The organism is Arcobacter lacus, assembly GCF_003063295.1.
Lineage (GTDB): Bacteria > Campylobacterota > Campylobacteria > Campylobacterales > Arcobacteraceae > Aliarcobacter > Aliarcobacter lacus.
The window spans coordinates 57,672-106,399 of the sequence record NZ_MUXF01000004.1 but is presented as its reverse complement, the minus strand read 5'-3'; the positions used below and the strand labels follow the sequence as shown (position 1 = coordinate 106,399).

The following is a 48,728-nucleotide window of genomic DNA, read 5'->3' as shown; positions in this document are numbered from 1 at the left end:
ATTTAATTTTTTAACCATTATTATTCTATACAAAATTATTTTTAATACATTATTCTAATTTATTATTATTGATTATTTTATTCATATATTCTTCTTACATTAAATCTTTACTATCTCTAATTCTCTAATATAACACTGATTTAAAAGAAAAAATACAATTCTATTATTTTCTTAGGCATAAAAAAAGCCAAGCTAAAAAACTTGGCTTTTTTCTTTTGGAAACAACAAATCTTATAATCTTGACTCGTATCTTCTTAACATATACAGTTTTTTTAACATTTTCTTTCTAGCAGAAATTTTTTGCTTTTTTCTGATTTCAGTCATTGGTTCAAAATATCTTCTAGCTCTAGTTTCAGTAACGATTAGGTTTCTGTCACATTGTTTTTTAAATCTTCTATATGCTTCGTCAAAAGATTCATTATCTTTAACTTTAATGCCTGGCACTAAAATCACCCTCTTTCTTTTAAAATTTAGGGTTTCATTATATTTAAATAATACTTAATTCCTATTTAACTAATATTTTAATAGAATAAAATTTGAATAATAAATAAGTATAATATTTTTAAGAGGTAAAAATGATAGATTTAAATGATAAAAAATTAGAATTAGATTATCCTTGTAGTTGGGAATATAAACTTGTTGTTTTAGAAACTACGAATATAAAACAAACGGTAAAAGAAGTTATATTTGAAAGAGAACATAAAGTAAAAGAATCAAAAGTAAGTAGCAAAGGAAAATTTAAAAGTTATACTTTAGAGATGCTTGTTCATAATGAAGATGATAGAAAAGAGATTTTTAAACTCTTAGGTGAACATGGTGATATAAAAATGATTATCTGATTTATAGCTTTATTCAAAAGATAAAGCTATAAGTTCTCTTTTGAATAATTCTTGATTTAATTTTTTTATTGCAGTTTGATAGTGTTTTTGAATAGTCTCTTCATCATCTCTTACAATACTTTTAATTTCATCTATAGATTTTCCTTCTTCAAAAGCGATAAAAGTTTTGTACTCTTTTCTTGTAAATTTTCTTTTTAGTACTTCTTGTAATTCTTCTTCACTTTTTAGTGTTCCAACAAGTTTTGTAATATGTTTTTGAATTGAATTTGTGAAATTCATAATAAGTATTTTCCTTTTTAGTTATTTAACCAATTTTCTAAGTTTTTTAGATCATCATAAGATGTCATATCCAATTTAATTGGAGATATTGATACATAATTTTCTTTTATTGCTTCAAAATCACAACTTTGATCTTCTGAAGCTTTCCAAATAAGTGGATGAAGACCAATCCAGTAGTATTCCTCACCTCTTGGATTTATATGTCTATCAGAATCTGTTCCATACTCTCTAAACCCTGCTTTAGTAATTTTCATACCTTTGCATTCATTTGGTTTTATTGGGGGAATATTAACATTTAAAAACTTTCTTTCATCTAATGGAAAAGAGTTATTTAAAATTCTAGTTGCAAGTTTTACAATAGTATCTTTTGCTAATTCAAATTCCCATCCATTTTGTATATCTTGACATCTATTTTGACAAACTTGTGAAATTGCAATAGCTGGTATTTTATGAATCACTGCTTCCATTGCTGCACTTGCTGTTCCACTATAAGTTATATCTTCACCCATATTTGCACCAATATTTATTCCACTTATTACTAAATCAGGTTTAAACCCTTCTTTAAATAAATTTCCTAAAGATAAAAAAATACAATCTGTTGGGCTACCATCATCAATTTTATAAAAATCATCTTTTATGCTAATAAGTCTTAATGGTTTATCTAAAGTTAAAGAGTGCCCACATGCTGATTTATTATTAGCAGGGGCAACAACTGTTATTTTAGCAATTGGACTTAAAGCATCTATTAAAGCCTTTAATCCAACGCTATCATATCCATCATCATTTGTCAGTAGTATATGTTTCATCTACTAAATAAACTCCTTCTAATTGTTTTATTAAATTTTCTACATTTGAAGTTACTTTAAAACCTGTTTCAAGTTCTAAATCTGCTAATTTTGATTTAATTATAAGTTTTAGTTCTCTTTTACCTTGATTATTGGCAATAATATCAAATAGTTTATACATAATATTTTCATCTTCACTAAATGCAATAGCAATATTTAAAGGTGGCTCTTGAACTTCTTTTTGTTTTATTTTTAATTTTTCTTTTTGTGCATCAAATATAGTTTCTATTTTTAAAACACTGATTCTTGTAAAACTTTCATTTTTAGAAATTCTTACTTTAAATGCAATTGGTTCTTCATGATTGTATTCATCTTGAAGCTCTTTTAATTTATCTTCAAAAAGCATAAATTCGATTGTTCCATGAAAATCTAAGATTGAAACAATTCCAAATTTATTTCCTTTTTTTGAAGTTTTTTCTGTAATTGATTCAATTTTTCCTACAAAAAGTGCTTGGCTTCCATCTTCAAGTTCATCAATTTGAGAAGATAAAGTAAAGTTTATTTTTTCTAAATCTTTTTTATACTCATCAAGTGGGTGTCCTGAAACATAAAAACCTAAAGTAGCTTTTTCAAATTCTAAAAGTTCTTTAGGATCAAATTCATTTAGATGTTCTAATTCAATATCTATTTTTGTTAGTTCTTCACTATCTCCAAAAAGTGAACCCGTCATCATTTTTTTAGCTGTTGCTGCTTTTCCAACTGTATCAACTATCTTTTCTATTTGGCTTAATAAAGATTTTCTTGTATAACCAAAATTATCAAATGCACCAGCTTTTGTTAAAGATTCTATAACTCTTTTATTTACCTTACTTCCATCAATTCTTGATATAAAATCAGGTAAGTCTTTAAAAGAGGCATTTCCTCTTGCATTCAAAATAGCATTTATTGCAACATCACCAGCGCCTTTAATTGCACCCATTCCAAACATAACAACTTCTTTACCATCTATTTTTTTTGCAGAAAATACTAAATCTGATTTATTTATATCTGGTGGAAAAAGTTCTAATCCTAATCTTTTTGTTTCATCAACATATTTTACAACTTTATCAGTATTATCTTTTTCAAGTGTTAATAGTGCGGCCATAAATTCTGCTGGATAATAGCATTTTAAATAAGAAGTATAAAATGTTACAAGTGCATAAGCAGCAGAGTGAGATTTATTAAATCCATATCCAGCAAATTTTACAATTAAATCAAAAAGTTCTTCTGCATAAGCTCTTGTATAACCTTTATTTTGTGCACCATCTGCAAATTCACCTTTTAATCTATCCATCTCTTCTTTGATTTTTTTACCCATTGCCCGTCTAACAAGATCGGCTCCTCCAAGTGAGAAACCTCCTACGCTTTGAACAATTTGCATAACTTGCTCTTGATAAACGATAACTCCATAAGTATTTTCAAGAATTGGTTTTAATGCAGATTCAAGCTCATCATGGAAATAGTCAATTTTTGCACGACCGTGCTTTCTTTCAATAAAATCATCAAGCATTCCTGATTCCATAGGTCCTGGTCTATAAAGTGCAAGCACGGCGATGATATCCTCAAAATTTGATGGTTTTAATCTTTTACATAAATCTTGCATACCATCAGACTCTATTTGAAATAATCCAATTGTATTTCCTGTTTGAATTAGGTCATAAACACCTTTGTCATTTACGTCTGTTGTAATGAAATTTACTCGTTTTCCATGGCGTTGTTCGATTAGTTTATTTGCTTCTTCAATAACAGTTAAAGTTTTAAGTCCAAGAAAGTCAAATTTGATTAAGTCAACATCTTCAATATATTTTCCATTGTATTGAGTGGCTAAAGTATCAAGACCACTTGGTTTAAAAAGTGGTGTTTTTTTCCATAAAGGTTCATTTGAAATTACAACTCCAGCTGCATGAGTTCCCGCATTTCTATTTAATCCTTCTAATGCTAAAGCATATTCCCAAACTCTTGCAGCTTGTGGATCTACTTCACAAAGTTCTTTTATTTTTGGTTCTTTTTCCCAAGAATTTTTTAAATCTATTCCTAATTCGTCAGGAATTAATTTTGCCATTGCATCTGCTTTTGAATATGGCATATCAAGAACTCTTGCAACGTCTCTAATAACTCCTTTTGCTAAAAGTTTACCAAAAGTGATAATTTGAGCAACGTTAGCACGACCATACTGTTGAACAACATAATCAATAATTTCTCCTCTTCTACTTTGACAAAAGTCCATATCAATATCGGGCATTGAAACCCTTTCTGGATTTAGAAACCTCTCAAAAAGTAAACCATAAGGAATAGGGTCAATATCTGTAATTTTTAAAGAAAATGCAACTAAACTTCCAGCAGCCGAACCCCGTCCTGGACCAACTGGAATTCCCATTCTTTTTGCAACAATTACGAAATCCCAAACGATAAGCATATAGCCAGGAAATTTCATATTATTTATAATTTCAATTTCAACTTCAAGTCTATCTCTATATTCTTGATGATGTTCAGCTGGAACAATTTTTAACCTATCTTCTAATCCTATTCGACATTCATGAATGAATAAAATTTTGTCATTTTCAAGTGAATATTCATTGTCTGGTTCAGGTAAAGTCAAACCAGCTTCTTGTGATTTTTGTCTTGTAAATTTAAAATTTGGAGGAGTTGGATTTCCTAGTTTTATAGTTAGATTACATTTATCAGCTATTTCTTGTGTTGCTTCTATGGCTTCTGGAATATCTGAATATAATTTTGCTATTTGTTCTGGTGATTTCAGATAAAACTCATGCACACTATGTCTTAATCTATTTGGGTCATCATAAAGTTTATTCATGGCAATACACATAAATGCTTCATGAGCATCGGCATCTTTTTGTTCTAAATAGTGAGTATCATTTGTGGCAACTACTTTTATTCCTGTCTCTTTTGAAAGTTTCAAAATTTGATCATCAACAAAAAGTTGGTCAGATATTCCATGACGCATAATTTCTAAGTAAAAATCGTCACCAAAAATCTCTTTATATTCAAGTGCAATTTTTTTTGCCTCTTCATAACCTTTTGCACCAAATTTTACATTTCTTTCACTTTGTGTATTTAGATGCCAATTTATTTCACCTTGTAAACAAGCTGCACTACAAACTAAACCTTCAGAATTTTCTTTTAAAATTTTTTTATTAATTCGAGGATAATAGTAAAAACCATTTATATACGCTTGAGAACTTAGATACATAAGGTTTTTATAGCCAATTTCATTTTTTGCATACAAACATAAGTGATATCTTTGTCTATTTGTTTTATCACTTATATCTTCACTATTATGAATATATGCTTCCATTCCAATGATTGGTTTTATTCCTTCATCTCTCATGGCATTATAAAAAGCAATCGCTCCAAACATATTTCCATGGTCTGTCATAGCTACACTTGTCATTCCAAGTTTTTTTAATTTTTTTGCTAGAGGTTTTATTTTATTTGCACCATCAAGTAATGAGTATTCAGTATGTAAATGTAGATGGGTAAATTGTGGAATTTGTGACATTTTATAATCTTTTTATTTTTAGTATATCCAAAAAATGATTTTGGCTACTTTAACATAAGAAGAGATTAACTTCTTATGCTAATAATCCATTTTTTACATTTTCATAAGTTTCTTTTGATGTGAGAGTTTTTACTATTTCAAGTGCAAATCTCATAGCAGTTGCAGGACCTCTTGAAGTTATTACATTTTCATCTATTACAATATCTTCTTTTGAGTAACCATCAAGTCTAATTTTTTCTTCAAAACTAGGATAACAAGTGAAATTTTTATTTAAAACATCAGCTTTATGTAAAGCATAAGGTGCAGCACATATGGCTGCAATTTTTTTTCTTTTTCCTTTAAACTCTTTTAATAAATTTTGTACATTAATATCTTCAGCTAAAGTAAAAGCATTTGGAAGACCTCCAGGTAAAACAATCATATCAAAATCATCTACTTTTATATTTTCAATTTTACAATCAGCTTCAATTTTTATATTATGAGCACCAATTGTTTTTAAATTTTCTATACCAGCTACTACAACTTCAATATTTGCTCGTCGACAAATATCAATTATTGAAATAGCTTCAATTTCTTCAAAACCATTTGAAATCGGAATAATAATTTTTGGCATTTACACTCCTTTAAAATTTTTCTTAAAATATTATATATAAGTTAGTTTTAACTTCTCTTATATAAAGTAGATATAAGTAATTTTTAAATAAAATCTTAAGAATTATAGAAAGGGGTTTTTATGTTTAAAAATATTTTTTTAGCTGCTGCACTTTTATTTTTTGTGACAGGATGTTCATACAAAGATAAAGATGTTCAAACTGAACATGAAAAAGTAGAAACTATGAAAGATGGAATGTCTGTTGCAAATTACAAACAAGAAAATATTACGGTTCAAAATAGCTTAGAAGCTACAATATCTTCACTTGCAACTCAAATAATGACAAATAAAAAACTTGATACAGCTAAACCTGTGCTTATTACATCTTTTGTTAGATTAGATCAATTTAAAACAACTTCAGAATTTGGAAGAGTTGTAGGAGAAAGTTTAATTGATGAACTTTCAAATAGAGGATTTAATATAATTGAGTTTAGAGGGCAAATGGCAGTTTCTATAAATGATAAAGGAGAATATTTTTTATCAAGAAAACCTCATGAAATTAAAAATGAAGTTCCTAGTACATATATAGTTGTTGGAACTTATTCAAGACAAAATGGAAAAGTTATCTTAAATGCAAGAGTTATTGATAATATTACGGGAAAAGTAATTTCAAGTGCAAGATCAACTTATGTACACAATTTAGCTCATGATTGTGTTTTATTTGGAGATTGTCCTCCAATGAGAACTGTAAAAATAGTAAAAGAGAAATAATTTATGACATTTAAAAAATTAGGAATTTTGAAATTTTTAGTAGTTTCAATTTTCTTAACTACTTTTTTTACTTCTTGCTCATATAAAAATCCAGTCACTAATGTCACAGATTTTCATTCAATGATTTCTGATATGGTTGATAAATCTGCATCAAAAATAAAAGGAAATGTTAGGTTAGGAGAAGTTGTATTAGTATCAGATTTTGTAAATTTGGATAATCTGCAAAATAGATCTCAACTTGGCTTTTTATTATCAAACATCTTAAAAGATAAAATATCATCTTTAAATATTATCATAAGAGAAATAGAACTTGGAAAAGAGTTTGAATTTGGCCCATCAGGTTTTAATCTTCTTACAAGAGAATATGGAAAAATTTTATCAAATCAAGTAAAGTCTAGATATGCTTTAGTTGGAACTTATTCTATTTCAAATAAAAGTTTAAATCTTTTTATAAAATTAATAGATATAAATAGTGGAAATATTTTAACTTCATCTTTCTCTAGAACTGATATTGATGATGAAATTATAAATCTTGAGGGAAATTATTCTATTGATAAAAAAGACAAACCAAAAGATCCACTTATAAGACAACCTTTGGTTTTATAAAATCTCTTGAATTAAGAATTGAGGAGTTATAACTCCTTTAAATTCATTTTTTGCAATAGATACAATTAGGTTAAGGTTATTTGAAATATTTTTATTTGAATCATTAAATTTTATAGCTTCAAAGATTACACCATTACTATTTAAAGTAAGTTTTAAATGATTTTTATCACGACCAATTAAATCATATTTTACTAAATTTACATTTGAGATTTTGAAAATTGGACGATGATTTTCCAATCCATAAGGTTCAAACCCTTCAATAATAGATAAAAATTCTAAATCAACACTAGAAACATCTAATTCTCCAAGTGTATCAATTTCAATATGTAAATCATCTTTAAAATTTTCTAATTCTTCATTTATTATTTTTTCAAATTCCTCTATGTTTTCTAATTTTAGAGATAATCCTGCAGCATTTTTATGCCCACCAAAACCTAAAAGTAAATGAGAAGTTTTTGAGATAAGTTCATATAAATTTATATTTGAATTTGCTCTTACGCTTCCTTTTGCAATATCATTTTCTTGAACTGTAAAAATAAAAGCAGGTTTTTTATATAAATTAGATAATTTTGAAGCAACTATTCCAATAACTCCTTCATGCCAGTTTTCATCCCAAACAATAATGGCATTTTTATTTTTATCGATTTTTAAATTTGCTTTATTTGAAATATCTTCTTGCAAAGTTTTTCTATAATTGTTTAGTTCATCTAATAAACTTAAAGATTCATTTGCACTAAAAGAGTCTTCAGATAATAAAAAATCTAAAGCAATAGTTGCATCATCCATTCTTCCAGCACTATTTAGTTTTGGAGCAATAAAAAAACCAATATCATCACTTATCAAAGATTCTTTTGACAAAATAGTATTTAAAAGTTTAAAAGCTTCTCTTGAAGATGATTTTAATTTTTTTAATCCTTGTTTTGTAATGGTATAGTTTAGTGCAGTCATAGGCATAATATCTGCAATTATCGCAATACATAATAAGTCAAGATAGTCTGACATATTTACATTTAAATTCATCTCTTTTTTTATTGCTGCACATAAATACCAAGCAACTTGAGCTCCACAAATATCTTTAAATGGAAAAGTACAATCTTTTTGTTTTGGGTTTATTATTGCAAGAGCTTCTGGTATTTTTTCACCAACTGTGTGATGATCTGTTATTATTAAATCAATATTTTTTTCTTTTAATTTTAAACTTGCTTCATAAGCTGATATTCCATTATCTACAGTAATTACCAAGCCTTTTTCTATTAAATCAATAATTTTAGTAGATAATCCATAACCATGTTCAAATCTATTTGGGATTATGTGATTTACTTTTATGTTTATTTGTTTAAAAAAATCAAGCATAATAGTTGTAGAAACAATGCCATCTACATCATAGTCACCAACTATAGTGATAGTTTCATTTTCTAAAATTGCTTTTTTAATTCTTTTTGTAGCAATATCTATATCTTTAAATGAAGTTGGAGGAGGAATATCTGCAAGTTTTGAATAAGGATTATTTACATGCCTTGCAGATAATAGTTCAAAAAGTCTATCTTTAGTTATTTTAGACATTATTTAGGTGAATTTGCTTGTCTTACAAATTCTAAAATAATTGGGTTTGGAGTTTCCAAATGAGAAGTAAATTCAGGATGGAATTGAACTCCAACAAACCAAGGATGTTCTTTTAATTCAACAGCTTCAATTAAACCATTTGATTGTCCAGAGATTATCATTCCTGCATTTTCTAAAGCTTCTTTATATTTTGGATTTGCTTCATATCTATGTCTATGTCTTTCATAATATACTTCATCATTTCCATAAGCTTTTTGTAATTTCGTACCTTTTAATGGTTCGAATGGATATTCTCCAAGTCTCATTGTACCACCCATTGGTGATTCATGAGTTCTTAATTGTTTATTTCCACTTTGATCAATAAATTCATCAATTAAATATATTAAAGGATTTTTTGTTTGCGCATCAAATTCAATAGAATTTGCATCTTCAATTCCTAAAACATTTCTTGCAAATTCTATAATAGATAGTTGCATACCAAGACAAATACCAAGATAAGGGATTTTATTTTCTCTTGCATATTTAATTGCTGCAATTTTACCTTCAACACCTCTATGTCCAAATCCACCAGCAACTAAAATTCCATCTGCATTTCCAATAACATCATAAACACCGATATCTTCTATTCTTTCACTATCACACCAGTGAATATTTATTTTTGTATTTAGATGCGCTCCGGCATGAATTAAAGCTTCAATAAGAGATTTATATGATTCTTTTAATCCTAAATATTTACCAACAAAAGCAATTGTAACTTCGTCTTGTGGAACTAAAATATTTTTTACTAAAGTATCCCATTTTTCCATATTTGGTTTAATTTTTATATTAAAGTGTTCAGATAATGGAGTTAAAATACCTTCTTTTATAAATTGAAGAGGCACTTGATATATTGATTGTGCATCACCAGCTTCAATAACAGCATTTCTATCTATGTCGCAAGATAATGCTAATTTATCTTTTAATGCTTTTGGTAACTCTTTTTCAGTTCTACAAACTAGCATATGAGGAGTTATTCCAATTCTTCTTAACTCTTGAACAGAGTGTTGAGTTGGTTTTGTTTTAAGTTCTCCTGCTGCTTTTATAAATGGAACTAAACTTACATGTAAATTCATAGTATTTGATTTTGGAAGTTCATGACGAATAGAACGAATAGCCTCTAAAAATGGAAGACTTTCTATATCTCCAACTGTTCCACCAATTTCAATAATTAAAAATTCATTATCTTCAGCAGCATCAAAAATTCTAGTTTTTATTTCATCAACTACGTGAGGGATTACTTGGATAGTTTTTCCTAAATAACCACCTTCTCTTTCTCTTTTTATAACACTTAAATAAACTTGCCCTGTTGTGAAACTATTTTTTTTAGTTAAAGATTTATCAATAAATCTTTCATAATTTCCTAAATCAAGGTCCGTTTCAGCTCCATCAGCAGTTACAAATACTTCACCATGCTCTAAAGGACTCATTGTTCCTGGGTCTACATTTAAGTATGGGTCAATTTTTAACATGCTTACTTTGAAGCCTGATTGTTTTAGTATTGTTGCAATAGATGCAGAAGTGATACCTTTTCCAAGTGAGCTTAAAACTCCACCCGTTACAAAAATGTATTTTGTCATTTTAAAAATTCTCCAATAAAAATCATTCAAATATAAATTAAAAAGCGATTGTATCTAAGATATGATAATAAGTAAGTTATACAAGATAAGAATTAACTTATCTTATATAAATTTATTGAAGTTTATCCAGTCTTGGATAGATAAATGTTGCTTTTCTATAAACTACAACTTTTTCTGGATTTTCTTTTGCATAAGCTTTTAAAGTGATAGTTATTGGTGTGTCTTTAGTATTATCACTAACTAAAACTTTATTTGTTTCAAGAATAACAACTTTTTTAGCTAATTTTCCAGGACTTAGAGTAAATGGTTCAAATCTAGTGATTTTAATATCAGGATTATCAACTATTTCTAAATCATAAGTCAATGTTTGAGACTCTGTATTTTGGAAAAGTAATAAGAAGTTATTTGTTACAACATTATCCTCTTTAACTTTATATAATTCTGTTGTTTTGTTTACATTTAAAAGCATATGCTCTTTTTCTCCACCCATAACAAATAGTAGAGAAATTACAATTAATAAAGCAACAAAATACATAATAGTAGATTTTCTTACAAATTTTGTCGGAGTATTATATTTTATAGCATTTGTACTTGACCATTGAACTAAAGAAGGTTTTCCTAATTTACCCATAACTTGTGTACAAGCATCAACACATTCTAAACAGTTGATACATTCAAGTTGTAATCCTTTTCTAATATCAATGTGTGTTGGACAAACAGTTACACATGATTCACAAGTTGTACATTCATTTTCACTACTTGCTAAATCTTTTAATTTAAATACAACTTTTTCTTTTTTATCATTGTAGATATCTCCACCTCTGTTTGTAGAATAGATAGCTTGATAAGTATTATTGTCATATAAAACAGATTGAACTCTTGAATATGGACAGATGTAAACACAAAAATCTTCTTTTAACATCACAACATCATATATTAAAAAACCTGCTATTGCTAAAACAAATCCAATTAAAAATAAGTGTTCACTTGGATTTTGTAAATAAGCAAAGAAATCATCAGGGGGAATAAAGTACCACATAAAATTAGAAGCGGCAAGAAGTGCTAAACATGACCAAATAATTATACCTAAAATTTTTTTTACTTTATTTTCAGATTTTGTTAAATCAGGATTTTTTTGTTTATTTTTTATCCTTCTTAAACTTAAAAGTTTTGATTCAATTAAATCTCTGTAAATAACTCTAAATATAGTCTGTGGACATGCCCATCCACACCAAGCTCTACCACCCAAAGATGTAACAGCAAATATTCCTAAAAATAGTAGCATCAATAAAAATGGCATCAAATATAGCTCTTGCATATCAAAAGCAATTCCAAGTAAATGTAATTGTTTTTTGTCAAAAGATAGTAAGAAAATTTGATTTTCATTTATTTTTATAAATGGCAAGCTAAGTGCAACAATAGTAGCTAGAAGATATCCAAGATATCTTCTATATCGATAAGGAGTCTTATCTAAAAATTCATTTTTTTCTTTCATTTTTAAACCTTTACGACGTTTTTTGAAATTTTATATAAAACAACCTTATAATTTGCATAATCAATTATAATTTATACTTATATCTAAATATTTATTGTGGTTATAATTGAGATGCCTTATCAAATATATTTTTTAAAAAATAAAAATATTTTATAAACAAAAATAATTTAAACTAAATTTAAGAAATGTTATGAAATAATTCTCTTATAAATTTTAGGGTTTGATGAAATCCGAAGAGAGCAGAAGAAATTTTGTAGCTCTATGCTTGATAAGACAAGAAATATTTTGGGGTGTGAATAGTATTCACAATGTGTCATAATCTAAATTAAAAAGGATATATTATGAGAATTAATACAAACGTTTCATCTTTAAATGCACAAGAATCAACAAGTCAAACAAATAAGAGTATAACAAGTTCGTTAGAAAAACTTTCTTCAGGTTTAAGAATCAATAAAGCAGCAGATGATGCTTCAGGTCTTGCAATTGCAGATAAATTAAGAACTCAAGCAAGTTCTATAAATCAAGGTATATCAAATGGAAATTCAGCAGTTGCACTTTTACAAATTGCTGATAAATCAATGGCTGAACAATCAAACATTTTAGATACAGTTAAAGCTAAATTAATCCAAGCAAATACAGCAACAACTTCAGCTGATGGTAGAGAGTCAATTAGAAAAGATATTGATAAATTATTAAATCAATTAGATAATATTGCTAAACAAACTAATTATAATGGTACATATTTATTACAATCTGATGCAACTTCTGGTACATCTGCAGCAAGTACAGCACATGTTTTCCAAATTGGTGAGAAAACTTCGGATACAATTACAATGAATACAGTTCGAGCAAATACTACAGGTTTAAGTTTAACTACTTTGGCAGGTTTAGCTGCTTCAGGTTTAACTACTGCGGTTGCTGCTGCACAACAAACAGTGGTTGATACTGCGATTACAACACTTAATGGATATAGAGGAGACATCGGTTCTACACAAAACCAAGTTGAATCAGCTATTAGAAACTTAACAACTCAAGCAACAAATATTAAAAATGCTGAGTCTACAATTAGAGACGTTGATTATGCTGCTGAATCTGCAAATTACAATAAATTAAATATTATTGCACAAGCAGGGTCTTATGCGATTAGCCAAGCTAATTCTACTCAACAAAATGTTTTAAGACTACTTCAATAGTCTTAGCAAAAGGTTAAGTTCTCTTTTATTAAAAAAAGTGAGAATTACTCTCACTTTTTTATTTTATTTATTATTACTTATTTTATCTTACTTTCAGAATTAATATGAAATAATAATCCCAAGAATAAGTAACATATGATTGATTATGTTATAAACTAAGGATTTATTATGAAAATTAATACAAATGTTTCATCGCTTACTGCTCAAGAGTCAGCTTCAAATACAAATAAAGCTATAACTTCTTCGTTAGAAAAACTTTCTTCAGGTTTAAAAGTAAATAAAGCAGCAGATGATGCTTCAGGTCTTGCAATTGCAGATAAATTAAGAACTCAAGCAACTTCTATAAATCAAGGTATATCAAATGGAAATTCAGCAGTTGCACTTTTACAAATTGCTGATAAATCAATGGCTGAACAATCAAACATTTTAGATACAGTTAAAGCTAAATTAATCCAAGCAAATACAGCAACAACTTCAGCTGATGGTAGAGAATCAATTAGAAAAGATATCACAAAATTATTAGAACAGTTGGATAATATTGCACAACAAACAAATTATAATGGAAGCTATTTGTTACAATTAGATGCTACATCTGGTGCTGCTTCTACTGCTTCGTTGTCATTTCAAGTTGGAGAAAAAACTACAGATACGATTACTATGACAGGTGTTAGATCTAATACAGCAGGTTTGGCTTTAACTTCTTTAACAGGTTTAGCGGTTTCAGGTTTAACTACAGCAGTTGCACAATCAGGACAAACTGCAGTTGATAGTGCAATCACAACACTTAATGGATATAGAGGAGACATCGGTTCTACTCAAAATCAGATTGAAAGTGCAGTTAGAAATCTTTCAACTCAAGCAACAAATATTAAAAATGCAGAATCGGTTATTAGAGATGTTGATTATGCACAAGAATCTGCAAATTTTAATAAATTAAATATTATTTCTCAGGCGGGATCTTATGCAATTAGCCAAGCTAATGCAGTTCAGCAAAATGTTCTAAGACTACTTCAATAGAGGTAGTCTTTATCCTTCATTAAATAATTCTTTCCAAACACATTTTGTAATCGTCCACTATTCTTTCTACTTGATTTATAAAAATTTCTTTAATTTTATTTACTTTTTTAGTTTCATCTTTTAGTTTTATATCATTAAAATGATAAAGTAAATAAGGAGTAATTATTTTAAAATAGTTTTCGAAGATTTTATTACTATATGTATATTTACGAGATAATTCATAGATTTGATGAATGTTTTCTAATAGTTCGTTGAATGTTAGAAAATTTACATTCTTTATTTCATTTAGCAAATTAAAAATATCTCTTTCTAAAAATATAATTTCATTTTTTATTGATAATTTAGATTCCACTGATAGCATACTTAAAGAGTTATCTTTTAATAAAAATAAAATATCATTATTTACTGAAAAAGGTATATTCTGAAAATCCTTTAAATTTAAATCGTCTATATTAAGTGGAGTTGCTCCATTAAGAAATGCTCCATTTTTTGAGAGATTAAAAAATTCCATATTATCAATTTTATGTGATAAAAAGATTTCCGCTGATTGTATTGAATTAAAAAATAAAGGTGTTGTAAAAACTTCTTCTAATAAATTACCTTTTACTTTAATTAGACTTTCTCTACTATGAAAGATATCTCTGTTTTGACTAATTATAAGGTCTAATTTTGTAGTACCAGATTCTGAATTTAAAGAATGGCTAGCTCCTGTTTTTTGATTTAATGCAAAATCTAAACCTATCAAATAAACTTTTTTAGCATTTAATTTTATTAAAATATCTAAAGTTAATTCTCCAATACTAAATCCACTAACTGCTAAATTATTTTTATGAAAAGGGTAAAATACCTCATATAGAAATAAGTTTTTTGAAGATAATTTTTTGATAATTTTTTGATTAGATATTGTAGAAGCTAAAATTATAGTATCTTGATCTATTTTCAATACACTTTCATCATCAAATTGTGTTTCATTTAAAAATTCTTGTTCATCAAAAGTTGTAATAATATTTATATGAATATTATTAGCTAATAATTTTTTATAAATAGCTCCTATAGCTATGATAAAAAATTTATTCTGATTTTCTTTAATCCATTCAATATTTTCATCTAAAGATGGTCCTGCGGCTATATACAAAACAGGAATATTATCAAAACTTTTACATTTATCTTTTATTTTATTAAAAAGTAAAACATTATAACCACATTTTATATAATCAGTTGTTCTATTGGTATGTGTATAAAGCAATCTATTGTAGTCATAAAAAGTTGGTTTTCTTGAATTTATTGTAGATAATAAATTATCAATATATTTATCTATGTTTATAGAAGTTGATGAAAATTTAATTAAATAATTATATAAGAAACCAGTATCTAAGAATAATTCTAGTTTAGTTTTTTCTATTTGATATTCATCCATAATAGAAAAAACTACACCTTTTTGTGCAAGAATTGTATAATCAATAGTAAATAAAGATAATCTAAAGATTTCCAAATTTCTTTCTAAAACCAAATATAAATCAGCATTTATTTTCTCTGTAATTTTTGGAATGTGTCTTCCTAGTAAAGTTCCTAAGAAAACAAATTTATTTAGATGTTTTAGTCTTTTTTTCTTATTTTCTAAATTATCTTTTAATAAATTTGAATATTTAGACATATCAGTTAAAGTTAAAGCAGCTAATTCAGTTAAGTGATTAAAATTAAATCTATTTTCTATGTTAATTTGCACATTTTCATTTGAAAAAAAATATTCAGGAATATTTAAAATGGAATTTTTTTCATTAAGTTCCACTTCTCTAATTAAATCATTATTTATTTTTTTTGGATTCTTATTATATAGATACTTATCATTTACAATATCATATATGTCAAATTCTCCATTCTCCATAATAAAATCCAAAGCATATTTTTCTTTATATGTTCCATTTTCTATCATACGAGAAAGTTCATCGACTTTTTGATAAAGGTAATTATCATACTCGCTTAAGAAGGCTAAATTTTTCATAAAAGTTGTTGTCAATGCTGTTTGTAATTGTATTTGGGCTTCAGTCATCTTTTTTAAACCCCTAGTTTATTTAATTTTTTAATTATTATAGTATAATTTACCTATGATAGTAGTACATGCAAAAGGCAATAGTCAGATTGGAATAGGCAATCTTTCTCGATCATTTGAATTGGTAAAGTATTTATCAAAATCAAAAGAAGATGTTATTGGTATTTTTGAGTGTGATAATGAACTTTTTAAGAGATATCAGTATAAAAATATTTTTCATTCTAATAATTTAAATGAATCAATTAATATAATTCGAAAAAATCAATGTAGCATTTATATAAGTGATTTAGTAAATCCTAATAAAGATTGGAGCAATATATTAAAAGACATAGGGATAAAATATATTCTACATTTTAATGGTTTAGAATTTGGTTTTGAACCTGATATTTTGTTTGTAACTGATAATTTTGACTATGAAATCACTAATAATAAATTTAGAATTTATCGAGGATTTCAATATTATATTGTTGGAAGTGATATTCTAAAATATAGAAAAAATATTTTAATTCCGAAGACATCCATAAAAAATGTTTTAATATGTTTTGGTGGGGCTGATCCTGCATTTTTTTCTGAATATTTTGCAAAAAGAATAAATGATTCTAAATATAATTACAATATAGTACTGGGACCAGCTATGGAAAATAGTAGAAAAGAAAATATAAAGAATATAAAAAAGAATAATATAAATTATATAGATAGTCCAATGAATATGATTGAATTATTACTAAAAAGTGATATTCTTGTTACTCTTGGTGGTATGACTACTTATGAAGCTATGTGTTTAGGTATTCCTGCTAGTGCTGTAAGATGGAGTTATTTAGAGTATAATGTAAAAAGTTTTGGAGGAAAAAATATGATTACTGATTTGGGAAGTATTGAAGAAGCCTATGAAAATTTATTAAATTTAAATATGGATAAAGTAAATTTAATTTGTCAAAATGCGTATCAAATAATAAATGGAAACTCTTTAAAAAACATCAAAAATGTAATTGATTCACTTGAGGAATAAATAATATGATAAAAATTGTAAATAAAATAATATCAAATGATAGCCCAACTTTTATAATCGCTGAGGTAGGAGCAAATCATAATGGTGATTTAGAACTTGCTAAAAAAAGCATAGATGCTGCTGTTTTATGTGGAGTTGATGCAGTCAAATTTCAGACTTATACTACCGAAGAGTTATTATCACATAAAGATGTAATTGTGACTGTTGGAAAAACTGGATCTGAAGTAACTCAAACACTAAAAGATTTATTTGATAGTGTTACTCTAAAGAGAGAACTTCATAAAGAGATATTTGATTATGCAAAATCAAAAGGTTTAATTTGTTTTTCTACGCCATTTAGTGTTGAGGTTGTATCTTTTTTAGAAGAACTTGATAATCCAATATATAAAATAGCATCTTCTGATGTAAATTATGTAGATATGCTAGAAGTCATTGGGGCTACAAAAAAACCAGTATTTTTATCTACTGGAAAATGTACACTTTCAGAAATGGATATGGCCATTGATTTATTGTATAAAAGTGGAACTACGGATTTATGTTTGCTTCACTGCATAGCAAACTATCCATCAAAAATGGAAAATATGAATTTAAATGTGATAAAAACATTAAAACAAATGTATCCAGAATCTGTTATTGGGTTTTCTGACCATTCTTTAGGAATTACAGCGTCTTTAGGTGCTGTGTGTTTTGGTGCCAAAATAATAGAAAAACATTTTACGATTGACAAAAATCTTGAGGGTCCTGATCATTGGTTTAGTATGGATCCAACAGATATGAAGAATCTTGTAAATGGAATTAGAGATTTAGAAATAGCATTTGGAACACAAAGAAAGACTTTAAATTTATGTGAAGAATTAGATAAATATTGGGCAACTAGGTCTCTCCATATAAATAGAAATTTAAAAGCTGGAGATATAATAAAAAAAGAATATTTAGATATGTTAAGACCAGGATATGGAATATCTCCTTTTGACAAAGATAAAGTTATAGGAATGAAGCTAGAAAAAGATATACAAGAAGGGACTGTATTAGAATGGACTCATTTCAAATAAAGGGTAAAATTGGAACTTATAGTTTGTAATAATAATGAAATAGGTATAAATAGCTATATTCTTAAAGTTGATAATAGAGTAGTAGTTATTGATCCTAATGACTATGAAGAAATTGTTCATACTATTGGTGAGTGTAGTTTAGATTATATTCTTTTAACTCATGAGCATTTTGATCATATAATGGCAGTTGATAAATTAAGAGATACATATAAGGCTAAAGTGATTGCACAGAAATTTGCGAGTGAACATATACAGTTCGCATCAAAAAATTTATCAAAATTTTCTAATATCATATTGGATTTTATGAATAAGACTATTAGTTCTCCCATCAAAGAATTTGTAGTTAAAGAAGCAGATATTACATATGAAGATTTTTATGAGTTAAGTTGGGAAGGATATGATTTTTTATTTACCCATACACCAGGTCATACAAAAGGAAGTTCTTGTATATTAGTAAATAATTGTTTGTTTAGTGGTGATTCTCTTTTTGAATGTTGCGAGACTGATACAAAAGGAGTTGGAACTAGCAGAAAAGAATATGAACAAATAACTATATCTTTTTTTAAATCACTTGAAAATACTATAACTGTATATGCTGGACACTATCATAGTTTTATTTTGGAAGATAAATTAAAAGCAAGAGAAAAAGCTATTCAAATTTTTAAAAGTAGACCAAAATATACAAATTTATTTTTAAATTATAATGATTTTTTGAACATTCTAGATAATTCTAATTTTTTTGTCAGAAATGATAGTATTTTTATAATGAAGAAGTATTCTGGTTTTTACAAGTTTTATTACTTTGTAAATGATTATAAAAATTTAAATAATTTAAATGATTTTTTTGGTTTATATAAACAACCTGTTATTATTGAAATAATTTCATGTAGAGAAATAGATGAAGGTATTTATACAAAAATTGGATTTAAACCTTATAAAATTTATTCAAGATATAGAACAGACAAGAAAAATAAAAATTTTGATATAGTAAAAATAGCAAATATAGAAGATATGGAAGATATATCAACATTAATTAATGAAACTTTTGATCCTTTAGGTGATTATATTCCAAGTAATGATGAACTTATTGAGTTAATTTTAAAAAAAGAAGTTTTTATTATAAAAGTTGATAATAAGTTAGCAGGAGTATCAATTTATGAAAAAAGACATAAAAATTATTACTTTAGATTATCTTGTGTTCATCCTAATCATAGACCAGGATTAATAGGTTATATGTTGGCTTCAACTTCTCCAAAGGATGGAAATATCTATTCTGCTTGGGTTGATGATAAAAATTTAGAAGCCATAAAGCTAAATACTTTATTAGGTTATAAAATAGATGGAACTAAAAACTATATTTTTATTAAAAATAAGGAAACAATATGAGTTTAGAAAAAATTGAGAATATAATAATAGAATCTTTAAAAGAATATAATCAATCGTTAGGAAGTAGTGAATTAAAGAATTGTACAGCACAAACAAGACTTTATGGTGAAAAAAGTGTTTTAGACAGTATAGGTTTGGTTTATTTAATAACAGATATTGAAGAAAAAATATCAGATAAATTTTCAAAAAATATAGTATTAGCAGATGAGAAAGCGATGAGCCAAAGAACTTCACCTTTTAGAGATGTAGAGACTTTAGCAAAATACATTCAAAATCTTTTAGAAGAATGATATGAATAAAGTTGTAGTTATAACTGGTACAAGTAAAGGTATAGGTAAATTTTTAGTTCAATATTATTTATTAAAAAACTATATTGTAATTGGTTGTAGTAGAACAAAAAGTTCAATTAATGATAAAAACTATAGACATTTTGATTTAGATGTTTGTGATGAAAAAGCTATTGTTGAGATGATTAGAAGCATAAAAAAAGAGTTCGGGAAAATTGATATTCTGTTAAATAATGCTGGAATTGCTTCTATGAATCATTTTATAACAACATCATATCAAAGTGTACAAAATATTTTTGCTACAAATTTTTTTGGTACTTTTCTTTTTACAAGAGAAGTTTCAAAAGTAATGATGAAACAAAAATTTGGAAGAATAGTAAACTATACAACAGTTGCAAAACCTTTGAGACTAGAAGGTGAAGCAATTTATGCTGCAAGTAAAGCTGCTATTGAAAACTTTACTCAAACTATAGCTAAAGAAGTTGCTTCATATGGAATTACTGTAAATGCAATAGGTCCAACACCAATACAAACAGATTTAATAAAGGCTATTCCAAAAGAAAAAATAGCAGAGCTTTTAAATAAACAAGCTATAAAAAGGTTTGGAACTTTTGAAGATATAATAAATGCTATTGAATTTTTTTGTGATGAAAAAAGTGATTTTATAACGGGGCAAATAATATATTTAGGCGGAGTAAATAATTGATAAATTGGATTTTTGATAATTTTAAAAGATTTGGAAATAAAATAGCTATAAACTATAAAAATAGAAGTTATACATATTTGCAACTTTTTTTACAAATTAAAAAAATAGAAAAAGAGATAATCTCAAATGTTGCTAAAAATGAAGTTGTAGCAATAATTGGAGATTATTCTTTTGAATCCATAGCAGTACTTTTTGCTTTATCTAAAAATAGAAATATTATTGTACCAATTACATCTGTAGCAGAAAATGAGATAAAAGATAAAATTGAAGAGTCTTTTTGTGATAAGATAATAAGAATTGTTGATGAAAAATATGTTGTTGAAAATAATATTCCAAAAGAAAAGCATCAGATTATAAAAGATCTTCAAGAAAAAAACAGTTCGGGACTTATATTATTTTCAAGTGGAAGTACAGCTAAGCCAAAAGCTATGATACATGACTTTGATATCTTATTAAACTCTTACAAAAATAAAAAAGAGAAATCTCTTAATATGATTGTATTCCTAATGTTTGATCATATTGGAGGATTAAATACTTTATTAAATATTCTTTCAATTGGTTCTACTATGATAATTCCAGAAAATAGAAATCCTGATGATATTTGTAAATTAATTCAAGATTATAAAATTACAGTTTTACCCTCTAGTCCAACTTTTTTAAATCTTATTTTAATGAATAATTCTTATAAAAAGTATGATTTAAGTAGTTTAAAAATGATTACCTATGGTACCGAGACAATGCCTGATAGTTTACTTAGTAGATTAAAAAATGTTTTTCCAAAAATTAAATTTTTACAAACATTTGGTACAAGTGAAACAGGAATTGCAAATACAAAATCAAAAGCTTCAAACTCAACTTTTATGAAAATAGAAGATTTAGATTTAGAGTATAAAATAGTAGAAAATGAACTTTGGCTAAAAAGTAAAACTCAAATTTTAGGTTATTTAAACTCATCAATGGATAGTTTTACTAAAGATGGTTGGTTTAAGACTGGTGATTTAGTAGAAACTTTAGATGATGGTTACATAAAAATAATTGGAAGAAATAAAGAAGTTATAAATGTAGGTGGACAAAAAGTTTTACCAAGTGAAGTTGAATCTATTATTTTATCTATGAAAGAGATTGAAGATTGTATGGTTTATGGTGAGAAAAATATAATTATAGGAGAAACTGTTGTTTGTGATGTAGTTTGTAAAAATGAAATATCAAATATAAAAATTTTAATTAGGCAATTTTGTAAAGATAAACTTGATAATTACAAAGTACCTACAAAAGTTAATATTGTAGATAAAACAAATTTTACAGATAGATTTAAAAAAATAAGAAGAAAGTAATTTTTTAGTAATATTAATATACTTGTAATCCTAAATCTAAAAAATAAAAATTTTAATAAAGTATAATTTAATTTAAAAAAATGATATAATCTACTCAGAATACACAATATATAGGAGAAAGACTGATGGAATTAGATAGAAAAATGGAACTCTTAGCAGAATTATTTGAATTAGAAATTGGTGAATTTGGTCCAGAAACGGTATTAGAAGATTTAGAAGAATGGGATTCTTTAGCAGCTATTTCTTATGTTGTAATGATGGATGAAGAGTTTAATAAAATTGCTAATCCTTCAGATATTCAAAGATTTAAAACGGTTAATGATATTTTAAATTCAATGGAATAATATGGCTATAGATCATATAAAAAATGTAAAAATATCGGCTGTTGCATGCGCTGTGCCTAGTGATAAGTTAACAGCTGAAGATTTTTATCAATATCTAGAAAAAGATGTTGTAGATAGGTTTGTAAAAGATGTTGGAGTATCACAAAAGTTTTATAGTAAGGATAGAAGAACCATTACTTCTGATTTATGCTATGAGGCTGCCGAAGAAATTTTTAAAAAAAAAGGTATTGATAAAGAAAGTATAGATGGTTTGATTTTTATATCACAAACACCTGATTATCCAGCTCCTGCAACGGCTTGTTTACTACAATATAGGCTTGGACTATCTGAAAATTGTATGGCTTATGATGTTAATCTTGGTTGCTCAGGATATGTTTATGGGTTACATATGGCAGCAAGTAGTCTTCAATCTGGATATATGAAAAAAATATTGTTACTTGTCGGAGATACTTCAGATGGAGTTAGTCCTACTGTGTCATTGAATGATTTGCTTTTTGGGGATTGTGGTAGTGCTACAATAGTTGAATATGATGAAATGGCAGATGGTTTTAAATTTGATTTAAGAACAATAGGAAATGGATTCAAAGCGCTAGGTGCAACTACTGGACTAAGGTATGCTCACATTGGAAATCCTTCTTTCGATCCATCTATTCATATGGATGGTATTTCTATTTTTACTTTTAGTATATCTCAAGTACCAAAATTATTTAAATCATTTTTTCAGTCTTTTGATAGAAAAATTGAAGATTATGACGCCGTTTTATTACATCAAGCTAATAAATCTATGCTGGAAATAATTATAAAGAAAATAAAAGCAGATATATCAAAAGTACCATTTTCATTAAATGAGTATGCAAATACTTCTTCTGCAACAATACCAAATCTTATGTGTCATTATTATGGAGAAAATAATACAGATGATGATATATCTGTAATAATGGCTGGTTTTGGAATAGGTTTATCATTAGGCATTGCTGATGCAAAAATAAATCCAATAAATATTTTACCTATAATATCTACAAATACAACATGGGATGAAGGTAGAACAAAAGTAGAAGAAGCAAATGATAAGTTTAAAGAATAAAAAGATTTTAGTTCTTGGGGCAAGCGGTTCGGTAGGTAGAAGTGTAGCTATTAAACTTAGCCAGTTGGGGGCAAAAGTAGTTATTCAAGGAAGAAATAAAATAAAACTTGAAAATACTTTTTCTCAACTTATAGGAACAGGTCATTATTCCATATCATTTGATCTTTGTAATCTAGATAAAATTGATGAGCTTATGAATTTAGCTGTGAATTTTGATAATGAAAAACTTACAGGTATGGTATATTGTGCTGGTATTATGCCAATTAGACCTATTAAAAGTACAAAAAGTGATTTTCTTCATGAAACTATGCTTATAAACTATTATGCATTTGTAGAAGCAGTTAGGCTTTATGCTGATAAAAGGGTATCTAATGGTGGAAGTATTGTAGTTATGTCTTCATACTCTTCAATAAATGGTGATAAAGGGCAACTTGCTTATTCTGCAAGTAAAAGTGCAATTGATAGTAGTGTTGTAGTTATGAGTAAAGAATTATATTCAAAAAACATAAGAGTTAATGCAATTCGTCCTGCTATTATCCAAGGAGAAGATACAAATATAGAACTTCTTCCTGTTTCAATTAAGAATATTATAGAAAAAATGAAAATAGGATTGATTGATCCAAATATTCTTGCTGAACAAGTTGCTTTTTTAATTAGTGATTATTCAAGCGGTGTTTATGGTAGATGTTTTGACGTAAAAGGATATTTATCATGATTACTTTTCAAGGTAAAAAGATACTAGTTACTGGTGCTAGTTCAGGAATTGGAAGAGAAATATCAATACAGTTGGCAAAGCTTGGTGCAAAAGTTGTTTTATTGGGGAGAAATGAAGAAAAACTAAAAAAATCATTATCTATGTTAGAAGGTATCGGACATAAATATTTTGTTTATGATCTCAAACAAATTGAAGGAATAAAAGATATTGTTGAGTCATTTATTGAATATGATAATATTAAACTTGATGGGTTTATTCATTCTGCAGGAGTACCTTCTGTATATCCACTTAAAATAATAACTCATGATAAGTTTAACGAATCAATGGATATAAATACTTATTCTTATTTAGAAATTATAAAACATTTCTCAAAAAAAAATATTTCTAATGACTATTCTTCTATAGTTTTTATATCTTCAATATTAACAAAATTACCTAAAAAAGCTCAAACACTTTATGTAGCTAGTAAAGCTGCTTCTGATTCAATGTCAAAGGTATTGTCTCAAGAACTCTTTAAAAGAAATATTAGAATAAATAGTGTTTTAGTTGGAGGTGTTTTAACTGAAATGGTAGAGAACACTGAAATATTTAGAATGTTAGGAAATGAAAGTGTAGCTGAAGATTATAATACAGTTTATAAAACACTGAGCACACAAGAAGTTTCGAATATGGTTTTGTTTCTTATGAGTGAAAGTGCAAAATATATAATAGGTGAAAGTTATCATATAGATGGAGGATATTTTTAATGAAAACTCAATTATTTCAAGATACAAAAGGTAAAATTTATACGCTAGAAGATGTCATATCGTCTCTGAAAGAATTGGAAGCCGATAAAGCTGAGATTCTTTATGTGCATACGGATATAGGTTTTGGAAAACCTCTTCTTAAAAGAAAAGATTTTGTTGCTAAATTATATGAAGCAATAAATACATTAGGAGTAAGAACACTTATTTTTCCAACGTATACATTTAGTTTTTGTAATAAAAAAGATTTTGATGTAAAAGAATCAAAAAGTAATATGGGTATGCTCAATGAATATGCAAGAACAAGAGAAAATAGTTATAGAACAGAAGATCCTTTATTGTCTGTATGTGTTATAGGTGAAATACCAGAAGATTTTAACTATTTATCTAAAAATTCTTGTGGAGAAGGAAGTTCATTTGAGATTATGTCTAAAAGTGACAAATATAAGTTTCTTTTTTTTGGAGCAAAGCCTACAGAGTGTTTTACTTTTATGCATTATGTAGAAGATATTTATAAAGTACCATACCGATATAACAAAGAATTTACAGGAAATGTGATTAAAAATGGTATATCTAAAAAAGAAACATATATATTGTGTACTTTATATGATACTGTTATTCCAAGTGTTGATATTAGTTTTCAAGAGAATTTAGAAAATAAAAAAATTCTTAAAAGATTGCCTTTAGGAGAAAAAGAGCTAATGATTATTAATGGAAAGAGTGCATTTGAAGAAATTAAAAAGTGTTTTGATAGAGATATAAATATATTACTTGCTAGACCATATAATGAATATAATTTAGGTAAAAATTATGATTATAATAATGTTAATAGTGTAAAATAAGGTAAGAAATGGAAAATCTGGCTTTAAAATATTTAGAATCTAGTGCTATTGAGTATAAAGATAAAATAGCCTTTATAAGTGGTGATAAAACAATTACTTTTTCTATGACAAGAAATAAATCTTTAGCGGTATCTAATGAGATTATAAATAGAATAGGTTTTACTAAGAATAAACCAATTTTAATTTATTTACCAAAAAGCATTGAAGCGATTGTTTCCATGTTAGGAGCGGTGTATAGTGGAAATTTCTATACACCAACTAGCACAAATTTTCCTGCTAAAAAAATAGAAAGTTTGATAGATATTTTAAATCCAAGTCTTATTATTACAGATAGTTTACACCAAGGTGCTCTTATTGATATAGGAATTAGTAATGATAAAATTATATGTTATGATTTTATTGACTTCAATCAAGATATAGCCTCACTAAAAAATAATGTGCAACAATTAATTGATACAGATTTAATATATACATATTTTACTTCAGGATCAACAGGCGTGCCTAAAGGAGTAACAATTTCACATAGAAATGTAGTGAATTTTATTGAAGCTGCTTGCCGAATAATGCCTATAGATCAGAATACAATCTTTGGTAATCAATCTGCATTACACTTTGATATCACTACTCAAGATTTATATACAACATTAAAGCAAGGTTCTACAATGGTAATTATTCCGGAACAACTATTTGCTTTTCCTAAAAAACTTATTGAATATATTGATAATCAAAAGATTAATTTCATATTTTGGGTTCCTTCAGCATATATAAATGTTTGTTTATTTAAAGCATTAGAAGGTAAAGAACTTAAAGAATTAAAGTCTATTATGTTTGCAGGAGAAGTTATGCCTGTAAAATATTATAACCAATGGAAAAAACATCTTCCAAATTTATCTTTTGTAGCAAATGCATATGGGCCAACAGAGACTACAGTAGATTGTACATATTATATAGTTGATACAGAATTTGACGATAATGAAGAGTTTCCATTGGGATATCCTATAGAAAATACGGGAATTTTACTATTTGATAAAGATAATAAATTGGTAACAAAACCAAATATTCAGGGTGAGTTATGTGTATTAGGAACGAGTTTATCTCCTGGATATTGGAATAATAGATTAAAAACAGATGAGGTTTTTGTTCAAAACCCTTTACATGATAATTACGATGAAAAGATGTATAGAACTGGGGATTTAGCTATGTATAATGATCAGGGATTATTATTATTTTGTGGTAGAAAAGATGATCAAATAAAACACTTAGGATATAGAATTGAATTAGGAGAAATTGAGAATGCAGCTCTATCTTTAGAATATATTGATAATTGTGTTTCTTTTTATAATGATAAAAAAAGAAAAATCACATTAATTTATACATCTAATTTAGATGAAATAGAAAATAAGACCATAAAGTTAGATTTAACAAATATATTACCAAAATATATGGTACCTACTGAATATTATAGACAAGATTCTTTACCAATAAATGTTAATGGTAAAATTGATAGAGTATTGTTAAAATCACAATTTATATAAAAGGAAAAAAATGGAAAGAATAAGAGAAATTTTGGTTGATATAAGACCTGAGTATGATTTTTTTGAAGATGTTAATTTTATTGAAGCTGGAATGCTTGATAGTTTTGATGTAATAAACTTAGTTACTGATATTGAAGAAAAGTTTGGAATTCAAATAGATGGAAGTGATATATTACCTGAAAACTTTTGTAGTATTGATTCTATTAAGAATTTAATAATTTTAAGTGGTGGAAAAATATAAGATTATTTTTAAGGAAAAATCGATGATTAAAACTGATAAAAATTTTGAAGAAATGATTAGTACTTTATTTCTAATACAAAATAAAATTTATGATAATAAATATACTGAAGAGACTATACAAAGGTTTAAAGATTTATGCTCAAAAAAAAAGTTATATTTTTTTGGAGTTGGTTATTATGCAAAAGCATTACCAAAGTATCTGAATAAAAAATATAATGTAAAAGTAGATGGGCAATATGATTGGTTTGAAAAAGAAGATGATGAAGTAAATCAAAGAGCTTTTAAATTAGCAAATATGTATTATAGAATTGATGAAAAAAAAAGAAATAAAATAAATGCCAAAATACCTTTACTTACAAAAGAGGAATTTTATAAAGATCCTGAAAATACAGTGATATTCTTAAATTATGATAATCCAATTGTAGAACCTTATATACTTTTTTCTTTAGGATTCAAAAATTTATATTATTTGCAAACTTTAGCGGGTGAAATTATGCAAAATATAATGCCTCCGAAAAAGTTTGATATTTATGATCGACTTGATACGATGAGAACAGATTTTTGTTTTTCTGATATGGATATAGCAAAAATTAGTACAGTTTATTATTCATTGAGTGATGAAAAATCTAAAAAAGTATTTTTTAATTTGTTAAAAGTAAAAATAACTTCAGATGTTACATATTCTCAAGAAGTATTAGATGCAAGTACAGTACATTACTTTGATAAAGAAGTGATGCCTTTAAGTGATGAAGAAGTTTTAATTGATTGTGGTGCAAATATTGGAGATACTGTTGAATCTTTTTATAAATGTACAAATGGAAAATTCAAACATATTTATGCATTTGAACCAGATGAAATTAATTTTGATAGAATGACAAAATATGTAAATTCTTTAGACTGTAAAGATAAAATTACACCTCTTAAATGTGGAGTTGGACAAAAAGATGAAACAGTTTATATAATAAATCCAGGTTCTACAACTACGGCTATTACAACGACTGAAACAGAATTCAAGATAGAAGTAAAAACAATTCCAACAACAATCAATCATATACCAACTATAATAAAAATGGACATAGAAGGTTATGAAATATGTGCTTTATTAGGAGCAATGGATTTAATAAAAACATATAAACCTAAATTAGCAATATCAATTTATCATAAATTTGATGATCTTTGGAATATTCCAGCATTAATAAAAATGTGGGTACCTGAATATAAAATATCTATAAGACAATATGCATTTGATAGAACAGAAACAGTAATGTATGCTACTATAAACTAAGAAGGTTGATAATGTCAGAGTTTAATATAAATGAAATAAAAGAAATTATTACAAATAGAAAGAAATTAACAAATAGTTTTAATTATTATAATGAGGTATTAAACTGGATAAAAAATGAAGAAGCATATGTTGTAAAAATTAATAATTGTGTATTTTTACTTTTAAAAAAGAATAAATTTTGTAAATTCTATTATTTTATTGATGAATATTCTAATATGATGCTTGCGAATGATTTTTTGATGACATATTCGAAGAATTACCCAATTTCAATGGAAATAACTACAAAAGATACTAAAAATTTAGAAATAATTAATTCTTTTGCAAAAGAGTTGAATTTTGATTATTATAGTGAGTTTGCAAGACTGATATCAGGTCAAAATAATTTAAAAAATAAAGATAAAGATAATTTTTTATTAGCAGAAAAGAAAGATATCAAGAATCTACTTGAAACAATGAATAAAGAATTTGACCCTATTATAGATGATATTCCTTCTGAAGAAGAACTTATATCATTGATAGATAATAAAAGTATTATAATAAAATATATAGAAGAAGAACTTATTTTTATACAAATATTTGAGTATAAATTTGGTTCTTTATATTCTCGTATGACATGGATTATGAAGAATTTTAGAAAACCTAAATATACAATAGATATTTACAATGAGATTGATTCATATTTAGATTATTTGGATATTAATAATAAAAATATTCGAGCATATTATTGGGTTGATGTAACAAATAAGAATTTCTTAATTGGTCAGAAATTAGGTTCAAAGCCTGATGGATTGAGATGTATAACATTTTTATATAATAAGTAGGTGAATAAATGAAAACTATATTTTATGGAAAAAGAATATCAGGGATTTTATCTCTTCTTCCAGAAACTGAATACAATTTTGAAGATGATATGAAATATAACAATTTGTCAGAAAAACAAAACAGAAAACTTCAAAAAACTATGGGATATGATAGACATAGATTTTTTAAATCTGATACATATGTTTCTAAAGTTGCGATATTTGGTTTAAAATATATGTTTGAAAAAAATATTTTAAAAAAAGATGATATTTCGGCCTTAATTGTTACGACGACAACACCTGATTTCTTAATGCCTGCAACTTCAAATTTAATAATGAGTGAGTTAGATTTAGATAATAGTGTTTTTTGTATGGATACAAATCAGCAATGTGCAGGATTCACAAATGGTTTACTGCAAGCATTTATGTTATTAAATAATAATAATATGAAAAAAGTAGTTTTAATAACTGGAGATGTTTTAGCAAAGAACCCAGATAGAAGTAATACAAGTTCATATCCTTTGTCTGGAGATGCAATTTGCATAACTATTATAGAAAATTGTGATAAAAATCTTCCAATATATTTTCATTCTATTATAGATGCAAATAAATATGATGCATTAGTATTTCCCTCAATGGGATTTCGAGTAGTTACTGAAGAAGAAAGAAAAAAATTTGCAAGTGAAAAATATGGTGGATATGATTATTTACCTTGTGTACATATGGATGGACAAGCTGTTTTTCAATATGTGATGCAAGATGTACCAAAGTATGTATATGAAACGCTAGAATTTGCAAAAACAGATAAAGGTAGCTTAAATTATTATTTTTTTCATCAACCAAATAAATTTATGGTAGATAAATTAGCACAAAAAATTGATGTGTCAGCCGAAAAAGTACCAAGTAATGTAGTAACATTTTATGGAAATTCTAATAGTTCAACTATTCCTATTGCTATTTGTCATAATGCAAAAGATGAAATGCTGTCTACTGATAATTATAAGTGCATGTTAGCTGGATTTGGAGCAGGACTTTCTTATTCTGGAATAGTTATGAATTTAGGAGAATTTGATTTTTGTGAGATGTTAATAACAACTTTTTAAAATTTTTATATTTGACATTCTTTTATTTCATAAAGTTTGTCAAATAATTTTCTTGGCTTTGAACTTAATACATTTTTATCTAAAAAATCTAAAACTTCTGAAGTCTCCGAAAAAAAACCATCTTTTTCTTCATATGAGCTTATTTTTGCTATTGAGCCTGTTCTAAATCCTCTTGTATTAAAATATTTTATATCATAAGATAAATATTTTATGTTTAATTTGTTACAAAGATACATCATACAAAATTTATTAACAACCCCACCACCTTCAAACTTAAATTTTTCTTTTACAAGATAATCACCAACCGAATAGCTATTTTCTGTAATTTTTTTTAAACTAATTACACCATAATCTTCTTCATTATTTGTGATTAAAAAAGCAAAATAAATATCTTTCTTTTTTAGTAATTCCAAATAGTTTTTATGTTCTTTCATACTTATTATATCAGGATTCATAGATACTTTTCTAATAAATTCTTGATTTCTATATTCTAAGACTTTGTTATAAATCTCTTCATCTAAATATAAAAAATTGGTTATTTTTAATTCTCTTTTTTTCATAAATTTTATCCTATTAGCGAAATAGCCTTATACATAAATTCAGCTCTTTGCCAATCTTCTAAAGTATCTATATCTTGAACTAAATATCTAGGTAATATTATAGGAATACTATCTTTGCTAAATATAATTTCATCTGATTTTATATTTAAATTTGTCCAGTAAAATTGTCCTGCATCTTGGAAAGCTTCTTCTAAGTCTTGGCTACGTTTCATAAAGTTTTCTGGCCAAAACATCTCACATCTTTCATTTGATGTTATTTTAAAAGTTCTTTGAATTGGAAATGGCATTGAAGTACAAGAAAAAGCATTTTTTGCATTTGAGTCTTTTATCTTTTCATATGCTTTTATTAAATATTTTTCTTGTAAAAGTGGAGCAGTTGCATAAATAGTGCAAACAAAATCTATATTTTCACCTTGTTCTTTTAAAAAATTTATAGCATGATTTATAACTGCACCAGTTCCTGTAAAGTCATCACTTAACTCTTTTGGGCGTAAAAATGGAACTTCTGCTCCAAACTCTTTTGCAATTTTTGCAATTTCTTCATCATCAGTAGACACTATTACTTTATCAAAAAGTTTTGATTTTAATGCAACTTCAATACTATAAGCAATAAGTGGTTTTCCATGAAAGTTTTTTATATTTTTTTTAGGAATTCGTTTACTTCCACCTCGAGCTGGAATTATGGCTACACATTTAGTCATTTAGAATTTCCAATAAATTTTTTATAACATATTTTTGTTCGTCTATTGTTAAACTTGGATACATAGGAAGAGAAAAGCACTCTTCATAATATTTATCCATAATAGGTGTTTTTTCATTTCCAAAACCTAAATTTTTGTAAAAAGGTTGTTTATTTATAGGAATATAATGAAGTTGCAATCCTATACTTTTTTCTTTGATATTATTAAATAACTCTATTTTTGAAATATTTAATTTTGTAAAATCAACTCTTACAACATAAAGGTGATAAGATGAATTTTCATTGTATAAATATAGAGGTTTTACGATGCTATTGATAAAGATTTCATCATATCTTTTTGCTATCTCTTTTCTTTTTTGTATAAAACTATTTAATTTTTTTAATTGACTTATTCCTAATGCACAAGCAATATCTGTAATTCTATAATTAAATCCTAAAGAGTGCATCTCATAATACCAAGGAGCAATATCAGGAAATCTTTGCATACCATGAGATCTAAGTTCTAATAATTTTTCATAAATCTCTTTTGAATTTGTAGTAATTGCACCACCTTCACCAGTTGTTATATGTTTTACTGGATGAAAAGATAAAATACTGCAATCGCTATTTTGGCAACTTCCTGCTTTTGTATTTTCAAAAATTGCACCTAAAGAGTGGGCACAATCTTCTAAAATTTTTATATTATAAGTATTTTTTAAATGGTTTAATTTTTTTTGATTTATGGGATTTCCACTAAAGTGTACAACATAAATGGCTTTTATTGAACTATCTTTTTTTAATTCCTCTTCACATAAATTTAGGTCAATATTTCCATCTTCTTCAATATCAACGAAAATCGGTTTTGCTTCTACATAAAGAATAGCATTTGAAGTTGCTAAAAAAGAGTTTGGAGTAGTTAATACTTTATCATTTTTGTTTAAAAGTGCTAATGAAGCTAGATGCAGTGCAGCTGTTCCATTTGATACAGCAACACAATATTTTGCATTACAGTACTCTGCAATTTTTTTTTCAAATTCTTGAACTTTTGGACCAGTTGTTAAAAAATCTGATTTTAAAGTTTCAACTAAGCTGTTTATATCATCCTCATCAATAGTTTGTTTTCCATAAGGTATAAAATTTATCATATTCTTTTCATCATTTTTAAGAATTCTTCATTAGTTAGCCATTGAGCATTATTGCCAGAATTATATTCAAAGCCTTGTTTTACAGGAATACCTACTTCTCCTAAAAGGTTTTTACTATAATCAACATACCCTGAGAATTTTATTGTAGGCTTAATAAGATAATGATTTTCAAACTCTAATGTTAAATGAGAATCATCAGATGGACACATAATTTCATGAAGTTTTTCACCTGGTCTTATTCCTATAATTTGGTGTGGTAAATTTGGAGCAAGAGCTTTTGCCATATCAACTATTTTCATAGAAGGAATTTTTGGTATGAATATTTCTCCTCCTTGCATTCTTTCAAAGTTTTTTAATACAAAATTAACACCATCTTCTAAAGTTATAAAAAATCTTGTCATTTTTTCATCTGTTATTGGAAGTTCTTTAATTCCATCATTAATAAGTTTTTTGAAAAAAGGTATAACTGAACCACGGCTTCCAACAACATTTCCATATCGAACAACAGAAAATTTAATATTTTGATTTCCAACTAAATTATTTGCAGCAACAAAAAGTTTGTCTGAAGCTAACTTTGTTGCACCATAAAGATTTACAGGATTTGCTGCTTTATCAGTTGAAAGCGCAATTACTTTTGAAACACCATTTTCAATTGCTGCATCAATCACATTTTGAGCACCATTTATATTAGTTTTTATGCATTCCATTGGATTATATTCAGCAATTGGAACATGTTTAAGAGCTGCTGCATGAATTATTAAATCAACATCTTTTGTTGCTTTTTTTAATCTATCGATATCTCTTACATCACCAATAAAATATCTCATGCATTTATCGTTATACTCTTGTGCCATTTCATATTGTTTTAATTCATCTCTACTATAAATAATTATTTTATTTGGTTTATATTTTTCTAGCAAAATTTTCGTGTATTTTTTACCAAAACTCCCAGTTCCACCAGTTATAAGTATATTTTTGCCATCAAACATTTAAAAACCTTATTCGAGTATTTTAATCTTTAGAATATAATATCAAATATTACATTTATTTTATATTTTAATAGTTTATATGCAATAATTGAAAATTACATTTTATATTAAGGTAAATTTTTAGATATGCAAAACATAATCCCAGAAGATATTTTAAAAATACAACAAAAACTTGCAACTTTTGAAAAAGATTCAAGAAATTATAAAAAATATACAAAAATTTTAGCAAAACATATAAAATCGCATAATATGCAAAAAAGAGTTAACTCTCATATAAAAACTATTGAAAGCATAGAAAAAATAGAAAAAGATAATATTTAAAATAAAAATATTACAAAATGTAATGAAATTTCAATGTTTAAAAAAAATCTGCTAAAATCCAAACATAAAATATAAAAAAAAACAATAATAGGAAGTAAATTATGGATGAAAATCAAAAAAAATCGTTAGAGCTAGCTATAAAACAAATAGATAAAGCTTTTGGAAAAGGTACTTTAATTAGACTTGGAGATAAAGAAGTTATTCCTGTTGAAACTATTAGTACAGGATCACTTGGTCTTGATCTAGCTTTAGGTGTTGGAGGACTTCCAAGAGGAAGAGTAATTGAAATCTATGGACCAGAAAGCTCTGGAAAAACTACACTAACACTTCATGCAATTGCAGAAGCTCAAAAAGCTGGTGGCGTTTGTGCATTTATTGATGCAGAACATGCACTTGATGTAAAATATGCAAAAGATATTGGTGTTGATACAGATAATCTTCTTGTTTCTCAACCAGATTTTGGTGAGCAAGCTTTAGAAATACTTGAAACTGTTATTAGAAGTGGAGCAGTAGATTTAGTAGTTGTAGATTCAGTTGCTGCATTAACTCCAAAAGTAGAAATTGATGGTGATATGGATGACCAACAAGTTGGAGTTCAAGCAAGACTTATGAGTAAAGCTTTAAGAAAAGTAACAGGACTTTTAAGCAAAATGAATTGTACAGTTATATTTATTAACCAAATAAGAATGAAAATTGGTATGACAGGATATGGAAGTCCAGAAACAACAACAGGTGGAAATGCACTTAAATTTTACTCTTCAGTTAGACTTGATATTAGAAGAATAGCAACACTTAAACAAGGTGAAAACTCAATTGGAAATAGAGTAAAAGTAAAAGTTGTAAAAAATAAAGTTGCAGCACCATTTAAGCAAGCAGAGTTTGATATTATGTTTGGTGAAGGTATTTCAAAAACTGGTGAGCTTGTTGATTATGGTGTAAAACTTGATATTGTTGATAAAGCTGGTGCTTGGTTTAGCTATGGAGATTCAAAAATTGGACAAGGAAGAGAAAACTCTAAAGTATTCTTAAAAGATAATCCAGAAGTTGCACGTGAGATTGAAAATAAAATTCTTGAATCTATGGGTGTAAATGATGAGCTTATAACAAGTGGAACTGATGATAGCGATGATATATCTGGTTTAGACGACTAAATAATCAAAGGATTTTTCCTTTGATTAACTTCTTAAAAATTTCTACATTAAAACCTTACAAAAGCAAATAACAAATCTTTTTTAGCTATAATCTTACAAATTATGAAAATAGGAGATCTAGTGGTATTTATTGATAATATTTACGCTGATGAAGTATTAGATTCAAGAGGAAATCCAACTGTAAGAGCTACAGTAATTTTAAATGATGGAACAAAAGGAAGTGCTATTGTTCCAAGTGGTGCTAGTACAGGAAAAAGAGAAGCCTTAGAACTAAGAGATGGTGATAATAGATTTTTAGGTAAAGGTGTTTTAAAAGCTGTTGAAAATGTGAATACAAAAATAGCTGATGAATTAATTGGATTAAGTCCATTTAACCAAGCAGAAGTTGATGCAACTATGAAAGATATTGATGGAACGCATAACTATTCAAATCTTGGGGCAAATGCTGTTTTAGGTGTATCTATGGCAGTTGCAAGAGCAGCAGCTAATTCATTACAAATTCCATTATATAGATATTTAGGTGGAGCAAATGCTATGACTATGCCTGTTCCTATGTTTAATATTATTAATGGTGGAGAACATGCAAATAATTCTGTTGATTTTCAAGAATATATGATTATGCCAACAGGTTTTGAAAACTTCAATGATGGGTTAAGAGCTGTTGCTGAAATTTATCAGCACTTAAAAAAAGTTATTGATTCTATGGGAGAAAGTACAGCAGTTGGTGATGAGGGTGGATTTGCTCCAAACTTAAAATCAAATGAAGAACCGATTTCTGTTATTATGACTGCTATTGAAAAAGCTGGATATAAAGCTGGTGAACAAATTTCTATTGCACTTGATGTTGCAGCTTCAGAATTAATCGATGAAAAAACAAAAAAATATGTTTTAAAAGGTGAAAATAGAGAATTAACTTCTGCTGAACTTGTTGATTATTATGCTGATTTATGTTCGAAATATCCTATTGTTTCAATTGAAGATGGATTAAGTGAAGATGATTGGGATGGATGGAAAATTTTAACTGATAAATTGGGTTCAAAAGTTCAATTAGTGGGAGATGATTTGTTTGTTACAAATGCTTCAATTGTTGCTGAAGGTATCAAAAAAGGTATCGCAAATGCTGTATTAATTAAACCAAATCAAATTGGTTCAGTAAGTGAAACTATGCAAACTATTAGACTTGCACAAAGAAATAACTACAATTGCATTATGTCACATAGAAGTGGAGAAAGTGAAGATGCATTTATTGCAGATTTTGCTGTTGCTTTAAATTGTGGACAAATTAAAACTGGTTCAACTGCAAGAAGTGATAGAATTGCAAAATATAACAGACTTCTTGAAATTGGTGCAGAAATAGGGTATGCAGAATATTTAGGAAAACAACCTTTTTCAAAAAAATAGTATATGAAACAAAAAAAAACTAAAGGATACGGAGGATTTATCTTAGTAGTAAGTATATCACTGCTGGCTACGATATATCTTTCATATCACACAGTTAATGTTCTCTTTGGAGATAACTCTTTACAAGTTTATAGTGATTTAAAACACAAAAAAGAGTGGTTAGAAAGTGAAATATTAAGATTACAAAGGGAAAATGCTTATTTACAAAAAGAGTATTTTGAACTAAAAAATTTGGAGCCAGAAGAATGAAAACTTTATTTTTATTTACATTAAGTACTTTGTTAGCAGTGAGTTTAAGTGCAAGAGAAAATCCATTTGCTTTGTATGAAGAAGAAACAGGGAAAATGTACGAGTTTAATGAAAATTTAACTACACCTGAAGCAATTCAAGAAGCAGAATATATAAAAAAAGTACAACAACAAATGCAAAATGCAAATAAAAATGAAGCTGTAAAAAAAACAACTACTACTGTACCTCCTGCCGTAGTTGCACCAAAAACATATACTAAACAAGAAGTTGATTCTTTAATTCAAAAAACAAAACAACAAGCTGAACAAAAAACAAAAGAAATCGTAAAAAAAGAAGTTGCTAAAAAGGAACCAGAGCAAGTTGTATATGTAAAACCAAGAGCTGATATTACGGATGATAATGAAGCTTTAACAGCAAAAAATATTTTACCATTTGTAAAATTGGAATTTAATGATAATAAAATATTAATACATACTACGTATGAAATGTTTAAAAAATTTTCTGTTGAAAAAGAGAAGAAATTAGCTTTTGATTTTAAAGGTAAAGTTTCATTCAATTCAAAAAAAGATAATTTGAGTTCAAAGAATTTTAAGTCAATTGCTGTTGGAAATCATGAAAAAGCAGGTTATTTTAGAGTTGCTGTTGAATTAGCAAATAAAACTTCAAAATATAGTGTAGATTATAAAGATAACATTGTAACTATTACTTCTAAATAAAAGTAAGAATTTTCTTACTTTTATTATTGATGACAAGCGAAAGCTATTTCATATCCTAAAGCTGTAACAGCATCTATATCATCTTGTGCATCTCTTCCTCCAGTTGTTAAATAATCTCCAACAACTAAAGCATTTGCTCCATGTTTAAATACATCATATTGTTCTTCACCAAACATTAATTCTCTACCTCCAGCAATCATTAACATTTGATTTGGAAGATAACTTCTTGCAAGTTTTACTAAATCAAAAGCTTCTTGTTTTGATAGAGGATTTTTTACTAATGGTAGTGCATCATTTGGATGAAAAAAGTTGATTGGAACTGACATAGGTTCTAAACTTGCAATAGATTCAAGCATTGAGATTCTATTTTCTTGAGTTTCACCTAAACCAAAAATTCCACCAGTACATAAATGTAAACCAGCTTTTTTTGCATTTAAGCAAGTTTCGTATCTAGCATCCCAAGAATGCGTTGTACAAATTTCATTGTAAAACTCTCTAGCTGTTTCTAAATTATGATTATAGTTTTCTATTCCATGTTTTTTTAACTCTTTTAATTGCTCATAAGTTGCAATTCCATTACAGGCAATAAGTGAAATATCTGGAACGGCTTTATGAACAGCATCAGCTGCACGACATACATAATCTAGTCTTTTATCATCAAGACCAGTTCCTGCTGTAACTAAACAAAATCCAACAGCTTGGTTTGCTCTTGCTTTTTTTGCTTCATTTACAATATCTTCAATCTCTTTTCTTCTATATCTTTCTATATTTGCTTTGTACTTTACACTTTGAGTACAGAACTTACAGTCTTCATTGCAAGTACCACTTTCTATATTTGATATTGCACATAAATAAATTTTATTATCGCTCATATTTAAACTCTTCTTTCATAAAATTGTTTTCATTTATATTTCTAAAATAGCGAGTGATTATATACTCATTTTCATTAATTTCAAGTTTCATACATGAAATTACTGGTTCTTCTCTTGCACAAACTTCTCCTGGATTTAAAAACAGAGTTTTATTATTATATTCACAATGAAACTTATGTGTATGCCCAAAAATAACTATATTACTGTCTGGAGTTAAGTGATATGGCAAATGCATAAGTTTAAATTTTAAATCTTCTATTTTGAAATAGTATGGTTCAGTTTTTATATTGTATTTAGAAGCTAAATCGAATGAATTTCTATCATTGTTTCCAAAAACTACAATATATTTTAGATTTGATTCTTTTAATAGTTGAAGATTTTTTTCACAACAAAAGTCTCCAGCATGAATCAGATATTCACAATCTTTTTCTTTTAATAAATCAATTACCTCTTTTGCATAGTCACTTTTTAGGTGACTATCAGATAAAATGCCAATTTTCATTATTTCTTGTCAGTGCTTTTTTTTGTAGTTTTTTTTGCCGTAGTTTTCTTTTCTGTAGCAGATTTTTTTGTCGTTGTTCTTTTTGTTGAACCTTTAGAATCTTTTTCTATAATTTCTAAGCACTCTTCTACAGTTAACTCTTCAGCATTTTTACCTTTTGGAATTTTGAAATTTTTTCTTCCTTGTTTAATGTATGGACCATATTGACCAACAAGAATTTGAATTTTTTCTTTATCAAAAGTTTTTATAGTTGATTTTTCTTTTGCTTCATCTATATCTTTTATTATTTCTAATGCTCTATTTAAATCAATAGTATAAGGATCATCAGTTTTAAGTGAGTAAAATTTAGTTTTTACTTGTAAATATGGACCAAATCTTCCAATATTTGCTTTTATTTCATCACCATTTTGTGTATTTCCAACAACTCTTGGAAGATTAAATAAAAATAAAGCTTCTTCAAGTGTAATTGTATCCATATTCAAATTATCAGGAATTGCTACAAATTTTGGTTTTTCTTCATCATCTTTTGTTCCAATTTGTACAAATGGACCAAATCTTCCAACTCTTGCACTTATTGGTTTTCCAGATTTTGGATCAATTCCAAGTTCTCTTACTTGTAAATAATCACTTTTACTAACACTCTCTTCTTTTTCATCAATAGTTTTTTTGAAACTACCATAGAAGTTTTTCATTACTTTTTCCCAAGCAATTTTTCCTTCTGCAATTTCATCAAACTCTTCTTCAATTTTTGCTGTAAAACCTAAATCCACAATATTTGAGAAATGGTCAACTAAAAAACTATTTACAATTTCGCCTGTTTGTGTTGGAACCAATTTGTTATCTTCTGTTTTACTTACATATTCTCTTGCTTGAATAGTTGAAATAGTTGGAGCATAAGTTGATGGACGACCAATTCCTTCACTTTCTAATTTTTTAACTAAAGAGGCTTCTGTATAACGAGCAGGTGGTTTTGTAAAATTTTGCTCACTTTCTAGTTTTTCTAATTCTAAAATAGTACCTTCTTTTATATTTGGTAAAATTTTCTCACTACTATCAAGTGCAGCCTCTGGATTATCACTACCTTCTGTATAAGCTTTCATAAATCCAGCAAAAATAATTCTTTGACCTTTTACTTGGAATTCAAACTCTTTATTTTTCCCAGCTTCAATTTTATAAGTTGTATTTGCTATTTTTGCTTGAGCCATTTGAGTAGCAAGTGTTCTTTTCCAAATAAGGCTATAAAGTCTATATTGAGCAGGTTCAACAAACTCTTTTATTTGACTTGGTCTTAAAGCAAGATTTACAGGACGAATTGCTTCGTGAGCCTCTTGTGCACCTTTTGATTTTGTTGTATAAACTCGAGGTTTATTTAAAGCATACTCTTTTCCATACTCTTCTTCAATTACAGCTTTTGCTGCAGTTGTAGCAACTGTTGAAAGATTTAAAGAGTCTGTTCTCATATAAGTTATAAGTCCACCTGTATGATTTGGAATATTTCCTACATTTCCTTCATAAAGTTGTTGAGCTATAATCATTGTTTGTTTAACTGAAAACCCAAGTTTTCTACTTGCTTCTTGTTGTAAAGTTGAAGTTGTAAAAGGAGCAGCAGGATTTCTAGTACTCTCTTTTTCTTCAATATCTACTAATTTATAACTTCCTTGTTTTAATGAAGCCTCAATTTCTAAAGCTTGTTTTTCATTTGAAATTTTTAGAGTTTTTCCATTTTCTTTTGCAAGTTCAGCTTTTAACTCAGGATTTATGAAATCAGCTTTTATTTTCCAATACTCTTCTGGAACAAAAGCTCTTATTTCATTTTCTCTATCTACGATTATTCTAACTGCAACACTTTGAACTCTTCCTGCACTTAAACCATATCTTACTTTTTTCCATAAAAGTGGTGAAAGTTCATAACCAACAGCTCTATCTAAAATACGTCTTGCTTGTTGAGCATCAACTAAATTTTGATCAACATCTCTTGGATTTTCTAAAGCCTTTAAAATGGCATCTTTTGTAATTTCGTGAAAAACTATTCTTTTTATTGGATTTTTTTCGATTTTAAGGGCAGGAATTAAGTGCCAAGCAATAGCTTCTCCCTCTCTATCTTCATCGGCTGCTAGGTAAATTGTGGTGTCTTTTGAAATTTGTTTTTTTAAATCTGCAATTACTTTTTTCTTATCTGTACTAATTTGATATTTTGGTTTAAAATTATCATCAGGGTCAAACCCTAAACTTGATTTTGGTAAATCTCTTACATGCCCCATAGAAGCCATAACAATAAAATCATTACCTAAGAATTTTGAGATTGTTTTTGCTTTTGCTGGAGACTCCACTATTACTAAATTTTTCACTTAAACTGCCTTCGTATTTTCTAAAAGGTTGAATTCTAACATAAAAAGTGTAATATTATAATAATGTATAGGTAATTTTTGTAAATATTAAAGCTTTAATTAGTCAAAAAGTAAAATCAACTATAAATAATAATCTCTTCTTCTATATTTATATCGAACTCTTTTTTGATTTTTTCTTTTGCTAAATTTATTAGATAAATTGCATCTTCAAATGAACCATCGCCATAATTTACTAAAAAATTTGCATGTTGTTCAGAAAATCCCATATCACCAACTTTATGACCTTTTAGCCCAACTGCTTCTATAAGTCGTCCTGCAAAATCACCTTTTGGATTTTTAAAACAGCTTCCTGCACTTGCCATATTTGGTTGGTTGTCTCGCATTTTTGTAAACTCTTTTAACCTATCTTGTGAAAAGCCATACTCTTTACGAAAAACTACTTCATAAACTATAGTATTTATTTTTGTTTCTCTATATGAAAAATCAATATTTTCTTTATTGATATATCCATCTTTTGTTTTTATTTTTTCAATATAGTTAAAAACTTCCCAAGATTTAAGTCCAGCATTCATTTTTACTAAACCGCCTAAATTTCCAGGTAATTTTGCTAAAAATTCTAAATTTGCTATATCATTTTTTCTTGTATATGTTAGAAGTTTTCCACTTGTTGTTGCGCAACCTACATATAAAAATTTTTCATCTTCTTTTATATAATCAAATTCTTCACCTAAAACGGCAAAATTTTTTTCACAATTTGGAGAAACAAGTAGATTATTTGCTCTTCCAATTATTTGATAATCTTTATAATCACCTATTTCATTTATAACTAAAACTTCTTTTAAAGGTCCTATATGAATAGAAGAGTATCTTTTAAAGTCAACTATTTTTACACTATTCATCTACTTCTTAACTCTTCATATTCGCTTGGAATTAAAAAATCTTCTGCTTTTATCAAATTTTGATAGTGCCCATGTTTATAACCTAAACTAAAAAGTTTATCCAAGGCTTTATATTGGATTTCACTCATTTTTACTGAAGTATCATTTGCATAAAGGTCTAAATATTTATCTAAAGTTGATGCATCAACTCTGATAAGACCTTTTTCAAGTAACATTGGAGCTAAAGTTTTTCTATTTTTATTTGCAACATCAACAGCTTTTATTAAAGCATTTTCATATTTTATAGCATCATGAAGTGGAATAGAACGTCTTAAACACATTCCACCAAGTGGAAGAGGTAAATCTTCTCCTTCACATAATTCAACCCAAATATCCCAAATTTCTCGTTCAACTTCTAACTCTTTATCATAAGTTAAAATAGATTCATGGATTAGAACTCCAGCATCAACAGTTCCATCAAGAACTGCTTTTTCTATATCTAAAAAGTTCATGTAAGTAATTCTTGCATCTGGATAAGCAATTTTAAATAAAAGGGCATTTGTTGTAAATTCGCCACTAAGTGCTACTTTGAAGTTTCTTTTTAAAGTAGTTCCTTTTTTCTTTATAAGTTTTGGTCCATAACCTTGTCCAAATGAAACAGCAGTTTTAAGTAAAGCATAATCATCTTTTACAAATGGATATAAAGCAAATGAAATAGCACAAATATCATAAATGCCTTTTAGTGTTGCTTGATTTAAAGTCTCTATATCTAAAGCAATATTTTCAAATTTTGTGTCATCTAAACTTACCCAGCCAAATTTAATAGCATAATACATAAATATATCATCGGCATCAGGTGAATGACCTACACTAATAATTTTGCTCATATATTACTCCTTTTCAATCTTTACTTGTTTATATTTGTATTCATTTGGACTATTCTTTACATTTAAAATAGCAACTGTTCCTGTTAGTTTTTCATCTATTTTTAGAATTTTGTTTATCTTTTCATTTTTAGAGATAATTTGTATATTTTCACCATCTTTTACTTTTGCTATATTTGCAAATGTTTGACTCGCTTGTAATACAGGTAAATCAACTCCAACTAAAGAATAAACTAAAGTTCCATTAAAAGATTTTAACTCTTCAATCTCTTCTAAATCAAAATTTTTGCAAGAGTTTATTTTATTTTCTAAATCTTCATCTAAAATGAGAAAATCAAAATCTGAATATTTTTTTATAGTTGCTAATAATTTGATGATATTATCAACTCTTTCGTGATTTTTTATATCTTCACCAATAATCAAAATTTTAGAATTTGAATTTTTATAATCTTCAAATGCTTCTTCAAACTCTTCTTCCCCAGCGCTACTTTCTGCTGAAATATATCCTAAATCAAGATTATTTATAAACTTTTTTGTTTTTTCATCATAATTTTTTGCAAAAGTATCAAGAAGTAGGGCACAAATTCCTTCTTCACTTCCAACTTCATACTTTATAAATTGAGTGTAAAAAGGTTTTAAATTTGCATTATCAATAGGAAACATATATACAAATTTTGTTTGATTTTTTTCTATACTTTTTAAAACTTCATCTTTTAATTCAAGATTATTTTCAAAAAATGTTCCAAAAGATATGATAAAATCACTTGTTTTTATATTTTCAAATTTATTCATTTTCATTTCCCTTTATTAAAAAAATCCAACTTTAGTTTCACTATCAAATTGACCTTTTTGTTCTTTAGTTATTTGTTCTTTAAAATCTTCAAGTTTAAAAATAGGATTGTCATTTACTGCTATTTTATATGCTGTATTTTTTATAACAAGTTCTATTTGCCCACCAGTAAGTTCGTATTTTGCTAACTCTTCTATATCAAAACTTTCTTCTAAAGGTAAATTAGAAGGAAGAAGTTTTTTCCAAAGAGCAATTCTTTGATTTTTATTTGGTTTTACAAACTCAATTTTGTAGTTGAATCTTCTTGAAAATGCTTTATCTAAGTTTTCAAGCAAGTTTGTAGTTGCAATTAATATTCCATCAAATCTTTCAATTTGTTCTAAAAAGATATTTTGCATTTGATTATGCATTTTGTCACTGCTACTTGCATTTCCACTACTTCTTGCACTTAAAAATTGATCAGCTTCATTTAAAAGTAAAATTGGCTCACTTTTTGTTTGGCTTCTTAGTTCATAATATTTATCAAAAATACTTCTAACATTTTTTTCACTCTCACCAATATACATTGATAAGATTTTTGAACAGTCAAAGCTTAAAACCTCTTTTTTCAAAGATTTTGCTAAAGCAAGTGCTGTTAAAGTTTTTCCAGTTCCAGCAACTCCATAAAAGATTATTTTTGCTTCAATTCCTCTTTTTTTATCTTTTATTCCCCACTGTTTCAATCTATTTATTACATCTTTATCAACTTGTTTTAAAAGTAAATCTAAAGTCTCTTTTGTTTTTTCATTTAAAATTACATCATCTAAATTTTTTGTTGTAGAAATCAGTTCAAACATATCTTGTTCTTTAATAACAGTATCAAGTTTGATTTTTCCAACAGCTGTACTTTTTTTAGTAGGATGAGAAATTTTGTATAAAACTTCATCTGGAATATAAAAATTTCTATTTATTCCACCAAAAGGAGTTAAAACTTCATCATAATCAATAAGTGATTTTGAAACTAAAGTTGAACTCTCTTCAAGTAAACTTCTATATTTAATTTTTTCATAATCATCACTTGAGATTAATTCAATTAAAGAATTCATATCTCTTAAACTTCCATCTCCTCCAGAATATTCCTCTTTTAAAAGTGCTAAAAATAGAGTTTGTTCTTGTTCATTTAGATTATTTTCTTTAAAAAAATCTTCAAGCATAATTGAGTTAGAAGTAACTTTTATTCTCTCTTTTATTCTATTTTCTAAAAGTAAAAGTTTTGATTTTAGTCTATTTGAACTAGGACTATTTACATCAAAGTTTTTCTTAACTACATTTAGTTGCTGAGCTAAATCTATTCTAAAAAATTGGTCTTGTAAATATTCCAAATGATCTGAATAATTTTTGATTTCTGGTAATACAAAATCACTACTTCCATTTTCTAACATTTTTAAATAAGCACTTGATAAAGATACATTTGAGTTGATTAGCTCAAGTTTTGAAGCTTCACTTAGTTTTACTTGATCAAAAGAAACTTGTATTAACCAACCAAATTCTAAAAGAGATTTTATTAAATCCAATTTTTCTAAATGCTCATAGTTTTTCGTATCATAAAATTCAGTTAATATATCAATTACACAAAGAGTATCTCTTCCATTTACAAACTCTTTTGACATAAATTGTAATATTTTAGCTTCTTCAACTGAACATTTTAATTGGGCAAAAAAAGTTGTTTCTTCTATATTTTTTGCTTTTATAAAATTTATTACCTCTTTCATTTCTCTCCTATAGTTTTATTATCTAATTTTTCTCTAAATTTTTTCAAATCATTTTTTTCTTTAAATTCGATTTTATAGTCTTTGTTTATTGTTGAAATATATAAGTTTTCATTTCTTTCTTCTAATTTTTTGATATCTTTATAAGCTATTTCTAAAATTTGATTGTTTTTTAAATCTATGATAAAACTGTTTTTTATTTCAATAATATTGTTTTCACAAAAAGCTTTATATGAACCTTTTGAATAGATAAAATCTTTACAATTAATAGTTTTTAAATAATCTTCAATTTTGTCTAAATTTATATGGTTATAAACATTTAAAGAGATTACAATTGTAATAATTCCAAAAAATAGCCCAATGAAAATCATCATAAATTCCTTTAAAAATTATTATCATATCTCAATATCTCTTAACTACAAATGAATAAAAAAATGCTAAAATATGAGCATTTTATAAAAAAGGAGTTATATGATTAAAATTGCTACATTTTTTACAAAGTTATTTTTACCTGTTTTACCATTTTTTATTTTAAGTGGATGTTCAAATTATGGTAAAAATGCAGATGTTTTATCAAATGAACTTGCAATTGCAGAACAATGTAGAGATATGAATATAACATTTGAAAGAGATTGTTATGATTTGATTTCATATAAAAACTCTTTTGCCCAACTAAGACTTGGATTAGATGCTCAAAATAGAGGTTTATTTGAAGAATCACTAAAAAGATATACTTTGGCTAAAGAACAAGGTAATTTTTATGCAATATCTTTGATTGCTGATTTATATAGCAATGGTTTGGGTGTTGATATGGACGATAAAAAAGCATTTAATCTTTTAAAAAGTACGAAAGATATCGATCCTATAGCTGCGTATAAAATATCGTATTTTTATTTTTCACAAGGAAATTATGTAGATGGAGTTAAATATTTAACTCTTGCTGGAGAAAATGGCGTAAAAACTGCACAAAATGAATTAAGTATTCTTTATTCAAATGGGCAATATATTGAGCCAGATTTAGAAAAAAGTGAATTTTGGACTCTTCAATATGAAGAGAACAATGATGATTTTATGAAAAAAATTTATGGAAGATAGATGATAAAACAAATTTTACTCTCAATAGTAACTCTATTTTTATTTACGGCTTGTTCATTTAAAATGCCATCATTTTTAAGTTTTGATTTTTTTGGTTCGACTGATTACACAGCACTTTTGGATGAAGCGAATAAATGCCAAGAATTAGAAAATGAAGCTACAAAATTGGATTGCTATAAAAAAATAGAAAATACTAACTCTTTTGCACAAATTAGATTAGGAACTTATTGGGCTGATAAAAAAGATTATAAATCAGCTTTAAAATATCTAAATCAAGCTAAAAACAATGACAATATCTATGCAAATTTACCTTTGTCTTTTTTGTATTATAAAGGTGAAGGGGTAGAAAAAGATTTAAATAAATCTTTTGAATTATTGGAAAAATCTAGTGATGTTGATCCAACATCTGCTTATCAACTTTCAAGATTTTATCTTCAAGGAATAAATACAAAAATTGATAATGAAAAAGGTGTTGAACTACTTGAATTTGCAGCTTCACAAGGTGTTTTAGAAGCACAAAAAATGTTAGTAAATACATATAAAAATGGACTTTTTAAACAACCAAGAGATCAAGTAAAAGTTGATTTCTGGCAAAAGAAAATAAAAGAAAATAAAGAGGATATAAATCGTAAAATTTATATCTTATAAAAAAATTTATACTTATGTTTAGGTCGCAAATTATAATTTTATTCTAAGCGGGTATAAAATGAAAGATAATATTTTATCGGGTTTAACAGTTGGAATAATTGCTCTTCCTTTATCTATGGCTTTAGCAATTGCAACTGGTGTTCCACCTGAACTTGGTCTTTATACAGCAATTATTGCAGGGATATTTGCAGCAGTTTTTGGAAGTAGCAAAATAAATATCTCTGGACCAACTGCTGCATTTATAGTAATCTTAATTCCTATTGTTCAAGAGTTTGGAATTACTGGATTGCTTCTTTGTGGTTTATTATCTGGAATTATTTTAGTTTTAATTGGAGTTTTAAAACTTGGAACTTTAATTGAGTTAATTCCATATCCTGTAACTGTAGGTTTTACTTCTGGAATTGCAGTTGTGATTGCAACTTTTCAAATAAAAGATTTTTTTGGATTAACAATTCCAAATTTTGAGGGAAGTTATTTAGATAAAATTTATTTAATTTTTAACTCTTTTCACACGTTTAATATTTACGAATTTTTTATAGGTGCATTAACACTTTTTTTACTTATTTTTTGGTCTAAAACAAAAAATAAAATTCCATCAGCTTTAATAGCTTTATCTATTACAACTATTGTAGTCGCTTTTTTAAATATCTATTTTAATCTTGATATTTCAACTATAAATTCAACTTTTACTTATAAGATAGGAGATTTAGAGGGAACAGGAATTCCTCCTGTTCCTTTACAATTTTCTTTACCTTGGTCTTTTTTAGAGCCAAAAGATATAAATGTTGAATTAATTTATAAACTTCTTCCTCATGCAATTGCAATTGCAATTTTAGGAGCTTTAGAATCTCTTTTATGTGCTGTTATAAGTGATGGTATGACTGGAAATAAAACTAATCCAAATAAAGAGTTAATTGGACA

The 48,728-nt window shown here is 26.9% G+C and carries 50 protein-coding genes (1 of these 50 only partly in view); 29 read left to right on the top strand and 21 right to left on the bottom strand.

Annotation, left to right across the window (positions count from 1 at the left end; all coding sequences use genetic code 11):
- Positions 1 to 231: 231 nt before the first annotated feature.
- Positions 232 to 444 (bottom strand): 30S ribosomal protein S21, encoded by a 213-nt coding sequence (gene rpsU / locus B0175_RS03425; protein ID WP_004511155.1) that lies wholly within the window; start codon positions 442 to 444, stop codon positions 232 to 234.
- 131 nt (positions 445 to 575) lie between these two features.
- Between rpsU and B0175_RS03420 the strand changes: the two genes are divergently transcribed.
- On the top strand, positions 576 to 839 hold the full coding sequence (locus B0175_RS03420) for an HP0495 family protein (RefSeq protein ID WP_108527289.1): 264 nt from the start codon (positions 576 to 578) through the stop codon (positions 837 to 839).
- Between the two features lie 9 nt (positions 840 to 848).
- Here the strand turns inward: B0175_RS03420 and B0175_RS03415 are convergent, their stop codons facing one another.
- From B0175_RS03415 to B0175_RS03400, 4 genes are all read right to left on the bottom strand, one after another.
- Positions 849 to 1,118, bottom strand: a complete 270-nt coding sequence (locus B0175_RS03415) for a hypothetical protein (protein ID WP_004511152.1) — start codon at positions 1,116 to 1,118, stop codon at positions 849 to 851.
- A gap of 17 nt (positions 1,119 to 1,135) precedes the next feature.
- A complete protein-coding gene (gene surE, locus B0175_RS03410; RefSeq protein WP_012148101.1) occupies positions 1,136 to 1,924 on the bottom strand; it encodes a 5'/3'-nucleotidase SurE in 789 nt (262 codons plus the stop codon).
- Entirely contained in the window at positions 1,899 to 5,462 is a 3,564-nt protein-coding gene (gene dnaE, locus B0175_RS03405; protein WP_108527288.1) for a DNA polymerase III subunit alpha, read from the bottom strand. Before dnaE ends, surE begins: the two co-directional genes overlap by 26 nt.
- A 73-nt stretch (positions 5,463 to 5,535) precedes the next feature.
- Positions 5,536 to 6,075, bottom strand: a complete 540-nt coding sequence (locus tag B0175_RS03400; protein ID WP_108527287.1) for a DJ-1 family glyoxalase III — start codon at positions 6,073 to 6,075, stop codon at positions 5,536 to 5,538.
- Between the two features lie 120 nt (positions 6,076 to 6,195).
- Here B0175_RS03400 and B0175_RS03395 point away from each other — a divergent pair, with 120 nt between their 5' ends.
- Complete coding sequence (locus B0175_RS03395) at positions 6,196 to 6,825, top strand: FlgO family outer membrane protein (RefSeq protein ID WP_108527286.1); 630 nt, start codon at positions 6,196 to 6,198, stop codon at positions 6,823 to 6,825.
- 3 nt (positions 6,826 to 6,828) lie between these two features.
- Positions 6,829 to 7,431 (top strand): FlgO family outer membrane protein, encoded by a 603-nt coding sequence (locus tag B0175_RS03390; RefSeq protein ID WP_108527285.1) that lies wholly within the window; start codon positions 6,829 to 6,831, stop codon positions 7,429 to 7,431.
- Here the strand turns inward: B0175_RS03390 and recJ are convergent.
- From recJ to ccoG, 3 genes are all read right to left on the bottom strand, one after another.
- Entirely contained in the window at positions 7,426 to 8,994 is a 1,569-nt protein-coding gene (gene recJ, locus B0175_RS03385; RefSeq protein WP_108527284.1) for a single-stranded-DNA-specific exonuclease RecJ, read from the bottom strand. The two genes, B0175_RS03390 and recJ, sit on opposite strands and share 6 nt — an antisense overlap.
- Positions 8,994 to 10,610 carry a CTP synthase gene (locus B0175_RS03380; protein WP_108527283.1) on the bottom strand — a complete coding sequence of 539 codons (1,617 nt, stop codon included), beginning with the start codon at positions 10,608 to 10,610 and terminating at the stop codon, positions 8,994 to 8,996. The genes recJ and B0175_RS03380 overlap by 1 nt, the downstream gene beginning before the upstream one ends.
- A gap of 112 nt (positions 10,611 to 10,722) precedes the next feature.
- Complete coding sequence (gene ccoG / locus B0175_RS03375) at positions 10,723 to 12,105, bottom strand: cytochrome c oxidase accessory protein CcoG (protein ID WP_108527282.1); 1,383 nt, start codon at positions 12,103 to 12,105, stop codon at positions 10,723 to 10,725.
- A 341-nt stretch (positions 12,106 to 12,446) separates the two neighbouring features.
- Between ccoG and B0175_RS03370 the strand changes: the two genes are divergently transcribed.
- On the top strand, positions 12,447 to 13,298 hold the full coding sequence (locus B0175_RS03370; RefSeq protein ID WP_108527281.1) for a flagellin N-terminal helical domain-containing protein: 852 nt from the start codon (positions 12,447 to 12,449) through the stop codon (positions 13,296 to 13,298).
- 168 nt (positions 13,299 to 13,466) lie between these two features.
- Complete coding sequence (locus tag B0175_RS03365; RefSeq protein ID WP_108527280.1) at positions 13,467 to 14,315, top strand: flagellin; 849 nt, start codon at positions 13,467 to 13,469, stop codon at positions 14,313 to 14,315.
- A gap of 19 nt (positions 14,316 to 14,334) precedes the next feature.
- Here B0175_RS03365 and B0175_RS03360 read toward each other — a convergent pair whose 3' ends face one another.
- Positions 14,335 to 16,365 (bottom strand): motility associated factor glycosyltransferase family protein, encoded by a 2,031-nt coding sequence (locus tag B0175_RS03360; protein WP_108527279.1) that lies wholly within the window; start codon positions 16,363 to 16,365, stop codon positions 14,335 to 14,337.
- A 55-nt stretch (positions 16,366 to 16,420) separates the two neighbouring features.
- On the opposite strand from B0175_RS03360, the gene B0175_RS03355 reads away from it, so the two are divergent.
- From B0175_RS03355 to B0175_RS03280, 16 genes are all read left to right on the top strand, one after another.
- Positions 16,421 to 17,374, top strand: a complete 954-nt coding sequence (locus B0175_RS03355; RefSeq protein ID WP_146175177.1) for a hypothetical protein — start codon at positions 16,421 to 16,423, stop codon at positions 17,372 to 17,374.
- A gap of 5 nt (positions 17,375 to 17,379) precedes the next feature.
- Positions 17,380 to 18,426 carry an N-acetylneuraminate synthase family protein gene (locus B0175_RS03350; RefSeq protein ID WP_108527277.1) on the top strand — a complete coding sequence of 349 codons (1,047 nt, stop codon included), beginning with the start codon at positions 17,380 to 17,382 and terminating at the stop codon, positions 18,424 to 18,426.
- 9 nt (positions 18,427 to 18,435) lie between these two features.
- The gene (locus B0175_RS03345; protein WP_108527276.1) at positions 18,436 to 19,812 is read left to right on the top strand and encodes an MBL fold metallo-hydrolase; all 1,377 of its coding nucleotides are present in this window, start codon (positions 18,436 to 18,438) and stop codon (positions 19,810 to 19,812) included.
- Entirely contained in the window at positions 19,809 to 20,102 is a 294-nt protein-coding gene (locus B0175_RS03340) for a hypothetical protein (RefSeq protein WP_046998365.1), read from the top strand. Before B0175_RS03345 ends, B0175_RS03340 begins: the two co-directional genes overlap by 4 nt.
- A 1-nt stretch (position 20,103) precedes the next feature.
- On the top strand, positions 20,104 to 20,805 hold the full coding sequence (locus B0175_RS03335) for an SDR family NAD(P)-dependent oxidoreductase (RefSeq protein WP_108527275.1): 702 nt from the start codon (positions 20,104 to 20,106) through the stop codon (positions 20,803 to 20,805).
- Positions 20,802 to 22,139 (top strand): ANL family adenylate-forming protein, encoded by a 1,338-nt coding sequence (locus tag B0175_RS03330; RefSeq protein WP_228156057.1) that lies wholly within the window; start codon positions 20,802 to 20,804, stop codon positions 22,137 to 22,139. The genes B0175_RS03335 and B0175_RS03330 overlap by 4 nt, the downstream gene beginning before the upstream one ends.
- Before the next feature lie 125 nt (positions 22,140 to 22,264).
- On the top strand, positions 22,265 to 22,483 hold the full coding sequence (locus B0175_RS03325) for a phosphopantetheine-binding protein (RefSeq protein ID WP_046998363.1): 219 nt from the start codon (positions 22,265 to 22,267) through the stop codon (positions 22,481 to 22,483).
- Between the two features lies 1 nt (position 22,484).
- Entirely contained in the window at positions 22,485 to 23,567 is a 1,083-nt protein-coding gene (locus B0175_RS03320) for a 3-oxoacyl-ACP synthase III family protein (RefSeq protein WP_046998362.1), read from the top strand.
- On the top strand, positions 23,548 to 24,282 hold the full coding sequence (locus B0175_RS03315) for an SDR family oxidoreductase (protein WP_046998361.1): 735 nt from the start codon (positions 23,548 to 23,550) through the stop codon (positions 24,280 to 24,282). The genes B0175_RS03320 and B0175_RS03315 overlap by 20 nt, the downstream gene beginning before the upstream one ends.
- A complete protein-coding gene (locus tag B0175_RS03310) occupies positions 24,279 to 25,028 on the top strand; it encodes an SDR family NAD(P)-dependent oxidoreductase (protein WP_046998360.1) in 750 nt (249 codons plus the stop codon). The genes B0175_RS03315 and B0175_RS03310 overlap by 4 nt, the downstream gene beginning before the upstream one ends.
- On the top strand, positions 25,028 to 25,867 hold the full coding sequence (locus tag B0175_RS03305; RefSeq protein WP_108527274.1) for an AAC(3) family N-acetyltransferase: 840 nt from the start codon (positions 25,028 to 25,030) through the stop codon (positions 25,865 to 25,867). Before B0175_RS03310 ends, B0175_RS03305 begins: the two co-directional genes overlap by 1 nt.
- 8 nt (positions 25,868 to 25,875) lie before the next feature.
- Positions 25,876 to 27,402, top strand: coding sequence for an AMP-binding protein (locus tag B0175_RS03300; protein WP_108527273.1), 1,527 nt, complete (start codon positions 25,876 to 25,878; stop codon positions 27,400 to 27,402).
- Positions 27,403 to 27,412: 10 nt separating this feature from the next.
- Positions 27,413 to 27,643 carry an acyl carrier protein gene (locus B0175_RS03295; RefSeq protein WP_046998357.1) on the top strand — a complete coding sequence of 77 codons (231 nt, stop codon included), beginning with the start codon at positions 27,413 to 27,415 and terminating at the stop codon, positions 27,641 to 27,643.
- A gap of 22 nt (positions 27,644 to 27,665) precedes the next feature.
- A complete protein-coding gene (locus B0175_RS03290) occupies positions 27,666 to 28,928 on the top strand; it encodes an FkbM family methyltransferase (protein WP_108527272.1) in 1,263 nt (420 codons plus the stop codon).
- 11 nt (positions 28,929 to 28,939) lie between these two features.
- On the top strand, positions 28,940 to 29,749 hold the full coding sequence (locus tag B0175_RS03285) for a hypothetical protein (protein WP_108527271.1): 810 nt from the start codon (positions 28,940 to 28,942) through the stop codon (positions 29,747 to 29,749).
- A gap of 8 nt (positions 29,750 to 29,757) precedes the next feature.
- Entirely contained in the window at positions 29,758 to 30,831 is a 1,074-nt protein-coding gene (locus tag B0175_RS03280) for a 3-oxoacyl-[acyl-carrier-protein] synthase III C-terminal domain-containing protein (RefSeq protein WP_046998354.1), read from the top strand.
- Positions 30,832 to 30,836: 5 nt separating this feature from the next.
- Here B0175_RS03280 and B0175_RS03275 read toward each other — a convergent pair whose 3' ends face one another.
- The 4 genes from B0175_RS03275 to pseB are packed head-to-tail and all read right to left on the bottom strand — an operon-like array spanning position 30,837 to position 34,204.
- A complete protein-coding gene (locus B0175_RS03275) occupies positions 30,837 to 31,391 on the bottom strand; it encodes a hypothetical protein (protein WP_046998353.1) in 555 nt (184 codons plus the stop codon).
- A 5-nt stretch (positions 31,392 to 31,396) separates the two neighbouring features.
- Positions 31,397 to 32,092 carry a pseudaminic acid cytidylyltransferase gene (pseF, locus tag B0175_RS03270; RefSeq protein ID WP_108527270.1) on the bottom strand — a complete coding sequence of 232 codons (696 nt, stop codon included), beginning with the start codon at positions 32,090 to 32,092 and terminating at the stop codon, positions 31,397 to 31,399.
- Complete coding sequence (pseC, locus tag B0175_RS03265) at positions 32,085 to 33,215, bottom strand: UDP-4-amino-4,6-dideoxy-N-acetyl-beta-L-altrosamine transaminase (protein ID WP_108527269.1); 1,131 nt, start codon at positions 33,213 to 33,215, stop codon at positions 32,085 to 32,087. Before pseC ends, pseF begins: the two co-directional genes overlap by 8 nt.
- Positions 33,212 to 34,204, bottom strand: a complete 993-nt coding sequence (gene pseB, locus B0175_RS03260; protein ID WP_108527268.1) for a UDP-N-acetylglucosamine 4,6-dehydratase (inverting) — start codon at positions 34,202 to 34,204, stop codon at positions 33,212 to 33,214. Before pseB ends, pseC begins: the two co-directional genes overlap by 4 nt.
- 126 nt (positions 34,205 to 34,330) lie before the next feature.
- On the opposite strand from pseB, the gene B0175_RS03255 reads away from it, so the two are divergent.
- The 5 genes from B0175_RS03255 (at position 34,331) to B0175_RS03235 (ending at position 38,042) form a co-directional block, all read left to right on the top strand.
- Complete coding sequence (locus B0175_RS03255; protein ID WP_046998349.1) at positions 34,331 to 34,525, top strand: hypothetical protein; 195 nt, start codon at positions 34,331 to 34,333, stop codon at positions 34,523 to 34,525.
- A 101-nt stretch (positions 34,526 to 34,626) separates the two neighbouring features.
- Positions 34,627 to 35,676 (top strand): recombinase RecA, encoded by a 1,050-nt coding sequence (recA, locus tag B0175_RS03250; protein ID WP_004511129.1) that lies wholly within the window; start codon positions 34,627 to 34,629, stop codon positions 35,674 to 35,676.
- Positions 35,677 to 35,796: 120 nt separating this feature from the next.
- A complete protein-coding gene (eno, locus tag B0175_RS03245; RefSeq protein WP_108527267.1) occupies positions 35,797 to 37,077 on the top strand; it encodes a phosphopyruvate hydratase in 1,281 nt (426 codons plus the stop codon).
- Between the two features lie 3 nt (positions 37,078 to 37,080).
- On the top strand, positions 37,081 to 37,326 hold the full coding sequence (locus B0175_RS03240) for a septum formation initiator (protein WP_108527266.1): 246 nt from the start codon (positions 37,081 to 37,083) through the stop codon (positions 37,324 to 37,326).
- Positions 37,323 to 38,042: an AMIN domain-containing protein gene (locus B0175_RS03235; RefSeq protein WP_108527265.1), complete on the top strand. Its 720-nt coding sequence runs from the start codon at positions 37,323 to 37,325 to the stop codon at positions 38,040 to 38,042. The genes B0175_RS03240 and B0175_RS03235 overlap by 4 nt, the downstream gene beginning before the upstream one ends.
- Positions 38,043 to 38,065: 23 nt before the next feature.
- On the opposite strand, the gene B0175_RS03230 is transcribed toward B0175_RS03235, so the two are convergent.
- The 8 genes from B0175_RS03230 to B0175_RS03195 form a co-directional block, all read right to left on the bottom strand.
- Positions 38,066 to 38,914 (bottom strand): biotin synthase, encoded by an 849-nt coding sequence (locus tag B0175_RS03230; RefSeq protein WP_108527264.1) that lies wholly within the window; start codon positions 38,912 to 38,914, stop codon positions 38,066 to 38,068.
- Complete coding sequence (locus tag B0175_RS03225) at positions 38,904 to 39,416, bottom strand: YfcE family phosphodiesterase (RefSeq protein WP_108527263.1); 513 nt, start codon at positions 39,414 to 39,416, stop codon at positions 38,904 to 38,906. Before B0175_RS03225 ends, B0175_RS03230 begins: the two co-directional genes overlap by 11 nt.
- Positions 39,416 to 41,764, bottom strand: coding sequence for a type I DNA topoisomerase (gene topA, locus B0175_RS03220; RefSeq protein WP_108527262.1), 2,349 nt, complete (start codon positions 41,762 to 41,764; stop codon positions 39,416 to 39,418). The genes B0175_RS03225 and topA overlap by 1 nt, the downstream gene beginning before the upstream one ends.
- Before the next feature lie 116 nt (positions 41,765 to 41,880).
- Positions 41,881 to 42,663, bottom strand: coding sequence for a UDP-N-acetylmuramate dehydrogenase (locus B0175_RS03215; protein ID WP_108527261.1), 783 nt, complete (start codon positions 42,661 to 42,663; stop codon positions 41,881 to 41,883).
- The gene (locus tag B0175_RS03210) at positions 42,660 to 43,529 is read right to left on the bottom strand and encodes a menaquinone biosynthesis family protein (protein ID WP_108527260.1); all 870 of its coding nucleotides are present in this window, start codon (positions 43,527 to 43,529) and stop codon (positions 42,660 to 42,662) included. Before B0175_RS03210 ends, B0175_RS03215 begins: the two co-directional genes overlap by 4 nt.
- A 3-nt stretch (positions 43,530 to 43,532) precedes the next feature.
- The gene (locus tag B0175_RS03205) at positions 43,533 to 44,318 is read right to left on the bottom strand and encodes a hypothetical protein (protein WP_228156056.1); all 786 of its coding nucleotides are present in this window, start codon (positions 44,316 to 44,318) and stop codon (positions 43,533 to 43,535) included.
- A gap of 15 nt (positions 44,319 to 44,333) precedes the next feature.
- Positions 44,334 to 46,067 carry an ATP-binding protein gene (locus B0175_RS03200; protein ID WP_108527258.1) on the bottom strand — a complete coding sequence of 578 codons (1,734 nt, stop codon included), beginning with the start codon at positions 46,065 to 46,067 and terminating at the stop codon, positions 44,334 to 44,336.
- Positions 46,064 to 46,438, bottom strand: a complete 375-nt coding sequence (locus tag B0175_RS03195) for a hypothetical protein (RefSeq protein WP_210004250.1) — start codon at positions 46,436 to 46,438, stop codon at positions 46,064 to 46,066. Before B0175_RS03195 ends, B0175_RS03200 begins: the two co-directional genes overlap by 4 nt.
- A 97-nt stretch (positions 46,439 to 46,535) precedes the next feature.
- Here B0175_RS03195 and B0175_RS03190 point away from each other — a divergent pair, with 97 nt between their 5' ends.
- The 3 genes in view from B0175_RS03190 to dauA are tightly spaced (at most 58 nt apart) and all read left to right on the top strand, a layout consistent with a single transcriptional unit that may run on beyond the window.
- The gene (locus tag B0175_RS03190) at positions 46,536 to 47,159 is read left to right on the top strand and encodes a tetratricopeptide repeat protein (RefSeq protein ID WP_108527256.1); all 624 of its coding nucleotides are present in this window, start codon (positions 46,536 to 46,538) and stop codon (positions 47,157 to 47,159) included.
- A complete protein-coding gene (locus tag B0175_RS03185) occupies positions 47,160 to 47,807 on the top strand; it encodes a tetratricopeptide repeat protein (RefSeq protein ID WP_108527255.1) in 648 nt (215 codons plus the stop codon).
- A 58-nt stretch (positions 47,808 to 47,865) separates the two neighbouring features.
- Positions 47,866 to 48,728, top strand: partial view of a C4-dicarboxylic acid transporter DauA gene (gene dauA / locus B0175_RS03180; protein ID WP_108527254.1) — the 5' portion only. 763 nt of this gene lie beyond the right edge of the window; 863 of the gene's 1,626 nt are visible here — the first part of the coding sequence; it begins with the start codon at positions 47,866 to 47,868; the stop codon falls past the right edge of the window.

Excerpts from the sequence above, each read along its gene's own strand:
- B0175_RS03420 (WP_108527289.1), top strand. The coding sequence starts at position 576 with ATGATAGATTTAAATGATAAAAAATTAGAATTAGATTATCCTTGTAGT.
- B0175_RS03415 (WP_004511152.1), bottom strand. The coding sequence starts at position 1,118 with ATGAATTTCACAAATTCAATTCAAAAACATATTACAAAACTTGTTGGA.
- surE (WP_012148101.1), bottom strand. The coding sequence starts at position 1,924 with ATGAAACATATACTACTGACAAATGATGATGGATATGATAGCGTTGGA.
- dnaE (WP_108527288.1), bottom strand. The coding sequence starts at position 5,462 with ATGTCACAAATTCCACAATTTACCCATCTACATTTACATACTGAATAC.
- B0175_RS03400 (WP_108527287.1), bottom strand. The coding sequence starts at position 6,075 with ATGCCAAAAATTATTATTCCGATTTCAAATGGTTTTGAAGAAATTGAA.
- B0175_RS03395 (WP_108527286.1), top strand. The coding sequence starts at position 6,196 with ATGTTTAAAAATATTTTTTTAGCTGCTGCACTTTTATTTTTTGTGACA.
- B0175_RS03390 (WP_108527285.1), top strand. The coding sequence starts at position 6,829 with ATGACATTTAAAAAATTAGGAATTTTGAAATTTTTAGTAGTTTCAATT.
- recJ (WP_108527284.1), bottom strand. The coding sequence starts at position 8,994 with ATGTCTAAAATAACTAAAGATAGACTTTTTGAACTATTATCTGCAAGG.
- B0175_RS03380 (WP_108527283.1), bottom strand. The coding sequence starts at position 10,610 with ATGACAAAATACATTTTTGTAACGGGTGGAGTTTTAAGCTCACTTGGA.
- ccoG (WP_108527282.1), bottom strand. The coding sequence starts at position 12,105 with ATGAAAGAAAAAAATGAATTTTTAGATAAGACTCCTTATCGATATAGA.
- B0175_RS03370 (WP_108527281.1), top strand. The coding sequence starts at position 12,447 with ATGAGAATTAATACAAACGTTTCATCTTTAAATGCACAAGAATCAACA.
- B0175_RS03365 (WP_108527280.1), top strand. The coding sequence starts at position 13,467 with ATGAAAATTAATACAAATGTTTCATCGCTTACTGCTCAAGAGTCAGCT.
- B0175_RS03360 (WP_108527279.1), bottom strand. The coding sequence starts at position 16,365 with ATGACTGAAGCCCAAATACAATTACAAACAGCATTGACAACAACTTTT.
- B0175_RS03355 (WP_146175177.1), top strand. The coding sequence starts at position 16,421 with ATGATAGTAGTACATGCAAAAGGCAATAGTCAGATTGGAATAGGCAAT.
- B0175_RS03350 (WP_108527277.1), top strand. The coding sequence starts at position 17,380 with ATGATAAAAATTGTAAATAAAATAATATCAAATGATAGCCCAACTTTT.
- B0175_RS03340 (WP_046998365.1), top strand. The coding sequence starts at position 19,809 with ATGAGTTTAGAAAAAATTGAGAATATAATAATAGAATCTTTAAAAGAA.
- B0175_RS03335 (WP_108527275.1), top strand. The coding sequence starts at position 20,104 with ATGAATAAAGTTGTAGTTATAACTGGTACAAGTAAAGGTATAGGTAAA.
- B0175_RS03325 (WP_046998363.1), top strand. The coding sequence starts at position 22,265 with ATGGAATTAGATAGAAAAATGGAACTCTTAGCAGAATTATTTGAATTA.
- B0175_RS03320 (WP_046998362.1), top strand. The coding sequence starts at position 22,485 with ATGGCTATAGATCATATAAAAAATGTAAAAATATCGGCTGTTGCATGC.
- B0175_RS03315 (WP_046998361.1), top strand. The coding sequence starts at position 23,548 with ATGATAAGTTTAAAGAATAAAAAGATTTTAGTTCTTGGGGCAAGCGGT.
- B0175_RS03310 (WP_046998360.1), top strand. The coding sequence starts at position 24,279 with ATGATTACTTTTCAAGGTAAAAAGATACTAGTTACTGGTGCTAGTTCA.
- B0175_RS03305 (WP_108527274.1), top strand. The coding sequence starts at position 25,028 with ATGAAAACTCAATTATTTCAAGATACAAAAGGTAAAATTTATACGCTA.
- B0175_RS03300 (WP_108527273.1), top strand. The coding sequence starts at position 25,876 with ATGGAAAATCTGGCTTTAAAATATTTAGAATCTAGTGCTATTGAGTAT.
- B0175_RS03295 (WP_046998357.1), top strand. The coding sequence starts at position 27,413 with ATGGAAAGAATAAGAGAAATTTTGGTTGATATAAGACCTGAGTATGAT.
- B0175_RS03290 (WP_108527272.1), top strand. The coding sequence starts at position 27,666 with ATGATTAAAACTGATAAAAATTTTGAAGAAATGATTAGTACTTTATTT.
- B0175_RS03285 (WP_108527271.1), top strand. The coding sequence starts at position 28,940 with ATGTCAGAGTTTAATATAAATGAAATAAAAGAAATTATTACAAATAGA.
- B0175_RS03280 (WP_046998354.1), top strand. The coding sequence starts at position 29,758 with ATGAAAACTATATTTTATGGAAAAAGAATATCAGGGATTTTATCTCTT.
- B0175_RS03275 (WP_046998353.1), bottom strand. The coding sequence starts at position 31,391 with ATGAAAAAAAGAGAATTAAAAATAACCAATTTTTTATATTTAGATGAA.
- pseF (WP_108527270.1), bottom strand. The coding sequence starts at position 32,092 with ATGACTAAATGTGTAGCCATAATTCCAGCTCGAGGTGGAAGTAAACGA.
- pseC (WP_108527269.1), bottom strand. The coding sequence starts at position 33,215 with ATGATAAATTTTATACCTTATGGAAAACAAACTATTGATGAGGATGAT.
- pseB (WP_108527268.1), bottom strand. The coding sequence starts at position 34,204 with ATGTTTGATGGCAAAAATATACTTATAACTGGTGGAACTGGGAGTTTT.
- B0175_RS03255 (WP_046998349.1), top strand. The coding sequence starts at position 34,331 with ATGCAAAACATAATCCCAGAAGATATTTTAAAAATACAACAAAAACTT.
- recA (WP_004511129.1), top strand. The coding sequence starts at position 34,627 with ATGGATGAAAATCAAAAAAAATCGTTAGAGCTAGCTATAAAACAAATA.
- B0175_RS03240 (WP_108527266.1), top strand. The coding sequence starts at position 37,081 with ATGAAACAAAAAAAAACTAAAGGATACGGAGGATTTATCTTAGTAGTA.
- B0175_RS03235 (WP_108527265.1), top strand. The coding sequence starts at position 37,323 with ATGAAAACTTTATTTTTATTTACATTAAGTACTTTGTTAGCAGTGAGT.
- B0175_RS03230 (WP_108527264.1), bottom strand. The coding sequence starts at position 38,914 with ATGAGCGATAATAAAATTTATTTATGTGCAATATCAAATATAGAAAGT.
- B0175_RS03225 (WP_108527263.1), bottom strand. The coding sequence starts at position 39,416 with ATGAAAATTGGCATTTTATCTGATAGTCACCTAAAAAGTGACTATGCA.
- B0175_RS03215 (WP_108527261.1), bottom strand. The coding sequence starts at position 42,663 with ATGAATAGTGTAAAAATAGTTGACTTTAAAAGATACTCTTCTATTCAT.
- B0175_RS03210 (WP_108527260.1), bottom strand. The coding sequence starts at position 43,529 with ATGAGCAAAATTATTAGTGTAGGTCATTCACCTGATGCCGATGATATA.
- B0175_RS03205 (WP_228156056.1), bottom strand. The coding sequence starts at position 44,318 with ATGAATAAATTTGAAAATATAAAAACAAGTGATTTTATCATATCTTTT.
- B0175_RS03200 (WP_108527258.1), bottom strand. The coding sequence starts at position 46,067 with ATGAAAGAGGTAATAAATTTTATAAAAGCAAAAAATATAGAAGAAACA.
- B0175_RS03195 (WP_210004250.1), bottom strand. The coding sequence starts at position 46,438 with ATGATGATTTTCATTGGGCTATTTTTTGGAATTATTACAATTGTAATC.
- B0175_RS03190 (WP_108527256.1), top strand. The coding sequence starts at position 46,536 with ATGATTAAAATTGCTACATTTTTTACAAAGTTATTTTTACCTGTTTTA.
- B0175_RS03185 (WP_108527255.1), top strand. The coding sequence starts at position 47,160 with ATGATAAAACAAATTTTACTCTCAATAGTAACTCTATTTTTATTTACG.